This is a genomic window from Autumnicola aciditolerans (assembly GCF_041679265.1).
In the GTDB taxonomy this organism is placed as follows: domain Bacteria; phylum Bacteroidota; class Bacteroidia; order Flavobacteriales; family Flavobacteriaceae; genus Autumnicola.
In genome coordinates this window covers 57672-115342 of sequence record NZ_JBGFSM010000008.1, presented here as the reverse complement: position 1 = coordinate 115342, position 57671 = coordinate 57672, and the positions used below count along the sequence as shown (strand labels likewise).

General features: G+C 39.7%; 51 protein-coding genes and 1 tRNA gene (2 of these 52 cut by a window edge). 32 read left to right on the top strand and 20 right to left on the bottom strand.

Annotation, left to right across the window (positions count from 1 at the left end):
- On the bottom strand, positions 1–1380 hold the 5' portion of the coding sequence (lpdA, locus tag AB8M93_RS10460; protein ID WP_373057528.1) for a dihydrolipoyl dehydrogenase. Its footprint begins 24 nt before the window's first position; only the first 1380 of its 1404 coding nucleotides appear in the window; it begins with the start codon at positions 1378–1380; its stop codon lies off the left edge, out of view.
- A 415-nt stretch (positions 1381–1795) separates the two neighbouring features.
- On the opposite strand from lpdA, the gene nhaC reads away from it, so the two are divergent.
- The 7 genes from nhaC to AB8M93_RS10425 all read left to right on the top strand — a co-directional run bounded on the left by nhaC (position 1796) and on the right by AB8M93_RS10425 (position 6698).
- Positions 1796–3298, top strand: coding sequence for a Na+/H+ antiporter NhaC (gene nhaC / locus AB8M93_RS10455; RefSeq protein WP_373057527.1), 1503 nt, complete (start codon positions 1796–1798; stop codon positions 3296–3298).
- Between the two features lie 175 nt (positions 3299–3473).
- Positions 3474–4112 carry a peroxiredoxin gene (locus tag AB8M93_RS10450; protein WP_373057526.1) on the top strand — a complete coding sequence of 213 codons (639 nt, stop codon included), beginning with the start codon at positions 3474–3476 and terminating at the stop codon, positions 4110–4112.
- A gap of 14 nt (positions 4113–4126) precedes the next feature.
- Positions 4127–4441 carry a thioredoxin family protein gene (locus AB8M93_RS10445; protein ID WP_373057525.1) on the top strand — a complete coding sequence of 105 codons (315 nt, stop codon included), beginning with the start codon at positions 4127–4129 and terminating at the stop codon, positions 4439–4441.
- The gene (locus AB8M93_RS10440) at positions 4422–4670 is read left to right on the top strand and encodes a DUF6952 family protein (RefSeq protein WP_373057524.1); all 249 of its coding nucleotides are present in this window, start codon (positions 4422–4424) and stop codon (positions 4668–4670) included. Before AB8M93_RS10445 ends, AB8M93_RS10440 begins: the two co-directional genes overlap by 20 nt.
- Before the next feature lie 135 nt (positions 4671–4805).
- The gene (gene tpx, locus AB8M93_RS10435) at positions 4806–5306 is read left to right on the top strand and encodes a thiol peroxidase (RefSeq protein ID WP_373057523.1); all 501 of its coding nucleotides are present in this window, start codon (positions 4806–4808) and stop codon (positions 5304–5306) included.
- Positions 5306–5674 carry a diacylglycerol kinase gene (locus tag AB8M93_RS10430; RefSeq protein WP_373057522.1) on the top strand — a complete coding sequence of 123 codons (369 nt, stop codon included), beginning with the start codon at positions 5306–5308 and terminating at the stop codon, positions 5672–5674. The genes tpx and AB8M93_RS10430 overlap by 1 nt, the downstream gene beginning before the upstream one ends.
- Before the next feature lie 34 nt (positions 5675–5708).
- Positions 5709–6698 carry an alpha/beta fold hydrolase gene (locus AB8M93_RS10425; RefSeq protein WP_373057521.1) on the top strand — a complete coding sequence of 330 codons (990 nt, stop codon included), beginning with the start codon at positions 5709–5711 and terminating at the stop codon, positions 6696–6698.
- Between the two features lie 8 nt (positions 6699–6706).
- On the opposite strand, the gene AB8M93_RS10420 is transcribed toward AB8M93_RS10425, so the two are convergent.
- Positions 6707–7537 (bottom strand): universal stress protein, encoded by an 831-nt coding sequence (locus AB8M93_RS10420; protein ID WP_373057520.1) that lies wholly within the window; start codon positions 7535–7537, stop codon positions 6707–6709.
- A 209-nt stretch (positions 7538–7746) separates the two neighbouring features.
- Between AB8M93_RS10420 and AB8M93_RS10415 the strand changes: the two genes are divergently transcribed.
- Genes AB8M93_RS10415 through ribB form a run of 4 tightly spaced genes read left to right on the top strand, consistent with a single transcriptional unit; the run spans position 7747 to position 13442 of the window.
- Positions 7747–10122: a DNA translocase FtsK gene (locus AB8M93_RS10415; protein WP_373057519.1), complete on the top strand. Its 2376-nt coding sequence runs from the start codon at positions 7747–7749 to the stop codon at positions 10120–10122.
- Between the two features lie 51 nt (positions 10123–10173).
- Positions 10174–10815 (top strand): outer membrane lipoprotein periplasmic chaperone LolA1, encoded by a 642-nt coding sequence (lolA1, locus tag AB8M93_RS10410; RefSeq protein ID WP_373057518.1) that lies wholly within the window; start codon positions 10174–10176, stop codon positions 10813–10815.
- A 1-nt stretch (position 10816) separates the two neighbouring features.
- Positions 10817–12265, top strand: coding sequence for an LptF/LptG family permease (locus tag AB8M93_RS10405; protein ID WP_373057517.1), 1449 nt, complete (start codon positions 10817–10819; stop codon positions 12263–12265).
- A 28-nt stretch (positions 12266–12293) separates the two neighbouring features.
- On the top strand, positions 12294–13442 hold the full coding sequence (gene ribB / locus AB8M93_RS10400) for a 3,4-dihydroxy-2-butanone-4-phosphate synthase (protein WP_373057516.1): 1149 nt from the start codon (positions 12294–12296) through the stop codon (positions 13440–13442).
- Here ribB and AB8M93_RS10395 read toward each other — a convergent pair.
- Positions 13439–14071 (bottom strand): NAD(P)H-dependent oxidoreductase, encoded by a 633-nt coding sequence (locus AB8M93_RS10395; protein ID WP_373057515.1) that lies wholly within the window; start codon positions 14069–14071, stop codon positions 13439–13441. The two genes, ribB and AB8M93_RS10395, sit on opposite strands and share 4 nt — an antisense overlap.
- A gap of 130 nt (positions 14072–14201) precedes the next feature.
- On the opposite strand from AB8M93_RS10395, the gene AB8M93_RS10390 reads away from it, so the two are divergent.
- Positions 14202–14834 (top strand): SanA/YdcF family protein, encoded by a 633-nt coding sequence (locus AB8M93_RS10390; protein WP_373057514.1) that lies wholly within the window; start codon positions 14202–14204, stop codon positions 14832–14834.
- Positions 14835–14927: 93 nt separating this feature from the next.
- On the top strand, positions 14928–15224 hold the full coding sequence (locus tag AB8M93_RS10385; RefSeq protein ID WP_373057513.1) for a hypothetical protein: 297 nt from the start codon (positions 14928–14930) through the stop codon (positions 15222–15224).
- Between the two features lie 55 nt (positions 15225–15279).
- Here AB8M93_RS10385 and AB8M93_RS10380 read toward each other — a convergent pair whose 3' ends face one another.
- The 3 genes from AB8M93_RS10380 to AB8M93_RS10370 all read right to left on the bottom strand — a co-directional run bounded on the left by AB8M93_RS10380 (position 15280) and on the right by AB8M93_RS10370 (position 20128).
- A complete protein-coding gene (locus tag AB8M93_RS10380; RefSeq protein WP_373057512.1) occupies positions 15280–16446 on the bottom strand; it encodes a PepSY-associated TM helix domain-containing protein in 1167 nt (388 codons plus the stop codon).
- A gap of 15 nt (positions 16447–16461) precedes the next feature.
- Positions 16462–17580: a PepSY-associated TM helix domain-containing protein gene (locus AB8M93_RS10375; RefSeq protein ID WP_373057511.1), complete on the bottom strand. Its 1119-nt coding sequence runs from the start codon at positions 17578–17580 to the stop codon at positions 16462–16464.
- Between the two features lie 67 nt (positions 17581–17647).
- Positions 17648–20128: a TonB-dependent siderophore receptor gene (locus tag AB8M93_RS10370; protein ID WP_373057510.1), complete on the bottom strand. Its 2481-nt coding sequence runs from the start codon at positions 20126–20128 to the stop codon at positions 17648–17650.
- Positions 20129–20374: 246 nt separating this feature from the next.
- Between AB8M93_RS10370 and AB8M93_RS10365 the strand changes: the two genes are divergently transcribed.
- The gene (locus AB8M93_RS10365; RefSeq protein ID WP_373057509.1) at positions 20375–21184 is read left to right on the top strand and encodes an HAD family hydrolase; all 810 of its coding nucleotides are present in this window, start codon (positions 20375–20377) and stop codon (positions 21182–21184) included.
- Between the two features lie 45 nt (positions 21185–21229).
- Here the strand turns inward: AB8M93_RS10365 and AB8M93_RS10360 are convergent, their stop codons facing one another.
- Together AB8M93_RS10360 and AB8M93_RS10355 are read right to left on the bottom strand one after the other, a co-directional pair.
- Complete coding sequence (locus AB8M93_RS10360; RefSeq protein WP_373057508.1) at positions 21230–21997, bottom strand: hypothetical protein; 768 nt, start codon at positions 21995–21997, stop codon at positions 21230–21232.
- A gap of 39 nt (positions 21998–22036) precedes the next feature.
- Positions 22037–22960 carry a L,D-transpeptidase gene (locus tag AB8M93_RS10355; RefSeq protein WP_373057507.1) on the bottom strand — a complete coding sequence of 308 codons (924 nt, stop codon included), beginning with the start codon at positions 22958–22960 and terminating at the stop codon, positions 22037–22039.
- 182 nt (positions 22961–23142) lie between these two features.
- Here AB8M93_RS10355 and AB8M93_RS10350 point away from each other — a divergent pair, with 182 nt between their 5' ends.
- Complete coding sequence (locus AB8M93_RS10350) at positions 23143–24225, top strand: Gfo/Idh/MocA family protein (RefSeq protein WP_373057506.1); 1083 nt, start codon at positions 23143–23145, stop codon at positions 24223–24225.
- Between the two features lie 27 nt (positions 24226–24252).
- Here AB8M93_RS10350 and AB8M93_RS10345 read toward each other — a convergent pair whose 3' ends face one another.
- The 3 genes from AB8M93_RS10345 to AB8M93_RS10335 form a co-directional block, all read right to left on the bottom strand.
- Positions 24253–25356 carry a sensor histidine kinase gene (locus AB8M93_RS10345; protein ID WP_373057505.1) on the bottom strand — a complete coding sequence of 368 codons (1104 nt, stop codon included), beginning with the start codon at positions 25354–25356 and terminating at the stop codon, positions 24253–24255.
- The gene (locus AB8M93_RS10340; RefSeq protein ID WP_373057504.1) at positions 25357–26121 is read right to left on the bottom strand and encodes a LytR/AlgR family response regulator transcription factor; all 765 of its coding nucleotides are present in this window, start codon (positions 26119–26121) and stop codon (positions 25357–25359) included.
- A 148-nt stretch (positions 26122–26269) separates the two neighbouring features.
- Positions 26270–26833 (bottom strand): hypothetical protein, encoded by a 564-nt coding sequence (locus AB8M93_RS10335; RefSeq protein WP_373057503.1) that lies wholly within the window; start codon positions 26831–26833, stop codon positions 26270–26272.
- 36 nt (positions 26834–26869) lie between these two features.
- Here AB8M93_RS10335 and AB8M93_RS10330 point away from each other — a divergent pair, with 36 nt between their 5' ends.
- Positions 26870–27025, top strand: a complete 156-nt coding sequence (locus tag AB8M93_RS10330; protein ID WP_373057502.1) for a hypothetical protein — start codon at positions 26870–26872, stop codon at positions 27023–27025.
- 203 nt (positions 27026–27228) lie between these two features.
- Complete coding sequence (locus AB8M93_RS10325) at positions 27229–27906, top strand: M15 family metallopeptidase (RefSeq protein WP_373057501.1); 678 nt, start codon at positions 27229–27231, stop codon at positions 27904–27906.
- Between the two features lie 43 nt (positions 27907–27949).
- On the opposite strand, the gene AB8M93_RS10320 is transcribed toward AB8M93_RS10325, so the two are convergent.
- The 3 genes from AB8M93_RS10320 to AB8M93_RS10310 all read right to left on the bottom strand — a co-directional run bounded on the left by AB8M93_RS10320 (position 27950) and on the right by AB8M93_RS10310 (position 31422).
- Entirely contained in the window at positions 27950–29527 is a 1578-nt protein-coding gene (locus AB8M93_RS10320; protein ID WP_373057500.1) for an NADP-dependent glyceraldehyde-3-phosphate dehydrogenase, read from the bottom strand.
- A gap of 390 nt (positions 29528–29917) precedes the next feature.
- Positions 29918–30256 (bottom strand): hypothetical protein, encoded by a 339-nt coding sequence (locus tag AB8M93_RS10315; protein ID WP_373057499.1) that lies wholly within the window; start codon positions 30254–30256, stop codon positions 29918–29920.
- A gap of 296 nt (positions 30257–30552) precedes the next feature.
- Positions 30553–31422 (bottom strand): hypothetical protein, encoded by an 870-nt coding sequence (locus AB8M93_RS10310; protein WP_373057498.1) that lies wholly within the window; start codon positions 31420–31422, stop codon positions 30553–30555.
- Positions 31423–31700: 278 nt separating this feature from the next.
- On the opposite strand from AB8M93_RS10310, the gene AB8M93_RS10305 reads away from it, so the two are divergent.
- The gene (locus tag AB8M93_RS10305; protein WP_373057497.1) at positions 31701–32159 is read left to right on the top strand and encodes a hypothetical protein; all 459 of its coding nucleotides are present in this window, start codon (positions 31701–31703) and stop codon (positions 32157–32159) included.
- A 7-nt stretch (positions 32160–32166) separates the two neighbouring features.
- Here the strand turns inward: AB8M93_RS10305 and AB8M93_RS10300 are convergent, their stop codons facing one another.
- Positions 32167–33045 (bottom strand): sulfotransferase domain-containing protein, encoded by an 879-nt coding sequence (locus AB8M93_RS10300; RefSeq protein WP_373057496.1) that lies wholly within the window; start codon positions 33043–33045, stop codon positions 32167–32169.
- A 167-nt stretch (positions 33046–33212) separates the two neighbouring features.
- On the opposite strand from AB8M93_RS10300, the gene AB8M93_RS10295 reads away from it, so the two are divergent.
- The 4 genes from AB8M93_RS10295 (at position 33213) to AB8M93_RS10280 (ending at position 38217) form a co-directional block, all read left to right on the top strand.
- Positions 33213–34535 carry a glycoside hydrolase family 88 protein gene (locus AB8M93_RS10295; RefSeq protein WP_373057495.1) on the top strand — a complete coding sequence of 441 codons (1323 nt, stop codon included), beginning with the start codon at positions 33213–33215 and terminating at the stop codon, positions 34533–34535.
- 17 nt (positions 34536–34552) lie between these two features.
- Positions 34553–36067, top strand: coding sequence for a S41 family peptidase (locus AB8M93_RS10290; protein WP_373057494.1), 1515 nt, complete (start codon positions 34553–34555; stop codon positions 36065–36067).
- Between the two features lie 124 nt (positions 36068–36191).
- The gene (locus AB8M93_RS10285; RefSeq protein WP_373057493.1) at positions 36192–36956 is read left to right on the top strand and encodes a DUF481 domain-containing protein; all 765 of its coding nucleotides are present in this window, start codon (positions 36192–36194) and stop codon (positions 36954–36956) included.
- 40 nt (positions 36957–36996) lie between these two features.
- Positions 36997–38217: an MFS transporter gene (locus AB8M93_RS10280; RefSeq protein WP_373057492.1), complete on the top strand. Its 1221-nt coding sequence runs from the start codon at positions 36997–36999 to the stop codon at positions 38215–38217.
- Positions 38218–38373: 156 nt separating this feature from the next.
- Here AB8M93_RS10280 and AB8M93_RS10275 read toward each other — a convergent pair.
- Positions 38374–38458 (bottom strand) — tRNA-Ser (locus AB8M93_RS10275).
- 224 nt (positions 38459–38682) lie between these two features.
- Here AB8M93_RS10275 and namA point away from each other — a divergent pair.
- The 3 genes from namA to AB8M93_RS10260 all read left to right on the top strand — a co-directional run bounded on the left by namA (position 38683) and on the right by AB8M93_RS10260 (position 41689).
- Entirely contained in the window at positions 38683–39753 is a 1071-nt protein-coding gene (namA, locus tag AB8M93_RS10270) for an NADPH dehydrogenase NamA (protein ID WP_373057491.1), read from the top strand.
- A 52-nt stretch (positions 39754–39805) separates the two neighbouring features.
- Positions 39806–40510, top strand: a complete 705-nt coding sequence (locus AB8M93_RS10265; protein ID WP_373057490.1) for an SGNH/GDSL hydrolase family protein — start codon at positions 39806–39808, stop codon at positions 40508–40510.
- Between the two features lie 162 nt (positions 40511–40672).
- The gene (locus AB8M93_RS10260; protein ID WP_373057489.1) at positions 40673–41689 is read left to right on the top strand and encodes a M28 family metallopeptidase; all 1017 of its coding nucleotides are present in this window, start codon (positions 40673–40675) and stop codon (positions 41687–41689) included.
- Positions 41690–41798: 109 nt separating this feature from the next.
- Here the strand turns inward: AB8M93_RS10260 and AB8M93_RS10255 are convergent, their stop codons facing one another.
- On the bottom strand, positions 41799–42443 hold the full coding sequence (locus tag AB8M93_RS10255) for a protein-L-isoaspartate(D-aspartate) O-methyltransferase (protein ID WP_373057488.1): 645 nt from the start codon (positions 42441–42443) through the stop codon (positions 41799–41801).
- 133 nt (positions 42444–42576) lie between these two features.
- Between AB8M93_RS10255 and AB8M93_RS10250 the strand changes: the two genes are divergently transcribed.
- The 7 genes from AB8M93_RS10250 (at position 42577) to miaA (ending at position 49760) form a co-directional block, all read left to right on the top strand.
- Positions 42577–43536, top strand: coding sequence for a Gfo/Idh/MocA family protein (locus AB8M93_RS10250; RefSeq protein ID WP_373057487.1), 960 nt, complete (start codon positions 42577–42579; stop codon positions 43534–43536).
- Between the two features lie 166 nt (positions 43537–43702).
- Positions 43703–44593: a 3-hydroxyacyl-CoA dehydrogenase family protein gene (locus AB8M93_RS10245; protein ID WP_373057486.1), complete on the top strand. Its 891-nt coding sequence runs from the start codon at positions 43703–43705 to the stop codon at positions 44591–44593.
- Positions 44594–44607: 14 nt separating this feature from the next.
- A complete protein-coding gene (locus tag AB8M93_RS10240) occupies positions 44608–45843 on the top strand; it encodes a DUF1015 domain-containing protein (protein ID WP_373057485.1) in 1236 nt (411 codons plus the stop codon).
- A gap of 47 nt (positions 45844–45890) precedes the next feature.
- The gene (locus tag AB8M93_RS10235) at positions 45891–46550 is read left to right on the top strand and encodes a YggS family pyridoxal phosphate-dependent enzyme (RefSeq protein ID WP_373057484.1); all 660 of its coding nucleotides are present in this window, start codon (positions 45891–45893) and stop codon (positions 46548–46550) included.
- A gap of 15 nt (positions 46551–46565) precedes the next feature.
- The gene (locus tag AB8M93_RS10230) at positions 46566–47936 is read left to right on the top strand and encodes an exonuclease domain-containing protein (protein ID WP_373057483.1); all 1371 of its coding nucleotides are present in this window, start codon (positions 46566–46568) and stop codon (positions 47934–47936) included.
- A 74-nt stretch (positions 47937–48010) separates the two neighbouring features.
- Positions 48011–48844: an ion transporter gene (locus tag AB8M93_RS10225; protein WP_373057482.1), complete on the top strand. Its 834-nt coding sequence runs from the start codon at positions 48011–48013 to the stop codon at positions 48842–48844.
- Entirely contained in the window at positions 48834–49760 is a 927-nt protein-coding gene (gene miaA / locus AB8M93_RS10220; RefSeq protein WP_373057650.1) for a tRNA (adenosine(37)-N6)-dimethylallyltransferase MiaA, read from the top strand. The genes AB8M93_RS10225 and miaA overlap by 11 nt, the downstream gene beginning before the upstream one ends.
- A gap of 21 nt (positions 49761–49781) precedes the next feature.
- Here the strand turns inward: miaA and AB8M93_RS10215 are convergent, their stop codons facing one another.
- The 3 genes from AB8M93_RS10215 to AB8M93_RS10205 all read right to left on the bottom strand — a co-directional run.
- Positions 49782–55982 (bottom strand): HYR domain-containing protein, encoded by a 6201-nt coding sequence (locus AB8M93_RS10215; protein ID WP_373057481.1) that lies wholly within the window; start codon positions 55980–55982, stop codon positions 49782–49784.
- A gap of 245 nt (positions 55983–56227) precedes the next feature.
- Positions 56228–56950 carry a response regulator transcription factor gene (locus AB8M93_RS10210; protein ID WP_373057480.1) on the bottom strand — a complete coding sequence of 241 codons (723 nt, stop codon included), beginning with the start codon at positions 56948–56950 and terminating at the stop codon, positions 56228–56230.
- A 3-nt stretch (positions 56951–56953) separates the two neighbouring features.
- On the bottom strand, positions 56954–57671 hold the 3' end of the coding sequence (locus AB8M93_RS10205) for a sensor histidine kinase (RefSeq protein WP_373057479.1). 848 nt of this gene lie beyond the right edge of the window; the window shows 718 of its 1566 coding nt (coding positions 849–1566); the start codon falls outside the window, past its right edge — the gene reads right to left on this strand; the stop codon is at positions 56954–56956.

Sequence of the window (57671 nt, the reverse complement as noted above, 5' to 3'; positions counted from 1 at the left end):
TGTAGCTGCCAGAGCTGCTTCTTTTACCGCTTCAGCAAATGTTGGATGCGCATGGCTCATACGGGAGATATCTTCAGCAGAAGCACGATACTCCATCGCAGTAACCGCTTCAGCAATAAGATCGGCAGTACGTGCGCCTATCATATGCACCCCAAGAACCTCATCGGTCTTTTCATCTGCAAGAATTTTTATAAGACCATCAAGATCCCCACTAGCACGGGAGCGTCCCAAAGCGCGCATAGGAAACTTACCTTCTTTATATTTTATACCTTCTTCTTTAAGTTGCTCTTCCGTTTTTCCAACCGCTGCAACTTCTGGCCAGGTGTAAACCACACCGGGAATTAAGTTATAATCAATATGCGGTTTTTGTCCTGCAAGGGTTTCCGCAACAAAAGTTCCTTCTTCTTCGGCTTTATGTGCAAGCATTGCCCCCCGAACCACATCACCAATAGCATAGATATTATTCACATTGGTTTGAAGATGATCATTCACTTTCACTCTTCCTTTATCATCGAGCTCCACACCGGCCGCTTCAGCATTCAGGCCTTTTGTAAAAGGTTTACGCCCAACAGAAACCAGGCAGTAATCTCCTTTTAACTCGATCTCCTTATCTTTCTTATCATCGGCTTTCACTGTGATCTCCTCTCCATTTCTTTTCACAGATTTCACTTTAGTGCTCAAATGAAATTTCACGCCTTGTTTTTTAAGTACTTTGGTAAGTTCCTTAGAAAGCGCGCTATCCATGGTTGGGATTATTCTATCCATAAACTCCACCACGGTAACTTCAGCGCCAAGGCGGCGGTAAACCTGGCCGAGTTCCAGCCCAATTACTCCTCCTCCAATCACGATCATGTGCTTGGGAATTTCCTTCAGTTTAAGTGCTTCCGTAGAAGTGATTACCCGCTCCTTATCCAATTCTATAAAAGGCAGGTTTGCAGGTTTAGAACCCGTTGCGATAATGGTATTTTTAGCTTCGATGGTTTTAGTTTCGCCATCCTTTTCAATATTTATATGGGTTTTGTCCTTAAAAGAACCAACCCCTTCAATCACATCGATCTTATTTTTATCCATCAGGAATTTCACCCCGTCACAGGTTTGGCTTACCACAGAAGATTTACGATCCATCATCTTTTCAAGATTCAGCTTTACCTCACCGGGAATTTCTATCCCGTGTTCTTCAAAATGTGTAATAGCATCATGATAATGGTGTGAGGAATCTAACAATGCTTTACTTGGGATACATCCTACATTAAGGCAGGTACCGCCAAGAGTTGAATATTTTTCTATGATCGCAGTTTTCATTCCCAATTGCGCGCAGCGTATGGCCGCCACGTAACCCCCGGGGCCTGAACCTATAACCGCAACATCATATTTACTCATAATTGTATGTTTTTATGTTGATTTTTTAACAAATTGAACACAAAAGTACGACTATTCTATACAATGACCAATGGGGGAAACGGCCTTTATAAAACTTTAAGAACTACCGCTTTAATCACGGCATGACTTTTTAAATAGTAATAGGACTATCACCGGTTAAGATCACATAGTATGATCTACTTATAGTAATTAGCTCCTCTTCTTTCCCTTATTCTGAATATTATATGCAATAAGTTTGGAGAGCTGAAATAGCTTAAATTTTTGCAGGATTGAACCTAAAGTCGTAAAATTACGATCAGAAAAATATGATCAAAATTAAAGACTGGTTTTAAAACTCTAAGCCTCACAATAAATTTGGTAATCCAGATCTATTGTGAGGCTTTGTTTTTACAGTTTCTGAATAATAAAATACTACATGGAAAATAGGGAAACCACCTTTGAAAATGAACCTGTAATTGAAAACAAGGAGCTTAATATCTGGGAAGCACTTATTCCCGTTTTTGCCTTAATCTTAATGCTCGGTTTCAATGTACTTTATGTATATGGTGATGATGCTTTAAGCGGTTCCAACCAGTTTATACTCTTGCTTGGAGGTGCGGTAGCTGCCATTGTGGGGTATTTTAATAAGGTGAAGTTCGACGATATGATAGATGAAGTTGCCCGCAATATTCAAAGCACGGCAGGCGCTATTCTTATCCTTTTAATGGTTGGGGCTCTGGCAGGCACGTGGATGGTGAGCGGGATTATCCCCACCATGATCTATTACGGGCTTCAAATTTTGAATCCCACCATTTTTCTTGCTGCTACTGTGGTGATCTGCTCAGTAATTTCGGTTGCCACCGGAAGTAGCTGGACCACGTCGGCCACTGTTGGTATTGCCCTTATTGGAATTGCTGATGCTTTGGGTATTCCTCTTGGAATGACGGCCGGGGCTATTTTATCGGGAGCATATTTTGGAGACAAGATGTCGCCTCTAAGTGATACCACCAACCTGGCTCCTGCCATGGCGGGAACAGATCTGTTCACCCATATTAAGTATATGGCTATTACTACAGTTCCAACCATCACCATTACACTTATCGCATTTATTATCATCGGACTGAACCTGGATACCACGGGTACTACAGATACTTCAGCTATTTTAGGTTCTATTGATGCCGCCTTTAATATTAGTCCGTGGCTGTTTGCCGTTCCGGTTTTTGTAATTTTTCTTATTGTTAGAAAAACCTCTCCTCTTGTAGCTCTGCTTATTGGAACATTGCTGGGAGCTGCCGCCGCAATTATTGTGCAACCCGATAGCATTAAAGAAGTAAGTGGTAGTAATGAACTTAATTTTATAAGCGGTTACAGAGGAATAATGAATGCCATTACGGTTGATACTGCCGTACAAACCGATTCTGAAGCCCTTAATGATCTCTTTGCTTCCAGTGGAATGGCCGGGATGCTGGGCACAATCTGGCTCATCATATGCGCGATGGTATTTGGAGGCATTATGGAAGCCATAGGCGCCCTTGCTAGAATAAGCAAGGCTTTACTTAATATGTTCCATACTGTATTTGGATTGTTTGCCAGTACGGTTTTTAGTTGTATCGCCCTTAACGTAACGGCATCAGACCAGTATCTTGCCATTGTGGTACCGGGAAAAATGTTCGCAAAAGCCTACCGAGATAAAGGCCTTGCCCCGGAAAATCTTAGCCGTTCCCTGGAAGATTCGGGTACCGTAACATCGGTATTGGTGCCGTGGAATACCTGTGGTGCATACCATAGCGGAGTTTTAGGTGTACCGGTAGCTTCTTATTTTGGATATGCAATCTTCAATTATCTTAGCCCGTTTATGACCTTACTTTTTGCTGCTTTAAATATTAAAATCAGGCAGCTAAGGGAAAAACCCGCTCCTTCAGAACTTTCAGAAGTGTAAAATTTTCAGGGCTTACAAGCTGGATAGAAGAGACTTATTTTAAATACAAATCGAAATAGGTAAATCCTATTATTGCATAAATTTTAAAAATTTCAACCTCTTTTTTACCCGAGAACATTGAGTAATTTTGCACCAGATTAAAAAACAGAAATAAACAAATTAAAATAGAATAATTATGGCATTAGTAGGAAGAAAATTTCCAAATTTGAGTGTGAACGCAATGAACGAAATGGGTGACACTTTTAAACTTAACGTTCTTGAAGAAGCTCAAAAAAATAATAAAAAAGTTCTTCTTTTCTGGTATCCAAAAGATTTCACCTTTGTTTGCCCAACCGAACTTCATGCTTTTCAAAAAGCCTTAGAGGAATTTGAGAAAAGAAATGTAATGGTAATTGGGGCATCATGCGATACTCCGGAGGTGCACTTTGCCTGGTTAAACACTCCTAAAGACAATGGAGGAATTGAAGGCGTAACGTATCCAATTCTTGCAGACAGCAACAGGAACCTAAGTTCAAGATTAGGAATTCTGGATATCACTAATGAATCTTACGATGATGAAACCGGTGATTTAACTGTTGAAGGAGATAATGTAACCTATCGCGCTACTTACCTTATTGATGAGGAAGGAACTATTTTCCATGAAGGTGTAAACCATATGCCACTTGGAAGAAATGTAAATGAGTTCCTAAGATTAATCGATGCTTATACACACGTACAGGAAAAAGGAGAAGTATGCCCGGCAAACTGGGAAGAAGGAAAAGAAGGTATGAATGCAGACAGAGAAGGTGTTGCTTCTTACCTAAGCTTAAATTAAAAAGAAAAACAATTATGGTAAAAGAGTTAGATAAGGACAATTTAAACGAAATAGTTGCTGAAAACGGAACGGTTGTGGTACAGTACATGGCCGGATGGTGCGGTAACTGCCGTTTGATGAAGCCTAAGTTCAAAAAACTTGCTTCAGAAAATGAGAACGCAACATTCTTAATGGTAGATGCTGAAAAATATCCGGAGTCAAGAAAACTTGCCAATGTAAATAATCTTCCAACTTTTGCAACTTTCAAAAACGGAGATTTTGTGAACCAGGTTCAGACTAATAAATTTGAGCCATTAAAAGATTTAGTGAATGAAGTTACCAGTAATTAAACACCTTCAGCGTAACAACGAGGTTGAAAAGCTTGAAAGCACTATTGAAGTGTTGGAAAATTTCACCGAGCACAGATCTGTTTCAGAAGAAGAGATGGATGTAATAGGGGAATTGCTTACCAATCTTTGCGGAGCTGTAGAAGTTCATAAAATGATAGAAAATGGCGATTCTGAAATGGACGCTGCAAATAATTTCGTAAAGAAAGTTTTAGGGTCTATTGATAAATAACACCCTTCTTTTTAACCGGAATACCCTTTAAAATCAGGCTGCTTTAGAAAATAAAGCAGCCTTTTTGTTTTTATGATAATTTTAGTATTACTCAATAAGTTTAATCCTAAATTTAGGAATCAAAAAAAAAATAGTATGTCACAGATAACTTTTAAGGGAGAACAGATTACGACTTATGGAGATCTCCCTGCCAAAGATGAAAGAGCACCCCATTTTGAATTAATAAAAACCGATCTTTCCACCGCTACCTTAAGCGATTTTAAAGGGAAACGGGTAATTATGAACATATTCCCGAGCATTGATACAGGAGTTTGCGCAACCTCAGTACGCAATTTTAATGAAAAAGCCACAGATTTAAAGAATACGGTGGTACTTTGTATTTCCAGGGATCTTCCTTTTGCACAAAAAAGGTTTGTTGACGATGAAGGATTAGACAAGGTAATAAATCTCTCTGATTTTAAAGAACGCAACTTTGGAAAGGATTACGGGCTGGAAATGATAGACGGCCCCCTAGAGGGCTTGCTTTCCAGGGTAGTAATTGTACTGGATGAAAACGGAAATGTAATCCACAGCCAGCAGGTGCCAGATATTGCTGAAGAACCAGATTATCTTGCAGCGCTAAAAACCCTGTTATAATGAGAGATAGTTTCCTCGGAAAACGTATTAGAGGAGGAGGCTATGCTATGAAGGGCGCATGGTTATTGTTGAGGCACGAACCAAGTGTGCAGGTGCAGTTTGTAATTGCAATAGGAGTCACAGTTGCCGGGTTCTATTTTAATATAACCGCTACAGAATGGATGTTTCAGTTTCTGGCCATTGGCCTTGTAATGGGATGTGAAGGCTTAAACACCGCTGTAGAAGCTATGGCAGATTTTGTTCATCCCGACTTTCACAGCAAAATTGGCCATATTAAAGATGTTGCTGCAGGTGCCGTTTTTTTCACCGCCGTAATTGCAGTGATCATAGCAGGTTTTATTTATATTCCGTATATCACAACTTTTTAGTTCCTGAATAGATTCGAAATTATATCAAATTAATATGAAGAAATACCTCCTCATCCTTTTTTGCTTTCTATGTGTTCTGGGTTCTGCCCAGGAAAAGGTTAAAGAACTTGGCCTTAGGCTGGAGAACTACAAATATCCCTACCCCGTATCCTTTTTTAAAGTTAATGCCCAGCAAAATATTTACGAAATGGCTTTCATGTATGTGGAGCCAGAAAATTCCAATGGAAAGACAATAATGCTGCTGCATGGGAAAAATTTTAATGGGGCATACTGGGCGACCACTATAGATGCCTTAACTAAAGAAGGATTTTCTGTACTCGTTCCGGACCAAATTGGCTTTGGAAAATCCAGCAAACCGGAATATTTTCAATACACTTTCCAGCAGCTTGCTTTAAACACTAAAAAACTCATCGACTCTTTAGGAATAAAACAGCTGGATGTTTTAGGACATTCTATGGGCGGTATGCTGGCCACCAGGTTTACGTTAATGTATCCTGAACTCACTCAAAAACTCATTCTAGTAAATCCCATAGGGCTGGAGGACTGGAAACTAAAAATACCTTATCAGAGTGTAAATGACTGGTACCAGCAGGAGCTTAAAAAAGATTATGAAAGTATAAAAAACTACGAAAAAGAAAGTTATTATGCAGGAGAGTGGAACGAAGATTACGCGAAATGGGCAAAATTACTGGCAGGCTGGACGCTTAATGAAGATTATTCTCTTATCGCCTGGAATTCTGCCCTTACCTATGACATGATCCTTACGCAGCCAGTGGTGTATGAATTTGAAGAAATTGAGGTTCCTACTCTGCTTATTATTGGCACACGGGACCGGACGGCACTGGGGAAAAATCTGGTTTCTGAAGAGGTAAAGGCGACCATGGGGCTGTATGACCAACTGGGAAAAGAAACTGCACAAGAAATCCCAAATGCAAAACTGGTTGAAATAGAAAACGTGGGACACCTTCCTCATATTGAAGCTTTTGATCGTTTTATAGAACCACTCCTGGAATTTATAAAATAGAAAGCGGTCTAAACCGCGCCCTCTCCTTCCACCGTAAGTAAGGGAAGGCTCAACACAGGAATGGCAGCTCCAGAAGCCATTATCCTTGTTTTGCTCCTGTGTAGCAGGGATTCCCAAAAGTTGTATTTTTGGGGCACCATTATGAGCAAGTCCGCAGGTAAACGTTTAATCTCTTTTTCTATTTCTTTAATAATTTCATTAGATTCCACTTCCCTGTAGTGGTGGACCACATCTGTAAATTCTTCTTCTATAAGCGCACTCTCACACCTTCTTTTCATCAATTTCTGCACATGGAAAATTTCAATTTTTGAGTTGAAGAAATCAGCTAGCTCGCATATTTTCATAGAAATCTCATGCTTCCCTTCATTCATTTCATCATAAGCAAAAAGGATGTTTTTAATGCCGGAGAATTCGGCATCTACCGGTACAGCTAATACTGGATAACTTTGCTTCATAATTGCTGAAGTGGTAGTATTTCCAAATATATCCTGTGCCACAGATTTCCCGGCCATTCCCATGATTATCAAATCGGCCTTATATTTTTTAAAAAGGCGTTCCAGTTCTATGGTTACTTCCAGCATAAGCCCAGACTCGTAGTGGGATTCCAGGTGCTTCTCTTCCCATAACCATTTACATTTCTCTTGCAGTAACTGTTTGTTTTCCTCTTCCAGTTTGTTTAAAGCTTCTGCTGGCAAAATAGAATTTCCCAGGTGGATAGGAATATTAAAAGAATTAAAAAGAATGATCCTGGCTTGAATTTTACCTGCAAAGCCTGCAGCATAAAGAAGGGCGTTTTCAGCTTCAGGAGAAAAATCGGTGGCAACAATAATGGTTTTCATGATCCTGTGTTTTAAATCCCTGTTTAAATTTACAAATTTTATCAGGTTAAAGGAAGTTGGTTTTCATGTATTCTAAGATGATAAAAATCATATTTTACCCGATTTTGCGTTCTGTATTTACAGAGAAATGTTAATTTTAAATACCTGCGCCTTTTCCTTATTTTAGATGAGGCTAATTTGTATTTTTGCCGAAATACTCCAAATCATTTATGGCTAAAAAGAAGGCTAAAACAAGAAAAACACCCACAAAAAACTTTTCCAGGTCCCGTTTTAAATTAAACAGGCAGCAAAAAGTGGTTTTTGGCAGTTTCTTAATGTTGTTCGGGTTGGCCCTTATAGTAGCTTTTGTATCCTTCCTTTTTAACTGGCAGGCAGATCAAAGCGCTCTCAATCATTTTGCTGAAAGGCAAGTGGAGACCAAGAACTGGTTAAGCAAATTTGGAGCCCTTATTAGTGATTTCTTTATTTACCAGGGTTTTGGGATCGCCGCTTTTATTATTGGTTTTTTGGTGAGCCTAACCGGTATTTATCTTTTCTTCGACTTAAAAAAGCAGAACCTTCAAAGATTTTGGTTCTGGGGAATACTGGTAATGATCTGGCTTTCCATATTTTTTGGATTTTTTGCCGCAGACAATTCCCTTCTTGGCGGCAGGGTTGGGTTTGAAATAAACGATTTTCTTCAGGATTATCTCGGTTTCTTCGGAACCGTTTTGTTAATGCTTTTCCTCTTTATGGTTTACCTCACGTTGAGATTAAAGGTAACCCCGGAACTGGTAGGAAATTATATTAAATCTTCAAAAAAGGATTTCCAGTCTGAATTCCAAAAGGAAAAAGAAAATATTCCGGAAACCGAAGAAGAAAAAGACTGGAAAGAAGAAGTATTAGGTAAGGATGCTAAGGAAGCAGAAGCAGCTTCAGAAATAAAGCTTACCCCAAATTCTGAAAAGAAAAAAACCACTCCTCCCCCGCAGCCGGAAGAAAGCACAGAAGAAAATGAAGAAGTGGAAATGCAGGTGGAAACCGCTCCCGAGGAAGATGAATTAGATGAAGATAAACTTAGCGCCAAGGCAGTAAAGGATTTTGGCGAATTTGACCCTACATTGGAATTGAGCAACTATAAATTTCCCACTTTAGAACTTTTAAAGGATTATGGTGGAGGGATTACTATTAATCAACAGGAACTTGAGGAAAACAAGAACCGGATTGTTGAAACCCTCAAAAACTATAAAATTGAAATTGCCCAGATTAAGGCTACCGTGGGCCCAACCGTAACTCTTTATGAAATAGTACCGGAAGCCGGGATTCGAATTTCAAAAATTAAAAACCTGGAAGATGATATTGCCCTTTCACTATCAGCCCTGGGAATCAGAATTATTGCCCCAATCCCTGGACGGGGAACTATAGGGATAGAAGTTCCCAATAAAAATTCTACCATCGTTTCTATGCGTTCGGTAATTGCTTCCCCTAAATTTCAGAATGCCGAAATGGAACTGCCCATGGCACTTGGAAAAACCATTTCTAACGAAACTTTTGTGGTAGATCTTGCCAAAATGCCGCACATGTTAATGGCTGGTGCCACCGGCCAGGGGAAATCTGTTGGATTAAATGCCATTCTCACTTCCCTGCTTTACAGCAAACATCCCGCCGAGGTAAAATTTGTACTCGTAGATCCAAAGAAGGTGGAGCTTACCCTTTTCAACAAAATTGAAAGACATTACCTGGCAAAACTGCCGGACACCGAAGAAGCTATTATTACCGATAACACCAAAGTGATCCATACGCTTAATTCCCTGTGTATTGAAATGGACAATCGCTATGAAATGCTGAAGGATGCAATGGTGCGAAATATTAAGGAATACAACGTTAAATTCAGGAACAGGAAACTTAATCCCGAGAACGGACATAAATTTTTGCCATATATCATCCTGGTGGTAGATGAGTTTGCAGATTTAATCATGACGGCAGGAAAAGAAGTAGAAACCCCAATTGCCCGCCTTGCACAACTTGCCCGGGCTGTAGGGATACATTTGATTATCGCCACACAAAGGCCGTCAGTAAATGTGATTACAGGTATTATTAAGGCCAACTTCCCGGCCCGTATAGCTTTTAGAGTGACTTCCAAAATAGATTCCAGGACGATCCTGGACAGCCAGGGAGCAGATCAGTTAATTGGCCGCGGGGATATGCTTTTCACGCAGGGGAGTGAAATGAAACGTTTACAGTGTGCTTTTGTAGACACGCCTGAAGTTGATAAAATCACCGAATTTATAGGCTCGCAGAAAGCTTATCCAGATGCGCACCTGCTGCCGGCATACGAAGGCGAGGAGAATGGCACAGGACTTGATATAGATGTGAGCGAAAGAGACAAGCTCTTTCGGGAAGCCGCAGAGGTTATTGTAACCGCCCAGCAGGGCTCGGCTTCTCTGCTACAACGTAAATTAAAACTTGGGTACAATCGCGCCGGTAGAATAATAGACCAACTGGAGGCCGCTGGCATTGTGGGCCCTTTTGAAGGCAGCAAGGCAAGGCAGGTTTTAATTACAGATTTAGCAGCACTGGAACAATTATTAAATGAAGGCTCTTAAAGCCATAGAGGCAAAAAAGTTAAATTAGCGCCTGAAAAATGACCACTGATAATGAAAAAATTAATCTTTTTATTTACTGCTCTTATAAGCATGGGATTGAGCGCCCAGAATTCTGATAAAGCTGAAGCATTGCTAAACGAAGTTTCTTCCAAAGTAAAATCTTACGATAATATGGTAATTGACTTTAAATATGCCCTGGAAAATACCGCTGAAAATGTAAGCCAGGAAACCCGTGGGGATGTAAGCATTAAAGGCGATAAATATGTTTTAAACCTTATGGGTACCACCCAGATGTTTGACGGAAAAAAAATCTACACCATTATTCCTGAAGACGAAGAAATAAATATCTCCAATTATGTTGAAGAAGACAGCAACAGCATCACTCCCTCAAAAATGTTTACCTTCTATCAGGATGGTTATAATTATAAATGGGACATTACCCAGGATGTAAAAGGAAGAAAAATCCAGTATGTAAAACTCATCCCAAAAGACAGTGATGCGGAAGTAAAAAATATCCTCCTGGGTATTGACACGCAAACCAAGAACATCTACAACCTTATCCAGACGCAGGATAACGGAACAAAAATCACCATTACCGTAAAAAGTTTTAAAACCGATCAGCCTTTGGCCCAAAATCTCTTTACTTTTGACGCCGACAGGTATTCCAACTACTACATTAACAGATTAGACTAGATTGAAAATATTAGATCGGTACATATTAACCAGTTACCTCAAGACCTTCTTTTCCGTATTTGTAATTCTCATGTTCATCTTTGTACTGCAAACTATTTGGCTGTACATAGGTGAACTGGCGGGAAAGGACCTTGATGCAGAAATTATCTTTAAATTTTTGCTTTACTTCTCGCCAAAGCTTATTCCGCTGGTCCTGCCCCTTACCATCTTGCTCACCTCTATTATGACCTTCGGTAATTTTGCTGAAAATTATGAATTTGCAGCAATGAAATCTTCCGGGATTTCCCTGCAAAGAGCCATGAGAGGTCTTACGATATTCATTTTTCTGGTTAGCTTAACCGCCTTCTTTTTTGCGAACAATGTAATTCCCGCGGCAGAATTTAAATCTATAAACCTTCGGAAAAATATTGCCAAATTAAAGCCGGCAATGGCGATAACTGAAGGTATTTTTAATGAAGTTGGAAATATTAACATTAAAGTTGAAGATAAAAGCGGGGACAACGGCCAGTATCTTACCGATGTTATTATTCATAAGAAAGGGCCAAGAAGTGGCAATTTTACGGTAATGAAAGCCAATAAAGGAGAATTGGTTGGCAGCACAGAGTCAGACGTGCTTTCCCTTGTTTTGAAGGATGGCAATTATTATGATGAGATCCAGCCCAATGACCCCGGGAAAAGAAGGGATAAACCTTATGCAAAAAGTTATTTTGAAGAATATACCATTAATATTGATCTATCTGAATGGAATGATGTGGATATGGAAGATGAAACTTATCGAAATACCCAGGGAATGCTAAAAATTTCAGAACTGCGCCAAAGCATAGATTCTTTTTCCACTACTTATAACCGCGAGATCAAAAGCTTTAAGAACAATATGTATGGGCGTACCGGAATTACTACTATTGGCATGAATTTTAAGCCTGCAGATACCACTGCTGAAATTGGAAATTCCATACTGGATCTATACAGCGCACAACAGGCGGCTCAAATTGCCGGATTTGCCACAGGATCTGTAGAAGCAGCCCTCTCCCATCTTAACCTTAAAAAAAATGAAATAAAGGCCAACACCAAACAGCTTAACAAGTTTGAAATTGCCCTGCATGAAAAATATGCGCTGGCGGTGGCCTGTTTTGTACTTTTCTTTGTTGGTGCTCCCCTTGGCGCTATAATTAGAAAAGGAGGAATGGGTTTACCAATGGTAGTGGCTATTTTGTTATTTCTTACCTATCATTTTATAGGTATTTTCGCTAAAAATTCTGCGGAAGATGGTAGCCTGAGCCCTTTTATTGCCACCTGGCTTTCTACTTTTATTATGTTACCACTGGGAATTTTTCTAACTTATCGTGCTACTACAGACCAGGGATTGTTTGTTATGGGCAATTTTTTTGAACCCATAAAACGGCTCCTCAAAAAAGCCGGAATCACAAAGGGAAAAGTTAAAAAGGATTAAATACCTTTGCATCCCAAAATTCAACATCATGGTAGAAATTAAAGAAACCCGAAATCTTTTGAAACTGGACAATATTAAAGATGCTATAAATGACATTCGGGCCGGAAAGGCGGTAATTGTTGTAGATGACAAAGACCGGGAGAATGAAGGAGATTTTGTAGCTGCTGCAGAAATGGTAACGCCTGAAATGATAAATTTTATGGCCACCCATGGAAGAGGGCTTATTTGTGCTCCAATTACTGAAGACCGCTGTAAAGAACTCCGCCTGGAAATGATGGTGGGTACCAATACAGATCCCATGGAAACTGCTTTTACAATTTCAGTAGATCTGAAGGGCAAAGGAGTTACTACAGGAATTTCTGCTGCAGACAGGGCAAAAACGGTAAAATCTCTTATAGATCCTGAAACCAAACCTTACGATTTAAGCAGGCCCGGGCATATTTTTCCGCTTAAGGCAAAAGAAGGCGGGGTGCTGCGAAGAACCGGGCATACTGAAGCGGCAATAGATTTTGCGCGTCTGGCAGGTTATGCTCCTGCAGGGGTGATTGTAGAAATAATGAATGAAGACGGTACCATGGCCCGCCTGCCCCAGCTTATGGAAGTTGCAAAACGTTTTGACCTAAAAGTGGTTTCTATTGAAGACCTGGTGGCCTACAGGATGCAACACGATTCCCTTATAGAGAAAAAAGAAGATTTTGATGTGGAAACCAGGTTTGGAAAATTCAGGCTTAAAGCATACAGACAAACCACAAATGGCCAGGTGCATATAGCGCTTACCAAAGGAAAGTGGAAACCTGAAGAACAGATCCTGGTAAGAATGAATTCTACTTTGGTTAATAATGATATTTTAGGAACCTTAACCAATAATGCCGATAAAAAGCTGGACGGGATGTTCCGTGCCATTAATGAGGAAGGCAGGGGTGCAATTGTTTTCATTAATCCTGAAAACCAGTCGAGTAATTTACTCAACAGGTTAACAGAGTTAAAAGAAATTCAGAAAAGAGGAGAATTAAAAGCGCCCCCGGTACATATGGATAATAAAGATTTTGGGATTGGAGCCCAGATTCTTCATGATCTTGAAATTCATAAAATAAAACTGCTTTCCAACTCACAGCAAACAAAAAGAGTGGGAATGGTGGGTTATGGACTGGAAATTACAGATTATGTAAATTACTAATCCAATTCAATTATTACATCTTCCAAGGGCCTTCTAACCTTTTTGAAGCTGGAGAACATGTCATCTTCAGCCCGGTAACCTATTGGCAGCACCAGTACCGACTTTAAATTATGTTCGGCTAATTTCAAATATTCATCATATTTACCAGGTTCAAAACCTTCCATAGGGCAGGCATCAATTTCTTCCGTTGCACAAACAGTAAGCAACGTGCCCAGGGCAAGGTAAGCCTGGTTTACAGACCACAAGGCTATCTCATCTTCTGGTTTGGTTTTAAAATCTTCTATCAGAAATTCTTTAAAAGGACTCAGGATCTCTTCGGGAGTTTCACGAATATGTTTTACCCTTGTAAAATAACTTTCAATAAACTCCCGTCCTACTTCCTTTTCTATACATAAAATTAATACATGGGACGCCGTACTTACCTGCAGTTGATTCATACTAAATTCCTTCAGCTTCTCCTGAATTTCTTTATTCTGAATAACCACCATTTTTATTGGCTGCAGGCCATAAGAAGTAGCGGTAAGGTTAAAAGCCTTCTTCAGGATCTCAATCTTAGCTGAAGGCAGAATTTTTTCAGAAGCAAATTTTTTTGTCGCGTATCGCCATTCCAGGGCTTCAATATTACCCATAATAATGAATTTTAAAGATTCTTTGCAAATTTAAACAATGAAAAATCGTTGTGCCTACAAATAGGATAAATTAAACCTATACATCAAATTTTATTGGCTATATTCGAATCACTTTAACTTTCATGTTTACATGAGACTGATAAAAAAAATTATCCTCACTTTTTCTATTTGCGTGGTCCTGGCCAGTTTAATCGTGTTGGGGTTTGAAGCATACCTCAAGAAAGATACGGCCAACCTCATTTATGATCAAATTGAAAATGTACCCACTGCCAATACTGTAATTGTTCTTGGGGCCAGCGTACATTCTAACGGTAAGCTTTCCCCCGTGCTGGAGGATCGCATGGAAACAGCAATAGAGCTGTACCAGGCCGGTAAAGTTGAGCAGTTTCTTGTCTCCGGAGACCATAAAACCGAAGACTATGACGAAGTAGGTGCAATGAAGAATTACTTGTTGCAAAGAGGCGTCCCTGCAAATAAAATACTGGAAGACCATGCAGGTTTTGATACTTATGACAGTATGTACAGGTCTGATGAAGTAATAGGAATTAAAGATGCCATTGTGGTTACCCAGCGGTTCCATTTGCCCAGAACCATGTTTATAGCAAAAAACCTGGGATTGAATTATATTGGTTATGTGGCAGATAAAAAGAAATATAAAACCTCCACCCGCCTGATGAGACGTGAAAAACTTGCCAATTTTAAGGCCTTGTGGGAAGTAATTACCGATGGTAAACCTACCACTTTAAAGAAAAGGCTGGAATAAATTTTCCTATCTTTAAACTTCTAACCTTAAAACCAATAATTATGTTACAGTGGTTACTGCATCGATGCTGCCGTTTTACTTGCTGCCGCAAAAATGATGTCTAAAGTAGAATTAAAAGGCTTCAAAACAGCTTTACTGGTTGCTTTAATAATTGGAGTGCTTAGTTTTTTGCTTAGCTGGTTGCTCACCGCGGTACTAAATATTGCCACACTTGGAATATTCTATTTCCTGGGCCTTGGCTTTATAACCCGCATCATTGCTTATGCCATAGTTATTGAAATTGCTGATAAATTAAGTAGTGATTTCAGAACGGTTGGCTTTGCCCCTTCCTTATGGCTGGCTATAATTCTTGCTGTAGTTGGCGCGATTATAGACGCTATACTTTTTTAGGAAGGTGAAAATAGTTAAATCCGGGTTCAAAATATATTTAAATTGAACCCGGCTTTTATGACCTGAACAGGTATTTGAATTTACTCTTTCGCTTCCACCAAACTAAAAAACCGGTTAGCGGCAGAGAACCGCAAATAAGACTGGCAAAAAACATCATCACTTTTCCGGGAATACCCAGTATGGCTCCTACGTGTATATCGTAATTAGCATCTATTAGCCGCTCCCCAAAATTCTTCTCTTTATAATCGCGGATATTAATAAGTGCTCCTGAATATTGATCAAATTGCAGTGCATGGCTTTTATAGTATACCCCTTCGTATTCCTGAACATACACATTTATGGCCCCTGTCTCTCCGGAAGCCGGCGTAAACCGAAAGCCGTTTGATTCCGGATAAGCCTGTACGGCATTATGATATGCGACATCAATGGGATGGGCTATTTTTGCTGCGGAAGGATTTGATTGTTTATATTCAATTTCAGGAGGTGTTGTACTAAGTGCTCCTGCTGTATAAACTAATCCTTTCATCCACGTAAAAGCCCAGACCATCCCTGTAATAGCCAAAATAAGCGCCAGGGAAGAAACATAGAAACCCAGGATGTTATGAAGGTCGTAATTTTTACGTTTCCAGCTGGTAGAATCCTTCCACTTAAAGGAAAAACGTTGTTTTGCCGCGTTCCTGCTAACTGGCCACCAAAGAATGATACCACTTATTAACATTATGACAAAAATAAATGTTGCCCATCCCACTATAGGCTGCCCTATTTCGGTTTTGAGCAACAGGCTCCAGTGCAAAAATTTAATAATATTGAAGAAATCATATTCTTCATCATAAACGTCTAGAATTTCACCGGTATATGGATTTATATAAATAGCCTTGTAATATTCCAGGTTTCCAAAATAGGTTATAGCATCAGGATTGGTTTTATAAGCATAGAACACCCAGCTTTTTTCCGGCGAATTGTAAATATATGCCCAGGAAATTGGCATTTCCGGACCTATATGGTCCTGTGCTCTTTGCCAAAGTTCAGAGACGGGTAAAGGATTTTCTTCTGGAATCACATAAAGTTCATCTTTTCGTATCTGCTCATTTATTTCAGCACTAAAAACAAATATACAGCCGGTAACGGCAAGAAGAAATACAATGATCCCGGAGAGCAGCCCAAGCCATAAATGGAGTTTTCCTATCCATTTTTTCAGGGTGTGATTCCGCTTCTTTTTCATGCCAGGGCAGGTTTTTTAGAGCTGTTCTTTTTTTTTCTTATATCTTTTTCCCCACCACAGCAAAAATCCGCTAACAGGTAATCCGGCAACAAATAAGCTTACAATAAAAGCAATTATTTTTCCGAAGAAGCCAAAATATTGTCCCGTATGCAGGCCGTAGTTCATTTCCTGAAATTTTAACCCAGGACTTTTCTCCTCATAAAATTTTGATTGAAGCAGCTTTCCCGATTGCGGATCAAAATAAAAATTAGATTGATGGTCAAATTCCAGGGCTTCCGGATAAGCACCTGTCACTACAGGTTCCTCTGGCGACTGCTGCCATACAAATACCATCCCGCTCTCCGGCAGCAAATTTCTGGTTTGCTCATATGCATGGTCTACAGCAGCAGGCTTTACTTCTTCCCCAGGCTTTACTTTTATGGAAATTTGATCTTCAGGATGATCCTGTCCTAAATTGCCAATTTTATAAAAACTTTCGTGCACCCAATCATAACAAATTCCCAGGCCTGTAATTGCAATAAGCAACGCCAGGATAGAAACATAAATCCCCGTAATCCTGTGCCAGTCATAATTAACGCGTCTCCAGCGTGCCTTCCATTTTATGCTGAAATTTTTACTGAACTTCTTTTTTTTCTTTGGCCACCAGAGCACGATCCCTGTGATTAACATGATCACAAAAATGATTGTTGAAATTCCCACAATCTGCCTCCCTGTATTCTCCGGAAGAAGAAGGTGCATGTGAAGATCTTCAATAATGCTGAAGAAATCTTCTTGCATGTTCTGAATGTGAATAAGTTCTGCGGAATAGGGGTTAAAATACAGCTGATGTGGTTTCCCCTGCAGGGTAGTATAGACCTGTGCAGGCCTTTCCCGGTTTTGATAAACCACCATACTGGCATCAGCTTCAGGATATAACTGTTTTACTTTTTGCTGAATTTGAGAAGGCTTTACAAAAGGTTTATCCTGAAGTTGTACCGTGCGCCATTCATAAACCAAATCTTTCACCTCATCTTGAAAGGCGTAAATACAGCCTGTAATGGCTACAGTAAAAACAACAATTCCTGAAGCCAGCCCCAGCCAAAGATGTATCCGGCCCGTCCACTTTTTAAAGAAATTATGTTTTTTATTCTTCATTTTCAAAATAAAAAAGCCGCCTGAAAAGCAAATATTATTTCCAGGCGGCTGTTCTTCAATTCAACAATTAAAATTTATAAGTTAAACTGGCCAGGAAATTCCTTGGCATTTGCGCATTGATAGTGGACCAACCGGCATAGTAATCTTTATTTCCAATATTGTTCAGCTTTAGGTTGATCGAGAATTTTTCAACATTGTAAAATACTGCAGCGTTAAAAACGGTGTAAGATGGTAAAGTGAAAACGCCTCCCAGCTGCCGGTTAAAAATCATATTCTCCCCTGCATAATTTCCTCCTAAACCAATCCCAAAGCCTTTGAGGCCACTCATTTGAAACTTATAACTCGCCCATAGATTTGCCATATCCTGAGGCCCCGCAGATTCCGGCCTTCTGCCTAAAAAGTCGGTTTGGTCAGATTCAGTTAATTCGCTCTCATTGTGGCTATACCCGGCAATAAGGTTCAAACCATCCACGGGATTAGCAGTAATACTGGCTTCAAATCCGCGGCTATATAGCTCCCCATCCTGCACATAAAAAAATGGTCTTCCGGTTTCCTCCATCACCATATTAGAGACCTGGATATCGTAGTAACTTAGTGTAGCCAGAAGCCTGTTTTGCAACAAATTAAATTTGGCACCAACTTCCAGTTGCCTGGCATGTTCAGGATCAAAAGTTACGGTATTAGTATTGCCCTGGGCAGGATCTCCTTCTTCCTGTGGAGCCACATTACTAAACCCATCCATATAATTGGCAAATATGGAAACTTTATCCAATACCGGTTGATAAACCACTCCAAACTTAGGAGAAAGGGCCGTCTGGCTGTTGGTTTCACTTTCAAACTGGTCTATCCTTAAACTTGCCATTGCAGAAAGTGCCGGGGTGAAATTAATCACATCAGAAGCATAGGCGCTGTAAACTTCTTCCTGGGTCTGGTTGTTGTTTCTGGGCGCATTCCGCAGTAAATAGTCCACACCCTGGCTGGAGAGGATTCCATTATCATTATTGGTAACATACGCGGCAGGTTCATAAATACCATACACACTCTGGTTAATGTTCTCCAGGCTGGCATCACCAATATAGATATTGCCATTGCTAATATAGCCCGTACTGTTGTCTGTCACCTGGCGATTATAATAATCCAAACCAACTACCATGCGGTTTCTCATTCCGGCAATTTCAAAATCCCCGATAAAATTTTGCTGAATATCGGTAGTAAGCGTGGTAGAGTTCTGGTTGTTCATGTAGCGGGTAAAGACCACCCCTTCATCCAGGTTAGTCACTTCTCCTTCAACTTCATCCTGGCCCTGGTAAAACCGCGTGGTTTCATAAAGGTAGGAGTAATAACCTTTAGATTTGGCTGAACCTCTTGACACTGCTGTTTGGGAAGTCCATTTGTCTGAAAGTTCATAGAACATTTGCCCCTGCAGGCTAAAGGTTGGGTTTTCAAGCACAAGATCGTTACTCGTGTAAGAACGTTCAGGATCATATCCCAGCTCTTCAATATTATGTACCCTTAATGGAGCTCCACGGTCTACAAAAAGCATGGTTGGATTAGTGCTTTGCCCGTTATAGAATTCGGTGTTCAGGTAAAAAGACAGGCGGTCATTTACTTTATAGCTTAGGGAAGGGGCTACAAATAAGGAATTTTTAAACCCGGCATCCTGGAAACTCTCCTCCCGGTTGTATGCCGTATTTACACGCAGGGCCACATCGCCGGATTCATCCAGCGGAGTATTCACATCTGCAGTAATACGGTTTAACCCAAAGCTTCCTATGGTATAGGTAATATCCCCGCCAAAATAGCGGTAAGGCTTTTTTGTGGCAATGTTAATAAGCCCACCGTAAGAAATAAGGCTGCTCCCGTAAAGGGTGCCTGAAGGCCCTTTAATTACCTCAACCCGTTCGATATTGGCGGGATCAGGGCTTCCATTGGTTACCGCCGGGAGACCATTAACAAGGGTAGGCTGTACGGAAAAGCCCCTTAGAGAAAAATAACCTGCACCATCATTTCCCCTTCCGGTAGATTCCCATAATTTAAAGATTCCCGGCACATTTTTAAGGGCATCATCAAAGTCGGTAACCACCTGTTCCTTCATCAATTCAGTGGTAATAGTATTATAAACCTGAGGGTTTTCGATATCCTTTAACGGAAGTTTTGCCACATATTCACTTTTAGTACGTGTAAAGACATTGTTATTTCCGTTGGCACGAAGCACCACTTCTCCCAGCTGCTCTTCCTTACTGTTTAAAATAATATTAGGAACAGTAGTGGTTCCTCCGCCTTGTACTGAAACTGCTATTTCCCTGGTCTGGTAACCCACGTAAGAAATCCTGAGGGTATAATTGCCTTCCGGCATCCTGGAGAGAGTGAAGGCTCCATCTCTTCCTGATTCGGTTCCTATAGTGGTTCCTTCAATATCAACATTGGCATTAGAGACGGCCGCCCCATTGCTGTTCATAATTCTCCCCACAAGTATTCCTGTATCCTGGGCAGAAACGGATTGAAGTACTGCCGGCAGGAAGATGAACAAAAGGTATTTTTTAATCATTTTAGTAGTAGTTTTTATTTAGACTTGTTTTAAATAATGGACAAATGTAGAAAGGGAATTTCTAAAATAAAAGCTTATTTAGAATTAATTTAAATAGAAAATAGAAACTAATTATTAACTGCTTCTGCATCAGCATCTTACCTGCTTCCATTATTAGCCTTCGCTATAACACTACTTTAAAAATTGATATGGATTTAACCTTGACCGGAAGGGATAACTTTATATTTGCACTTAAATTTTACATTCATGATTAAACTGATTGTAACAGATATGGATGGGACACTGCTAAATGACCAGCACGAACTACATCCCGATTTTTGGAAAATGGAAGAAGCTTTAACCGAAAAAGGGATTATGTTTTCTGTGGCCAGCGGCAGGCAGTTTTATAACCTGGAAGCAAAATTTGAAAAAATAAAGGACAGAATGCTCTTTTTTGCTGAAAATGGGACGCACGTGGTTCATAAGGGAAAGGAGCTGTATGTAAACCCTTTAGACAGAAAGGCTGCAATGGAATTTATTGATATAGGCCGGCAAATTGAAGGTGCCCATCTGGTTTTATGTGGTAAAGAATCGGCTTATGTTGAAAGTGAACAGCAAGAATTTATTGGGGAGGTTCAGAAATATTATAAACGCCTGCAAAAAGTAGAAGACCTTCAAAAAGTAGAAGACACCATACTTAAAGTTACTATTTGCGATTTTAAGGGAGTTGAAGAACATACTTTACCTCACTATAAAAGTTTTCAGGAAGAGTACAAAGTTGCCGTTGCTGCAAAAATTTTTCTTGATATTACCTCTTTTACAGCCAATAAGGGTAATGCTATTGAAGGCGTGCAGAAAGAACTGCAGATTTCTCCTGAAGAAACCCTTGTTTTCGGAGATTATCTGAACGACCTGGAAATGATGAAAATGGCCAGATACAGCTACGCGATGAAGAACGCCCATCCTGAAATTTTAAGTGCCAGCCGTTATGTAACCAGCCATGATAATAATGAGAACGGGGTGCTTAGAACAATTGAATCGCTAGGCTTATTAAATGGAGAAATGAAAGAAGCTTAAAGAAGTTTTAGAAAAGTCAGATCAGATCAGAATTCTTAAAAAAAACTATTTTACAATTACATTTGTTGTATCCAATCCGCTGTTCCCGCTTACGGGATCAAAAGCATAAACCATAATATCATAATTCCCGGGATCTAATCTTGTTGTGGCCGTAAAAGTGCTTGGCTTTTCTGCAGATTCCAAGGAAATCTCTTGTAATTGATTTGGCCCACGGCTAATAATGGCCTTTATTTCATATTGATTTGCATCCCACAAACCTTCCTCTGTTACCGGACAGCCACACATCATTACAATATTTGCTTTTATTTCAACGTGTTTTTCTGCAACAACAGTCTCATGGGTTTGGTGAGAGAGAATATTCACTGCAAATCCTGGTAGTTCCAGCACAAGGCCATCTCCTGTAATATCTTTACCTGGAAATAACCAAAGTTGCGTGGAAGAAGTCACCGCAGCCTGTTTACTGTTCAGGGGGCCGTGAGCCTCTACAGTCACAAACACCGGCTTTTTTAATTCCAAAATTGCAGTAAACCCTGCCGTATTGTTATCACTTAGACCCTGATACCGCTCATGAGCCTGCTTCATAATCTTTTCGGTATTCCCGGTATCTCCCTCTGTAACACCTTCAGCAAGAATCTTTCCCGTTTCTGCATTTTTAATGAGAATCCTTGCCCCTCCCATAGAGCTTCCTATAAATTTAGCGTCTTTCGCCCTGGCTCTAACCGTAATCGAAGTTTCCTGAGCCTGTGCCAGCACGCAGCATAAAAGAAAAAGAACTAGGAAGCAGCTTCTTGATAATAAATGGGAAATTTTCATCACTGTAATTTTTAACCAGCACAAAGGTAAGGAGAAATGTCAGGATGCCATTTCCTTATCCTGAATTTGCGGTGCTTCTGGTTGTTTAAAGTTTCTTGGATCTGCCTGATATTCTTCTACATAATTCCTCAGGGTTTCCAGTTCTTCCTCGTTAAGGTCATCTGCTTTAAAATCTTTGGCCAGATTAAGCCATGGGGCAGGAGCATCAAAATTATACTTTCCAAAAACCATAAATGGCGTACCGTTATGTTTGATCTGGTTCTTTTCCAGCTCCCACATCTCTGCCCAGTCATATATAAATTTGGCATCCTGCATTTTTAGTCGCACACAGGCATGACTGGCAGGAAACCCAGGCATATTATACTGGTGTACTCCCACCCCATCAAAATTAAGAAAGTTAAAATAGTACGGCAGGATCCAGGCATCATTAACGGTGCTTACTTTTCGCTTCGCTTTATAATTTCCATAATGAAGGCCGTTTGGTGTAGGCGTGGATTGCTTCCCGGAACTTACCGGACCCCAATGAACCAGTTTTCCTGATTCATATAAGGCAAACCCCTGTATCCTTTGTGCAATGAGCACCGCCTTGGGTATAGAATCCAGGAGATCGAGTTTCTTTGGAAAAGGGCTGTAGAGAAGAAAATCCTTACTTAAAGTATCTGGTATAATAACAGGAATTCCAGGCTTAACCCGGTATTCCTCAATCCGGTTAAGAGCAAAGATCATTGCCCTTTCTTCATCGGTATACTGTGCTTTAAGACTATCCAGTGCCTGCCTGGTTTGCAGGGAATCCATACTATAATGTATGGCGATTCTTTTCTCCTCTTTCGGCTGTTCCTTTTGCTTTTTTTTTATAATTGTATCGGTAACAGGTGCTTCCTGTACCGGTTGTTTCTCTTTATCTAAATCCTTAGAACAGGAAGCAAGAAGGCAACAAATAAGAAGTAGGGAAAACTGCTTCAATTTAATCTTATAGTAGAACAAAATCTAATTTCCGGTTTGATTAATAGATAAACAAAATTACCTTACTGTCTCTTTACAGAAAGCCAAGGAATAGTTAATAATTTGTTGATCTAAGTATAAAAATTTTAATGTTACCCTCATTCACTTAAATTCTTTAACTTACTGAATTTAAAATTAGAGTTATGGAAAACAGACGTACATTTTTGAAAAAATCGGGATTATTCCTGGCAGCTTCCACCTTACCCTTTCCCGGCCTTTTTTCTGCTCAACCTGCCAAAAAACTTGGCGTGGCCCTGGTGGGGCTTGGATATTACAGCACCAATTTGCTGGCTCCCGCCTTAAAGAAAACAGAATATTGTGAGCTAAGGGGAATTGTAACCGGTAGCCCGGAGAAAATTCCGAAATGGCAAAAGCAATACAACATTAAAGATGCTAACGTTTACAATTATGAAAACATGCATCGCATTGCCAACAACAGTGATATTGATGTGATTTATGTTGTTCTTCCCAACAGCTTACATGCAAAATATGCCATTAAAGCAGCTAATGCGGGAAAACATGTATGGTGCGAAAAACCTATGGCCAAAACCGCAGAGGAATGCCGTTCGATTATTGAGGCCTGCAATAAAAACAAAGTAAAGCTGTCTATAGGCTACAGGATGCAACATGAGGCAAACACCCAAACCATTATGAAGTGGGCAGAAACCAAACCCTTTGGAGCAATTGAAGGCTTAAAGGCAAATGCCGGTTTTTACGGTATCAACATAAGCCCCTGGAGGTTAGAAAAAGAAATGGGCGGTGGCGCCATGTACGATATGGGCGTATATTCCTTAAACGGAGCAAGATATTCTACAGGTATGGAACCCGTTGCCGTAAGTGCAACCCAAAGCACAAGCCGCCCGCAAATGTTTGATGAAGTAGATGAAACCACCATTTTTACCCTGGAATTTCCGGAAGGAATTACCGCTAACTGCCGTACCAGTTTTGGAGAAAGTTTGAACCGGTTGGATATAGACTGCGCCAACGGCGGCTATTACCTGGACCCGTTCCAGGCTTACTCAGGAGTAAAAGGAAAAGCGAGTGACGGAACTGTTTTAGAACCTTTTGGAAAGAACCAGCAGGCGGTGCAAATGGATGATGATGCGCTGGCTATTATTAATGACCGCCCGGTAATTGTTCCCGGAGAAGAGGGTTTAAAGGATATTGTTATTGTGGAAAAAATTTATGAATCTGCCAGTAAAAATGGTCAAAGGTTAACTCTATAAAAGAGCATACAAAGAAACATACCCCTGTTATAATGGAATTTTTATAATGGTTTCTACCCCCTGGCCATTTTCCCTGTTGCGGATTTCAAAAAGGTATTCTTTGCCATAAAGGTTCTTCAACCTGTCGTCTATATTCTTTAATCCTACTCCCTTTTCCATGAGCTCTGCGTGAGACTGGGTGATTGAAGCCCCATCATTGGTGATTTTCAGAACAAATCTTTTCTGCTCACTATATACGGCAATATTAATGTGCAGGTCTGTATGGTCATAAGAGTAGCCATGTTTTATAGAATTCTCTATTAAAGGCTGTAAGAGCAGGGCCGGAATTTTTTTATATCGGAGAGGTTCTTCAATCTCTTTGGTTATTTTTAAATGATCTGAAAACCTTACATGAAGAATATTGAGATAGTATTCCAGAATGCGGAGTTCTTCATCCAGGTTAATCTCGGTACTCTCGCTTTTATACAGAATTTCTCTGAGGAAATCGCTTAAATCTGCAATGGTATCTTTGGCCTTTCCTGCATCAATATCTGTTAAAACCGAAATGGAATTAAGCGTATTGAACAAAAAGTGGGGCTGCAATTGGGAAGAAAGCATTTTCATTCTTGCCCTTACGATCTGGTTTTCCAGTTTCACATGCCTTTTCTCGGCCGCCTTTACCTGTTTAAGATAATAATAGGTGTAAACAATGAAGACCATTGCAAAATAGATAAGGAAATTGAGATCTATCACAAACATAAAGGCATACACACTTTCACTAAAATCATATTCCGCTAAAGTCTGGCGGCCCGTTAAGATGATGTAAAAATCAAGGATAAGGCGTATCACCATACCAATTACAATAGATAAAATGGTATGGAAGGTGATGATCCTTACCCAGGAATAATTCTTATTCAGGAAGCGTTTGGTACTTATGGCAATTATGGTCATGTAACTTACCACTATTACATAGTCCAGCAGGATGTTATGAAAAAGGAAAGAGGTCCAGGAAAAGGATTCATCATGCATCACCACGCTTTGCATGTAGGCTACTTTTGCGATAAGAACAACATCAAATAACAGATAAAAACCCGCCAGTAGCAGGACGAGTTTTATATCGATATATTTTTTACGAATGGTATCAAGGGTCATTTAAATTCCGATTTTTTCCAAAAATTCTTCCTTATGGGATTTGCTTACCCGCAGTAGCCTGTCATCAATCATTCGCGCATCAATTTCTGAAAATTCTGAATGAACAATTTCCTGTATATGTTCCAGGTTAATGATGCTGGACCTGTGGATTCGCAAAAAATTATCGCTATTCAGGCTTTCAGATAAAGTGTTTAAAGATTCCCTTAAGACGTACTTATTATTATTGGTATAGATTTCAGCATAATAGCCTGAAGCCAGGATGTAAAGAATTTTGTCCGGATCGATAAGAGCCGTTTTATTGCCCTGTTTCACAGCAATTTTATTGGCGCTTTTGAGATTTGAATTAGATTTGGAATAGGTATGGAATAATTCCATCATCCGCTTTTCAAAATGAGAATCTGCTTCTGTTTTCGTAGTTTTCAGGATTTTATCTATGGTTTTAAAAAAACGCTGATCCTTAAACGGCTTCAGAAGAAAATCAAATGCTTCCACATCAAAAGCCTTTAGCGCATAATTATCGTACGCGGTCACAAAAATCACAATAGGTTTGGGCTTTATTTCCACCTTTTGTAACACCTCAAACCCGTTCATGTCTTTCATATTAATATCTAAAAAAACCAGGTTGGGTTTCCGCGAATTAATTTCGGCTATAGCAGTTTGACCGTTGGTACATTCCCCAATAATCTCAATTTCATTAACATCTTCCAAAAGATTTACTATCCTTCTTCTGGCAAGTTCTTCATCGTCAACCACAAGTGCCTTCATAAATTTAATCCTGAAAATTGAATATTACTAATTTCCATATTTTCATTTTAATAATGCTGTTTATTTCTGAAAAATTATAAACCTAAAAAAAAGCTACCGGAAATATTTCCGGCAGCTGCTTTTTATAAAAGGATAAGTTATTAGCCTCTTAATTACTTGCTAAGCCCGCTATACCTTCTTCCCGGCCATCTAACTTAATGCGTTGTTTCTCTCCATCTTTTTCAAGTTTCATACGATAAGTGGCTTTATCTATATACTCTCCGGTACCACGTGCAACAACTTTGTTACGGGTAATTGTCCAGCCTTTATGATCTCTTAGGACCGCACGGGAAATAGCTGTTGGAAGAGGAATATCTTTAAATTTTTGAAAGGTTCTTGTTAAGTTTCCTTCTTTATCGAAATCTGCCTGAAGATAACCATTTCCATTTTCAAAGGTAATTACATAGGTATCGTATTTTCTATCGCCCACTTCTGCAATAAAATTGTGAATATCGAAGTTGGCGTTCATAAACCCAATAGGATTCTTTAAAAATTCGCCGGTAAATTTTTCTTTCACTTTATAGGAATAGCTGTCTCCCATTCTTTCAATTTTTACATCCAGAGGTGCAAATCCCACCTTTGCTTCTTCCAGTTGTGTAATTTTCTGATCTTTCTGAGCATTCCCATAGGTACAAACCATTAATAATGTTAGCAATAAGATTAGGTTTTTCATGATTATTTGTTTTTTAAAGTTAATATTATACGTTATTTGATTGATGATTATGAAGCTAAACTACAGGAAACCTCCCTTCTAAAAAGGACAAATGATGCCAACACCTTTAAAAAAGTAATTGAAAGACCTATGGATGATTTAAACACCAGCACAACGCAACAGGATCCTTTTTTGTATGTAAATGGCTTTTAACCAGTATATTATATTTTTCACATCATAATCTTAGAGATTCACTGCATCTGCAGCAGAAAATAAGCCTGTAACCTCGTGAAAGCTGCTCCTGTAACTCTTTTTATCTTTTGGGCTCAAAGAGAAGGAGTTTACAGGAAGAATTTTTAAATTCATACCCTTGTTACAATGATGCTAAAGCTCTTAACTGCTTACTTATCTCTGGTATGAAATTTTCGATCCTCTTTTTGTTTCTCACTTTTTTCTTTGCAAATAATACGAAACAGGCTTCTGTATTGCCGGAAGATTTTGTGTATGTAAAACAGGTAATTCCAGATATCCTGGAAGAAATACGATATGCCGGGAAACATAATTTTATGGGCAGGCCTGTAAATGCTTACCATGAGCCAAAAGCTATACTTAGTAAGCCTGCTGCTACGGCTCTTAAAAAGGTTCAGGAGGAATTACTGCAGGAAGGCTATTGCCTTAAAATTTTTGATGCCTACCGGCCACAGTCGGCGGTAGATAATTTTGTATCCTGGGCTAAAATTGAGACTGATACCCTCGCCAAACAGGAATTTTATCCTGAAGTAAGGAAGAAAAACCTTTTCAGCAAAGGTTATATTGCCACCCGTTCAGGGCATTCCCGTGGAAGTACGGTAGACCTTACTATTGTAGATGCCGGCACAGAAGAGGAACTGGATATGGGTAGTCCTTTTGATTTCTTCGGAAGTATTTCCCACCACAACAGCCAAAAAGTTTCCCGAAAGCAAAAAGCGAACCGCCAACTTCTTAAAAATGTGATGAGCAGGCATGGCTTTAGATCTTATTCTGAAGAATGGTGGCATTATACCCTTCGGGATGAGCCTTATCCCGAGACTTATTTCGATTTCCCCGTGGAATAAAATGAAAAAGCCTGCCACAATGATGTGCAGGCTTTTTTCAGCATTAAAGAATATAATCGGTACTCACAAAATGGGATTTATCACTGGACAGCAATTCCTGAAGGATCTCATTATTGTAAGGATTATCCTTAGACGCTACAAAAGTTCGGATAGAAAAGGAGCGCAAAGCATCATGAACGCTTAAAGTTCCCACAGCCGAGTCTTTTCTTCCGGTAAACGGAAAAACGTCTGGCCCACGCTGGCAGGAACTGTTAAGGTTTACCCGGCAAACCAGGTTTACAAGCGTGTCTATAAGCGGCGCCAGTTGTTCAATATCCTTTCCAAAAAGGCTTACCTGCTGGCCGTAGTTTGAATCGGCAATTTCATCGAGCAGGTTTTCAATAGAATTAAAAGGCTTTATGGGAATTACGGGGCCAAATTGTTCTTCCTGGTACACCCGCATTTCTGTAGTCACGGGATAAAGCACGGCCGGGTAAATATAATTTTCTGAAATTTCGCCGCCTTTTTCATTTAATATGGTTGCACCTTTTTCCTGCGCATCCTTAATAAGTTCCTGGATGTACGCAGGTTTTTCCGGCTCGGGAAGTGGAGTTAGCTGCACCTTTTCTTCCCAAGGATTGCCAAATTTCAGGTCATCTACTTTTTTAGCAAAGCGGCTGTTAAATTCTTCCCTTATATCTTCGTGAACATGAATAATCTTTAAAGCAGTACATCGCTGCCCATTAAAGGAAAGTGTTCCTGAAATGCATTCCTGTATCGCAAGGTCCAGGTCTGCATCAGGCAATATAATGGCAGGATTCTTGGCTTCCAGCCCCAGGACAAGCCTTAGCCGGTTTTTATGCGGATGCTGGTCCTGCAGGGCAATGGCAGATTTACTGTTGCCAATAAGGGCGAGCACATCTATTTTTCCCGTTGCCATAATTGGTGCCGCCACTTCCCTGCCCCTGCCGTATATAATATTTACTACTCCTTTCGGGAAGCTTGACCTAAAGGCCTCCAGCAATGGGGAGAGTAACAACACTCCATGCTTGGCAGGTTTAAACACTACCGTATTTCCCATTATTAAGGCCGGTATCAGCAAAGCAAAAGTTTCGTTCAAAGGATAGTTATAGGGGCCTAAACATAGCACCACGCCTAACGGGCCCCGCCGAATATGTGCGTTTACATTATCCCGTTTAGAAAATTTCGCGCTGTCCCGGTCCAGTTGTTTGTAATCCTCAATAGTGTCATAAATATACTCCACCGTCCTGTCGAATTCCTTTTGGGAATCGGGAAGCGATTTTCCAATTTCCCACATTAAATACTTCACAACCTTCTCCCGTTCTGCTTTCATTTGTGAAACAAAATTTTCCATACATTTTATGCGGTAGGAAACTTTTGCAGTTGGCCACTCCCCTTTTCCTTTATCATAAGCCTTACAGGCATAATCCAGGACCTCCAGCGCAGTAGACTCATCCATATGTGGCACAGTACCTAAAAGGGTCTTCTGGTAATTTTTAGTGGAAGATATCGTGGAAAAAACTTCATCCTTCCTGCCTTCCCACTTTTTAAGTTCCCCATCACCAAGGTAGGTCTCCTGATGCAGAAGTTCCTTTATATCGAAAGCATGTTCATTACTCATATTTTAGTTGTTTAGTAGTTACTTTTTCATTACAGATGCGCAAGAGAAGGAGTTTCCTTTGCTTTAACAAAAAAACAACATAAAAAGCACATCTGTCACAATTTTGTTCCATTTTAAACAAGTAGAAAGTTATAATTACTGGATTCTTGAGCTAAAATTTTTTGAGCGGGTTTTTGTGTCCTGTATGGCAATTAAAATTGAATCCTGTTTCCTGAAGATAAAGCAAACAGCGGTAAGTCCAAACTTTTTGAAGTTTCGTGCCCCATCAATCAGAAATGTGCATTTTTCAGCTAAGCGTCTAATACCAATAGGGGTCTAAAGCTAAAGGAGTGACCAGGAGAGAAAAGCATTTTAGGGTTTATAGCAATCGTAAAGGTGTAAGAAAGTTTTCTACATAAAAATTCCATGGCTCCAGAGAAGAAAGATCAGCAAAAATAAAAGTACTAGGGCTATCCCAACCAATATTTTAGTATGTAATGCAAACCGGCTAAAGTCCAGGTCCTGCATTTCATTTTCCATTTTTTCTGCCCTTAAGAATTTTTCAATTCCTATGACTCGTGCCACCCTTCCCTCCTCCGTAAGATAAACCTTACCGGAAGCATCTGTGCGCACCAGTTTATATTTAAGTAATTTTTCCCAGTGCTCTTTGGAAGAATCCCTTATAAACTCGGTATAGGCCATACCGTCTTTTAAAAGATTCAGTACATAAACATCCTTAGAAATTTGCATGATCGGGGAGCTTTAAATTTTAAGCTAAAGTTAAAACAAATACCTTTTATCTACAAATTTTGCGTTTCATCCAAAACACTTTCATAACCAGATATTTACAGGGGTTTAAACCTTCTCGATCATATTTTAACAAAATTTAGGATTAGAATTCCTCCAAATCTCCTGACCTGTCTAATTTTTTAACAGAAAATTATGGGATTTTTTATAATCCCATCAGTAATTATTCATTTCAATCCGTCTTTCCATTAGAAAAGATAATCATGCTATCCATAAGAACGGGTAGGTTTTTCCCAATTTCAGGAAGAAAGGAGGTTTGCTTCAGCAAAAGCTACAGGAGGGATTTTGCCAAAAATTTTAATACATAAATCTACCATTTCCGCATCAAACATTTGCCAGAATTCCTTGTCTCCTGCAAATTTTTTCCACCGGTCATGAAGATTCATCTTTTGGGCCTGCCCGGAATATAGTGTACCGTCAAAAGAACTTCCCCCGGCCACATTGCTAACTTCCTTAAAACCTTCATCCGAAAATGGTATTTCCAACTCATTAGAGATTTCACGGCGGTATTCTCTATTTGATGTCCAGGAATTGTAATTTACCAATACTTTATGCTGCAGGTATTTATTATCTAAAAATTCCCTTGCATGCTGTTTATAAATGCGTTGTAGCGTTTTTACAGAAATGGGTTTACCGCCGTGGCCGGGATAATGCCCGCGAAGCAACCCGGCTTTAATCCTGCTGGCAAAAAGGTTAAAGGGATCTCTTAAAATGAGTATATCTTTTTTTATTGCTGAAGCTCCCAACCAGTGTTCATCAAGCCCATTCTTTTCCGTTTTTTGTAATGGGCCAAGAAAACAGTCCTCATGGTTGTAAAGCAAATAATCTTTTTTTGAGAATTTGCCCGCCTGCTCCTGTTGAAGATCAAAATCAGGAATGTTGGTACGATAAACCTTGCCGTCCTCCTGATTTAAAGGCCTTGCGGTAGAATAAGGATTATGCTTAGGCTCGGTACAATTTAAAAAACAAAACCTGCCATTTAGCTGGTTTAATATCCAGTTGATGATGGCGTGGTTTCCGCTTCTGGATAAACCAATAATTCGAAATTGTGCTTTTTGAGACAGTTCTTCTTCAGTTTCAAACTGTATTTCGGTATTTGTCTTATTCATTATCCCCCTATTTGTGTTTGGTTTTAATCTAAAAATTATTAGCAAATAAAAAAGAGTTTCGTCAATGGATATGCTGCTCCTGCAGTACATATTTATTACAAAAACCATAACATCTTCAATTTTTCTGTCCATACTTCAGTAAGAAAAAATTTAAACGAATAGCTCTAAGGCGTTTTCCCATCTGAAGAATCAGAAAAACAAGACAAATGTTAAATTTTATAAAATCTGAAATCCTGCTCCTAATCTTTTAGTATTTTGAGATTCTAAAGCTATCATGAATGGATGAAAAATTAGTCCGGCAGCAAATTTCTGAACTGCTTGAAGGAGGTTTTGCCCCTAATGTTATACTGCTAAGGGAATTTTCCTATGATAAATGCGCAGTAATTTTAAATGGTTTGCATTTTTCTGCCTGGATTTTATTAGGTCATATTAAGGCGAGGCAAGAGGCGCTTCTTCAGTTTATGAAGGATCCCGGAAATAATCCCAATGTCTGGCCAGACGCGCATTGGCCGGAAAACCATCAGCCTAAATCCAGGAAAGAATGGGAAAACGCCATTGCTGAGTATGAAAAGGAACTTAAGGAGGTTAAGGCCATTATTGATAATCCGGAAACGCCAATTTTTAAAGTTCAGCAAAACGGAAAAACCATTTCCTGGGCAGCCATGACCATTTTACACCATACCGGATACCATATTGGCCAGTTAAAAACCATTGGTAGGCAACTGGGAATCTGGTAGGTCGGCTTCATTTTTTATGTGAGGCCATGATTTCATTTTTCAAAGTCTCAAAATGACCCTGCGGAAACTTTTTCGGGCGCTTGCCCTCTTTGTTCCCTGCATATCCTAAATATTCCAGCAGTGGCCCAGCTATTTCCATGGCTCTTTGTTTATAAGCTTCAGATAATTGCTCTTTCCAATATCCGGAAGTACCTTTTCTTAGATGTTTCGGGTTTTCTTTTTTCAGATTATTAAAACTCACCGCTTTCTCCAGGCTTTCTCTTTGTTCCTGGGTTAGCGCTACCTGCAAATACTGCAGCAGCGCGGAAAGTTCTTCCTGAAAATTGTTTCTGAACCCTTCAAAAAAACATACCTGTATATTATATTTTTCACTCAGTCTTAAATGATCCCATACATGCCACACCCATTCCGTCATCATCCGGTCAAAATGTCTTTCCAGGTATTTTTTGGGTTCTTTCTCTTCCTGCGGAAAATATTTTTTCATATACGCTGAACAGAAATATTTTGAGGCCGAAATAACGACATCCCGGGGATCTCTTATGATGTAAATCTTCTTGTCAAAATTATTAAAAACAGGAGTACTCCCTTTACAAACCGGCGAGTGCGTCCAGACGTGGCTGGTTTCCTTAAGATACGCCGAAAGATCTTCCACAGGCATCCTAAAAATACTGCTAATCCTATAGCTCACCTGTAAATCTGTAATATCTATCATGTCTATTAGGGACTGCTCAGGATAGTTAAGGTCCCAGTTTTTTGCCAGCTCCTGGATAGGATGCTTCTGAATAAAAGCGGTGGTGTTTTCTCCTTTATACTGCAGGATGCGCTGAAGGATTTGATAAAGCCAGAAATTTCCTGATTTAGGATATCCAATTTGAAGGGTGGTCATTTAAATTTTTCCTCTAAAATAGGAAAAAAGCCGGGATGGCTTTGCGGCAACAGCCGGTTAACATGCCTTTTCCCATAATAGTTTATATTTACACTTATAGCAGGATCATACGCTACTTTTAAAAGCACCTGAAGCACCTTAGCTATTTTTATATTAAAGCTTAAACTATGAAGAACAATTTAATTGAAGATTTAAGAAGCCTGAACAGTCACAGCCTTCTTTTTTTTATTCCACTTATTTTTTTAATCTCTTCTTGCGGAAGCCATAAAGCTATTCCAGAAGATAAAATTGATGCCACACTTCAACTAGCCGCAAATCAATATAAATCTATGGCCGGAAAACTACCCGATGGCAGGTTTCCTAAAACATATTACGCTAAGGAAGATCGTTTTGAAACCAGCGGTTCTGAATGGTGGGTAAGCGGATTTTACCCGGGAACTCTTCTTTACCTTTACGAGGCAACTGGAGATCCTGCTTTAAAAACAGAAGCCGATAGAATTATGAAGGCGCTTAAAAAAGAACAATTTAATACTTCTACCCATGATCTTGGATTTATGATGTTTTGCAGTTTTGGTAATGCGAACCGCCTAAATCCACAGGATGATTACCCTGAAATTTTGATGAACAGTGCCAAATCTTTGGCCTCAAGATTTAATGAAAAAGTTGGAGCCATACGTTCCTGGGATTCAGACGGCGATTCTTTTATTGTAATTATTGATAATATGATGAACCTGGAATTGCTCTTCTGGGCTTCAGAATACAGCGGCGATTCCAGGTATAAGGAAATGGCCATTACCCATGCCAATACTACCCTAAAGAACCATTTCAGGAATAACAACAGTTCGTATCATGTAGTTGATTATAATGAAAATACCGGAGAAATATTGGAAAAACGTACTGCACAGGGAGCCGCAGATGCCTCTGCATGGGCACGGGGGCAGGCCTGGGGATTATATGGGTTTACTGTAGCCTATCGTGAAACCAAAGATCCCAAATATCTGCGGCAGGCAGAAGATATTGCTGAATTTATCCTGAACCATCCCAACCTTCCAGAAGATATGATTCCTTACTGGGATTTTAACGCTCCTAACCTGCCCGATGCCCTAAAGGATTCCTCGGCAGGCGCTATTACCGCTTCTGCCCTGCTCGAGCTTGCCAGGTATGTAGATAAAAAGCCCGGTAAGAAATACTACCAGGCAGCAGAGAAGATGTTATCCTCTTTAATGAATAAAGAATATTTAGCTGAAAAAGGGAAAAATGGCGGTTTTATTCTAAAGCACGGGGTGGGGCATTTACCCCAAAATTCTGAAGTAGATGTGCCACTTACCTACGGGGACTATTATTTTACAGAAGCTTTGCTGCGTTATAAAAATTATCCACCGCCTGGTAAAGCAATTGACATTATGGATAATATACAAAAGAAGCAAATTACTGGCATAGTTAATGAGCGTAAAGGGCTGGAAGACAATTGCCTTTATAAATTATTATAATAAACGACATTAAATATATGAGATCCATAAAACTATTGATTAGCCTTTTACTTCTTGGATTAAGTTTTACTTCCTGCACAAAAGACACTGAAATCCCAGAAGATACGTTAGCTGAAACTTCAGGAGAAAATTCTGGAAATCCGGAAGAAAACCTGTTGGAAGCAGAGGATATTGAAATTGAAGAATTTATTTATTCCGGGATGAATGACATTTACCTGTATAAGGCAGATATTCCGCAACTGGCTAATGACTACTTTGCTTCTGATGCTGAAGAAGCCGGGTTCTTAAGAAATTACGGAAGCCCGGAAGGCCTTTTTGAAGATTTAGTGTCTTCCCGAGACCGTTTCAGTTTTCTTACAGATGATTACATCTCCCTGGAAGAAAGTTTTGAAGGCATAAGCAGTAGTACCGCAGGTATGGAGTTTGGACTTGGCTCTATTAGCGGCACCAATAATATTTTTGCATTTCTACGCTACGTGGTGCCTAATACTCCCGCAGCCGAAGCCGGGCTCACCAGGGGCACGGTTTTTACTGAAGTAAACGGTCAAAAACTAACCATTAATAACTTTTCAGATTTACTGGACGCCGATTCCTTTACTATAAATATTGGAAGGATTGAAAACAGCAGCATTATCATGACCGATGAAACAGCAGAACTTAGCAGGAGCGAGTATACAGAAAATCCTGTTTTCCTGGCAAAAACACTGGAAGTGGAAGGAGAAAAGATAGGCTACCTTATGTACAATAGCTTTATTGGAGATTTTGATGATGAACTAAATGCCGCATTTGCCAATTTTAAAGCTGAAGGAATTACTAACCTGGTGGTGGATTTACGCTATAATGGTGGTGGCTCTGTAGAATCTGCCGTAGACCTTGCCAGTATGATCACCGGCCAGTTTGAAGGAGATGTTTTTATGAAGGAACAATGGAATGAAGAATACCAGTCTTATTTTGAAGCACAACAGCCCGAAAGCCTTATCAACAGGTTTGATTCCCGCATAAGAACCCAGGAATCCATTAATAGTTTGCATTTATCCAAAGTGTACATCCTTACCAGTGCCAGTACAGCTTCTGCGAGTGAATTAGTTATTAATGGACTGAAACCCTACATTAATGTGGTTCAAATTGGGGAAACTACCACCGGTAAATTTCAGGCATCGGTCACCTTGTATGACAGTCCGGATTACAGTCGGGAAAACGCCAATGAGAATCATACCTATGCCATTCAGCCTCTCGTATTTAAATCGGCCAATGCAGACGGGAAATCAGATTATCTCGACGGATTGGAGCCGGACGTGACTTTAGCTGAAGATTTAAATGATCTTGGAATTTTAGGCGAAGCTTCTGAACCTCTTTTAGAGGCTGCTATTAATGATATTCTTGGCAAAGCACAGGTTACCAGGAAAAGTGAATTTTCTATGAAAGCGGGTCGCGATTTTACCCCGGTTGGAGAAAGCGGGATGAATAAACCCGGATATCAAAGAATGTTTATAGATAAACTGCCTGTAATTATGCGAGATAAAGAATTTTAGAGCATCCCATTCTCAAAACACATAAGCCCGGTAAAATTGCCGGGCTTTTTTAATGGAAAATTAAATCAGGAATCTATCAAGACCTAATCCCCGAATTTGGATTAAATTTGTTCTAAAAATCAGGATGACCCGAATTCTTTTATCATTTCTGGCTCTCACATTGTTCCCTGGGTTTATGTATGCGCAACTGGTGAATATAGAATCTAAACGCATGCAGACAGATTCCATTAAATTTGCACTTAATGCCGACATCTCTTATGATTACACCAATAATGACGGGAACCAGGTAAATGAAATTGACGCTGCCCTTACCACCCAGATAAAATCTAAAGACCTAAAAAAAGCTTACCTGTTGCTGGGAAATTACCAGTTGATAGATTCTGATGGCAAAAGCCTTCAGAAATCCTGGTTCCTGCATGGCAGGTTCAATTATAAATTAAGCAACCTGCTTAGGTTCGAAAGTTTTTTACAGGGGCAGTATAACCAGCTCCTGGTAGTAAAGCAAAGAAACCTGGTGGGCCTTGGCTTAAGGATTAAGTGGATGGACAGGGAGTATTTTAATGCTTATGCCGGCAACAGTTATATGTATGAAGTAGAGTATAGCGACAAAGCACAAAGCACTGAATATAATCACAGGAACAGCACTTACATCAGCCTTTCCTATTTTTTCAAATCGCAGCGCTTCTCTATAGCCAATACTTTTTATTACCAGCCGCTTTACGAAAATTTTGCCGATTACAGGCTGCTGGAACAATTCCGCTTTGATATCCCTCTTTCTAAATGGTTTAAAGTTTTTGCCCTCTATAACTATTACTATGATAGTAAAACACCCCTGCAAACTATGGAGTATACCTCTAATCTGAATATTGGGGTTGGAATTAGTTTGTAAAAGAGAATGTAGTAAATTGCCTATAATATAATCTTTATCTATGCACTTAAAGACTGCTTCAGAAAAGCAAAAGCAGGTTGCCACCATCATCACCTTTTTTACAATACCACTTTCAGGGTTCATGACAGATATCTACCTGCCCTCCTTCCCCTCCATGGCCCAGAACCTGGCGGTTTCTGAAAAAAGTATCCAACTCACTCTAACCTGCTTTTTTCTTAGTTATGGCTTTGCCCAGCTTTTTGTAGGCAGCCTGCTGGATAGCGTGGGAAGGTACAGGCCGGTGCTTATTTCCCTGGCTGCTCTTTTTGTAAGCAGTCTCGCCATCACCCTTACAGACCAGGTTTGGCTAATATGTTTTTGGAGAATTGTACAGGGCATTGGAACTTCTTTTATTGTAGTGGCTAAAAGAGCCTATTTTGTAGATGTCTATAACGAAGAACGGAGGAAGCATTATTTAAGTTACTTCACTATTGTATGGTCTTGCGGCCCTATTATAGCACCTTTCCTTGGCGGGTATTTGGAAAATCTATTTAACTGGCATGCAAATTTCTATTTCCTGGCCGGTTATGCCGCAATTTTATTTTTTTCAGAACTGCTTTTTAGCGGGGAAACTATTAGAAATTTTAAAAAATTCAATCTCAAAAAAACATCCTTGCAATATGCTGCCATGCTAAAAAACAAGGCTTTTATTATTGGAATTTTAATTCTCGGGCTGGCCTATTCCATGGTAATGATATTTAACATTGCAGGGCCCTTTGTGGTAGAACATCATTTTAATTTCAATTCAGTTACCACCGGGTATTGCACCCTTATTCTGGGATTTGCCTGGATGATTGGTGGTATTTTAAGCAAAACATTTTCTAATTTCAGGTTTGGCGGGAAACTTAAGTTTTCTACACTTCTGCAAGGAGTATTACTTGGTGCTTTTAGCCTTGCTGCAACTCAGCTGGACCAATTGGTGCTTTTAATTGCTTTTGCTTTTTTAATACATATTTGTTCTGGCTTTATTTTTACAAATTATTTCACCCAGAACATGCTGTTCTTTCCCGGAAGTGCAGGCATTGCCGGCGGTCTAATTGGCGGCCTTCTTTATATCATTACTTCTGTTTCCAGCTTTATTATTTCTTCTTCGGGAGATATAACAACAACTTTGGATATCTCGGTAAGATATCTCCTGTTTGGACTGGCTTTAATAGGGACCATTTTTTATTCTATACACTTACTAAAGAAGAAGTCCCGCAAAGCCGTGAAGGTTTATTAAATTTTAGCTGAAGAGAAATAAAATTATGTGCGGATAGAAATTCTTATTTCACCTAAATATTACATGAGAAATTCATCAGTAAAACACTACAACAACCAGAAGAAAGAAAAAAGCCTTGAAATCTAATGATTACCAAGGCTTTTCTAATTTAAGTTGCGGAGAAAGAGGGATTCGAACCCCCGGAGGTGTGACCCTCAACAGTTTTCAAGACTGCCGCATTCGACCACTCTGCCATTTCTCCTGAGTGCCTCATCAGCTATTCGCTGAATGCGGGTGCAAATATAACACGCTTTTTAATTTTTGAAAAATTTTCCTGATGTTTTTTAGAATACATTTCAATCTATTCTATAATCTGCTGTATTACAAATAATTAAACTCCTCCTTCACTTTAAAACCTTAAGAACTTTCTAAAACTCCCTTCTGCTCCTGCTAAAATCGCTTATCTTTAAAAATAAAATCTGTGCTATGTCAAATATTTTTTCAGCTTGTCACATAAAAAAAATAAAATTAAAAAACAGGCTCGTAGTTTCCCCTATGTGCATGTACAGCAGCGAAGATGGTTTTGCCAATAACTGGCATCTGGTACATTTAGGCAGCCGTGCTGTGGGAGGTGCGGGATTGGTTTTTACAGAAGCTATTGCTGTTTCTCCTGAAGCTAGGATTACTCCCTACGATTTAGGGATATGGAAAGACGAACATATCCCAAAACTAAAGGAAATCGTGCAATTTGCAAATTCTCAGGGAGTAACTATGGGTACGCAGCTGGCCCACGCCGGCCGCAAAGCCAGCACTTCCCGTCCCTGGGAAGGCGGGCTATTTCTAAATGCAAATTCCGGAGGTTGGCAAACGGTTGCTCCCAGTGCCATTTCATTTAAAAGTGAGAATCCGCTTCCACTGGAATTAGATGAAAACGGACTCAAAAAAATTATCACAGATTTTAAGGCAGCCGCAGCCCGTGCTCTAGAAGCAGGCTTTCAGGTAGTAGAAATTCATGCTGCTCATGGGTATCTGCTCCACCAGTTTCTTTCTCCCCTTAGCAATAAAAGAAATGATCAGTACGGCGGAACATTTAAAAACAGGATTCGCTTCCTCTTAGAGGTTGTGAAAGCCGTAAAAGAAGTATGGCCGGAGAACCTTCCTCTTTTTGTAAGAATTTCTGCTACAGATTGGGTAGCAAATGGATGGAATGAAGAAGAATCGGTAGAATTGTCCAAAATTTTAAAAGAAAAAGGAGTAGACCTGATAGATTGCTCTTCTGGCGGACTCCTTCCTGATGTAAAAATTCCGGTTGCTAAAGGTTACCAGGTGAAGTTTGCTGAAAAAATTAAAGCTGAAGCTAAAATAGCTACGGGTGCAGTTGGATTAATAACTACAACAGAGGAAGCCGAAGATATTCTCGCCAAAAATAAAGCAGATCTTATTTTTATGGCGAGGGAATTTTTAAGAGAACCCTATTTCGCTTTAAAAGCTGCACGTGATCTGGAGGAAGAAATCTCCTGGCCTCCTCAATATGAACGCGCTAAAAGGAGAAATTAGCCTAAATTTGTTTCTTAAAAACCTTTGTTTAATTTAACCGCATTCCATTATTATGAAAAAGCAAAATTTAGTAAGCCTGCTTCTCCTGCTGGTAAGCTTAAGCGTATTTTCCCAAAAAGAAGAATATAAAGAACTTATGAGTCAGGACTGGCCAAATCTTAAAAAATACAGGACTTCAAATGAAGAAATTCTTAAAAATGAAGACTATCCCAAAGTTGTTTTTATGGGAAATTCTATAACCGAAGGCTGGGCCAATATGCATCCCGAATTCTTTTCAGAAAATAACTATTTGGGAAGGGGAATTAGCGGGCAAACCACCCCGCAAATGCTTATCCGATTTATCCCCGATGTAATTGATCTTAAACCGGAAGCGGTGGTAATTCTTGCCGGCACTAATGATATTGCGGGAAATACCGGTTTTTCTTCAGTAAAGATGATCACCGATAATATAAAAGCAATGGCCCAATTGGCTGAAGCTAATGGTATAAAGGTGATTTTGAGTTCTATTCTTCCTGTTTATGACTATCCCTGGCGGCCGGGACTGGAACCTGTGGCAAAAATTGCTGAAATCAATAACTGGTTGAAGTCATACGCCAAAGAAAATGGCCACATTTACCTGGATTATTTTTCAGAAATGAAAAATGAGAAAGAGGGTATGAAAGCAGAATTTTCTAAAGACGGTGTACACCCCACTTCGGCCGGATATGATGTTATGGAACCCTTGGTTGAAGATGCTATTAAAAGAGCACTTCAGTAAAAAATAAAGCGGTTCTTTTAGCTATTGGAACAGATATTGTTATCCCAGAATGTTGCTATGGCACAAAATACTTATCTTGCCGTTGATCATTTTAAAACCCTTTAGAGGGATTTGTTAAACCAGCCTGTCCTGTAAAGTTCAGGATAGCATTTGAACCTATACATGAAAAAATTACTTTTAATTGCCTTAACGGCAAATCTCCTTAGCTGTGGTACCCAGCAAAAAAATATTGATAATATTAACCCTATGGAGTATGCCAACACCATTACTCCTACAGAGCTAAAATCGCATCTATATACCTTCGCCAGCGATGAATTTGAAGGGCGGGAAACGGGAGAACCGGGACAAAAAAAAGCTGCTCAATACCTAAAAACGGAATATCAAAACCTTAAAATTCCTGCCGCTCAGGGCAATGATGATTACTTCCAGGAAGTACCTTCAAACTTTTTTCACGGAGATATAAAAGATTCTGAAAATGTTGTGGCCTTTTTAAAGGGAAGTGAGAAGCCTGATGAGATTGTGGTAATTTCTTCTCATTATGACCACGTGGGAATGGATGATGAAGGGAATGTCTTTAATGGAGCAGACGATGATGGTTCGGGGACTGTTGGCGTGTTGGAAATTGCAGAAGCTTTCGCAGAAGCCAAAGCAGACGGGTATACTCCAAAACGCTCTATACTTTTTCTAAATAATACCGGGGAAGAAAAAGGCCTGGTAGGATCTAAATATTATACAGATCATCCTATATTCCCACTGGAGAATACGGTTGCTGATCTTAATATTGACATGATTGGGCGTATAGATCCCGAACATGAAGGCAATGATAACTATATCTACCTTATTGGAAGCGATAAATTGAGTACAGAATTGCATGAACTAAGTGAAGAGGTGAATGAAAAATACATAAACCTGGACCTTGATTATAAGTATAATGATGAAAACGATCCAAACCGTTTCTACTATAGAAGTGACCATTACAACTTTGCGAAACACAATGTACCAATCATTTTCTATTTTAACGGGGTACATGAAGATTATCATCAAATCACCGATACACCAGATAAAATTGACTATGAAGCCCTGGCTAAAAGAGCAAAGCTTGTTTTTCTTACCGCTTGGGAAATCGCCAATCGTGAGCAGCGCTTAATAGTAGATAAAGCTGAAGAAGACGTTGAGTAAGCACTCTTATATAAAAATAAAAAGCCTCATGAATTTCTCCGTGAGGCTTTTTTTATCTGAAATAAAATAACTCTGAAATTTCGCATTTCCACATTTTCAAATTCCTAAATCAATTTTTATCCTCCAAAAGCGGTACAAACCTGAAATTTCCAAATTCCTTTTTATCAAATTCAGTATCAGACTTCCGCGTGAACATGGTCATTATTTGTACATCCCTGCCTATGGGAATTACCATCCTGCCCCCTACTTTTAACTGGCCAAGCAGCTTTTTTGGTAAATGAGGCGCACCGGCGGTAACTATAATCTTATCAAAAGGAGCATATTCCGGCCAGCCTTTATACCCGTCACCAAAACTCAGCTGCTTTGGGCGGTAACCAATTTTAGATAAAAATTTACTGGTTTTGCGGTATAATTCCCGCTGCCGCTCTATACTGTAAACCCTTGCCCCAAGTTCACATAATACAGCGGTTTGATAACCGCTTCCGGTTCCTATTTCCAGCACGGTATCCTCCTTGGAAATTTCTAAAAGTTCGGTTTGAAAAGCAACGGTATAAGGCTGAGAAATTGTCTGGTCTGCAGCTATGGGAAATGCCTTATCCTGGTAGGCATGATCTTCAAAACTACTATCCATAAACAGGTGGCGAGGAATGCTGTTAATGGCATCCAGTACCTTTTCATTGGTGACCCCTTTCTTTCTAATGGTATTTACCAGCTGCTGCCGCTTTCCTTTATGTCTAAAGTTGTCCCTAAGCACTGTTTCAATATTTTAAAATGTAAAATTAGGTAAATATTAGCTTTAACAACAAACAAAAACCCCGGGGATTATAACAGAATCTTCTAAAGTATTTATGCTGAAAATAGTATTTTTGTGCTAAATCCTGAAAATTATGCTAAAAGTAGGCGTACTGGGTGCCGGACACCTGGGAAAAATACATCTTAAACTACTTAATCAATCCAAAAAATATGAATTAGTCGGATTTTATGATCCCCATAAAGAAAATGCTGAAAATGTATCGAAAGAATTTGGTTATAAAGCTTTTGCAGGATTGCAGGACCTCATACAGGAAGTGGATGTTGTAGACGTGGTTACTCCTACCCTTTCTCATTTTGAGGTTGCCAAAAAAGTAATTTCTGCGGGAAAACATCTTTTTATTGAAAAACCTATTACCAATACCTTTGCAGAAGCACAGGAGTTAATCTCCCTTGCTGAAAAATTTAAGGTGAAAGGCCAGGTGGGGCATGTAGAGCGGTTTAATCCTGCTTTCCAGTCGGTGGTTTCACGTATAGAAAACCCGATGTTTATTGAAGCGCATCGCCTGGCAGAATTCAATCCGCGGGGAACAGATGTTCCTGTGGTACTGGATTTAATGATCCATGATATTGATGCTATTTTGAGTGTGGTTAAGGCTGAAGTAAAAAGTATAAACGCGAGCGGAGTTTCTGTGATTAGCGATACGCCAGACATTGCCAATGCAAGAATTGAGTTTGAAAATGGTTGCGTGGCTAATCTTACGGCCAGCCGTATTTCGCTTAAAAATATGAGAAAATCGAGGTTCTTTCAACGGGACGCGTATATCTCAGTAGATTTTCTGGAGAAGAAATGCGAAGTGGTGAAAATGAAAGATGCTCCTGAAAATCCCGATGACTTTGCCATGATCCTCCAGAATGCGGAAGGGGTGAAAAAGCAGATCTATTTTGACAATCCCGATGTTGCCCCTAACAACGCCATCCTGGAAGAACTGGAAACTTTTGCTGATGCCATAAATAATGATACTGAGCCTATGGTGACCTTAAAACAGGGAGCACGGGCACTTAAAATAGCCAACCAGATCATTGCAGGTTTTTAATGGTTAAAAGTTTAAGAGAGTGAAGAATGGGAAGTGAAGAGTGGAGAGTGGAGAGTGGGAAGTTGAAAAAGTAGAAAAACAAAAAACTCACTACTGACAGCTTAGAGCTTAGAGCTTAGAGCTTAGAGCTTAAAATTAATAAAATTCAGAATTTAAAATAATTGAAATGAAGAATATTGCAGTAATAGGTGCAGGAACTATGGGAAACGGAATTGCCCATACTTTTGCACAATTTGGATACAAAGTCCAGCTTATAGATGTTTCTAAAGAAAATCTTCAGAAGGGAATAGATACTATTTCTAAAAACCTGGACCGCATGGTTTCCAAAGAAAAGATCACTGAAGCGCAAAAGGAAGAAACCCTTAAAAATATCACTCAGCAAATCGATATTCCTTCCGGGGTTAAAGATGTGGATCTCGTGGTGGAAGCCGCGACCGAAAATGAAGAGCTGAAACTAAAAATATTTAAGCAACTGGACAGCAATTGTTCTAAAAACACCATTCTTGCTTCCAATACTTCTTCAATTTCCATCACGCAAATCGCAGCTGTGGTTTCCAATCCTGAAAGGGTTATAGGGATGCATTTTATGAATCCTGTGCCGCTCATGAAACTGGTAGAGATCATCCGCGGGTATAATACCAGCGATAAAGTGACCAAAACCATCATGGAACTTTCTGAAAAGCTGAACAAAGTCCCTGTAGAAGTCAACGACTATCCGGGCTTTGTGGCCAATCGCATATTGATGCCTATGATTAATGAAGCCATAGAAACACTCTACAATGGTGTGGCAGGGGTTTATGAAATCGATACCGTGATGAAACTTGGAATGGCCCATCCCATGGGGCCGCTTCAACTGGCAGATTTTATTGGCCTTGACGTTTGCCATTCTATTTTAGAAGTTATGCACGACGGCTTTAAAAATCCAAAATATGCGCCCTGTCCCCTCCTGGTTAAAATGGTAAGGGCAGGAAAATTCGGTGTAAAATCTGGCGAAGGCTTTTATGACTATTCCGAAAGTAAGAAAGCAGAAAAAGTTTCTTTACAATTTGAATCTTAAATAACTCCTGGCGTTTGGTAAAAATCATTCCATTTAAGGCGGTAAGGCCGAAAAGAGCAATGGCAGGCCTGGTAGCTTCCCGCCCTTATGAAGAGTATAATGAAGCTGAACTAAGGGCAAGGCTGGATTATAATCCATATTCATTTTTGCATATTTTAAACCCCGGCTACAAATTTCAGCATAAAATTACGGGGACAGACAGGTTTCAGCTGGTAAAAAACCGCTACCTGGAATTTAAGGAAGAAGATACTTTTATTCAGGATGAAAAACCTTCCTTCTATATCTACAAAATGGAAACCCGGGATCTTTCCTGCTGCGGAATTATTGCTGCCGCAAGTGCTGCCGATTATAAGAAAGGGGTAATTAAAAAGCATGAAGATACTATAGAAAGCCGGGAAGTTTTATTTAAGGATTACCTGAAAACGGTAGGTTTTAATACGGAACCCGTTTTACTTACTTATAAAGATGATGAAGCGCTTCAGGCGTTGCTGAATGAAATAATGGAAGAAATTCCGGAATATGAATTTGCTACCCGGCAAAGGGAAATGCATTATCTCTGGAAAGTAGATGATGATGTAAAAATTGCTGCTATTGCTGACTTCTTCAGTAAAATGGAAAAAATTTATATTGCCGATGGCCATCACCGCTGCGCTTCTTCTTACCTGCTTTCCGAAGAAAACGCGAAAAACAACAACGGGCATACCGGGAGAGAATCCTATAATAACTTTATGAGTTATTTTATTTCTGAAAGCAATTTGAAAATATATGAATTCAGCCGACTCGTAAAAGACCTCAACGGCCATTCCAAAGAAGAATTTCTGATGCTGCTCGATGAACATTTCAGAATAGAAAACAGGGGGCTTCAGGTATTTAAACCTGTGGAAAAACATCATTTCAGCATGTATTTGGATGGTGAATTTTACGCACTCTACCTCAGGAAGACCAATTATAACTTTACCAATATTTTAAGCAGCCTGGATCCCTGCATTTTATTTGAAAAAGTGCTAAGGCCAATTTTGGGAATTAAAGACCTGCGTAATGATGAACGCATTGCTTATATCCCGGGTAAGAAAGACATCCTGGAAATGAAGGGAAAGGTAGATTCCGGAGAATTTACCGTAGGTTTTGGAATGATGCCTTTAAACATTTCAGAAATAAAAAAAGTGGCAGATGAAGGTTTAACCATGCCCCCTAAAAGCACTTATATCGAACCCAAATTGCGGAGCGGTTTAACCATTTATGAGTTCTGAAGATTTTAAATTGAAGTTCATAATTTTAAAAAGTTGTAGATTTAACTATGGATATTGCAGCAAATATTAAAAAAATTAAAGAAGAATTACCTGAAGATGTCAAGCTGGTAGCCATCTCCAAAACCAAGCCCAACGAAGATTTAATGACGGCCTATAGTGCCGGCCAGCGGATTTTTGGTGAGAACAAGATCCAGGAAATGACCGATAAACAGGAAGAGCTTCCAAAAGATATCGAATGGCACATGGTGGGCCATGTGCAGCGAAATAAGGTAAAATATATGGCGCCTTATATTGGCCTGATTCATGCTGTGGATAGTTTAAAATTATTAAAAGAAATCAATAAGCAGGCGAAAAAGGTGGACCGGAAAATAAATTGCCTGCTCCAGATAAAAATAGCCGAAGAAGAGTCGAAATTTGGTATTTCCCGGCAGGAAGCTGAAGAAATTCTTACTTCTGATGCTTACGCCAAAATGAAGAATACTGAGATAATAGGATTAATGGGCATGGCTACTTTTACCGATGATGAAAATCAGGTAAAAAAAGAATTTTTGAAATTAAAAAGTATTTTTAACGACTTTAAAGAAGACTATCCTTCTTTTAAAGAGCTTTCTATGGGAATGAGCGGGGATTATAAAATAGCCCTGGAATGTGGCACGACTATGGTTAGAATAGGAAGTAGTATTTTTGGAGAACGGAATTATAATTAAAAGGAAGTAAATTTTTTGTACGCAATTTTAGACATAGAAACCACAGGTGGAAAGTATAATGAGGAAGGAGTAACCGAAATTGCCATTTATAAATTTGACGGGCACAAGGTTGTAGATCAATTTATAAGCCTTGTAAACCCAGAGCAGCCCATCCAGCCTTTTGTGGTTAATCTTACCGGAATTAATAATGATATGCTTAGGCATGCGCCAAAATTTTACGAAGTCGCTAAACGAATTGTAGAAATTACCACAGATTGCATCCTGGTAGCCCACAATGCCAAATTTGATTATCGCATTTTAAGAACAGAATTCCGCCGGCTGGGTTTTGAATATGAGCGTAAATCTTTGTGTACCGTAGAACTTTCAAAAAAACTTATTCCGGGTCTTCCCTCCTACAGTCTGGGAAAACTGGTAAGATCACTGGGCATTCCGCTTAGCGACCGGCATCGTGCTAGCGGGGATGCTCAGGCTACCGTAAAGCTTTTTAAAATGCTCATGGCCAAAGATGTGGAAAAAGATATTGTAAAAAACCATGTGAGGCTTGAGCCAAAGAAAAACCTGGATACAAAACTAGTGTATCTTCTTGAAGAACTGCCCACCTGTACCGGTGTTTATTATCTTCATGATGAAAAAGGAGAAATTATCTACATTGGAAAAAGTAAAAATATCCGGAAAAGAGTTACCAGGCATTTCACCAATGAGCATCACAAAGCCAGGGAAATGCAAAAAGAAGTGGCTTCGGTTTCCTATGAATCCTGCGGAAATGAGCTGATTGCACTTTTAAAGGAGAACCAGGAAATAAAGCAGAATAAACCCAGATATAATCATGCTCAAAAAGGGAATATCTTTAGCCATGCATTGTATCACCATACCGATGAAAACGGTTATATCAATTTAAAAATTGGCCGCGCCAACGGCCGTTCTAATATCACCACTTTTACCAATTTGCGCCAGGCCAGGACCTTGCTTAACAATTGGGTGGAAGAGCACCAGCTTTGTGAACGCCTTTCCGGCCTTGAAAAGGGAACCGGCAGCTGCTTTAAACATTCTATTAAAGATTGCTGGGGCGCCTGTGCCGAAGAAGAAAGCGCAGAGGAATACAACCAAAGGGTAAAGGAACTTATTAATAAACATTCCTATGAAAGCCAGAACATGATGGTGATAGACCGAGGAAGAGAAGTAGATGAAAAAAGCGTGCTGCTTATTGAAGATGGGGAATTTAAAGGGATGGGTTACTTTAATCTTAACCACCAGATCAATAATCCTGATATTGTGAAGTCTATAATTACCCCAATGAAAAATGACCGGGACACTCAGCATATTATCCAAAATTACCTTCGGAAAAATAAAAAACTTAAAATTGTAGCGTTTGCGCCGGCAGATTAGCTTCCTCTTTCTCTAAAAACCGGCACTGGTTCAGGGAATTTCTTTAAATTTGAAAGATTCCTAATCAGCATAACTTGAAAAATCGCACCACCAAACACAACTGGAAGTCCAAACTTCATGAAGTGATTTATGAGGCCGATACCCCGGCAGGAAAACTTTTTGATATTGCCTTACTAATAATTATTCTTATTAGCGTGGTGCTGGTAATGATGGAAAGTGTCACAGAGCTTTATGTTCAGTATGCCACAGCGTTTTACTGGGCAGAATGGGTGATTACTATAATTTTTACCGCAGAATACATTTTACGCATTATTAGTATAAGAAGGCCAAAAGCCTATATTTTTAGTTTCTACGGAATAGTGGATTTCCTGTCTACCCTGCCTAGTTACCTCAGCTTTTTTGTTGGTGGTGCCAATTTGCTATTTGCCATAAGGGCCTTAAGGTTGTTACGTGTTTTCAGGGTACTAAAGATCAGCCGCTATGTGGGAGAATCCAACCGGCTTATGGAAGCGCTAAAAAACAGCCGGGCGAAAATCCTGGTTTTCTTATTTGCTGTGGTAATAATATGTGTAATTACCGGTACCTTAATGCATTTAATTGAAGGAGAAGCCGGTGGTTTTAACAATATCCCTCTTAGTATTTACTGGTGTATTGTTACCCTCACTACGGTTGGATTTGGCGATATTGCACCCGTCACCCCTCTTGGCCGTTTTATAGCTTCAATTTTAATGATTACCGGCTATGGAATTATTGCCGTTCCCACAGGAATCGTTACATCAGAATACAGCAAAACCGGTGAACCACACAAACATACCAACACCCAGCATTGCCCCGTTTGCAATGAACAAAACCACCTGAATGAAGCCGAATTTTGCCATAACTGCGGAAACCGTCTCAATGCCCACTAATTTTCTTATCAATATTGTTGGTCCCACTGCCATTGGTAAAACCGCTTTGGCCATTAAATTGGCCCAGTATTTTAATACTGAAATTATTTCAGCAGATTCCCGGCAGTTTTTTAAAGAAATGAGAATTGGCACCGCTGTTCCCGATGCCGAAGAACTGGCCGCTGCACCTCATCATTTTATTCAGCACATTTCAATAGAAGAAGATTATTCGGTTGGCGATTTTGAAAAAGATGCCATGGCAAAAATTGAAGAACTCTTTCTTCGGAAGAATATAGCGATAATGGTTGGCGGGAGTGGATTATATACCAGGAGCATAACTGAAGGTTTAGACGATTTTCCTGAAGTTGATCCTGAAATCAGGGAAAATCTAAATACATTTTTGGAAAAAGAAGGTATTCAGGTGCTTCAGCAAGAACTTAAAGATTTGGATCCTGATTATTATAAGAAAGTAGATTTAGAAAATCCGCACCGGCTAATAAGAGCTTTGGAAATTTGCCTTGGCACCGGCGAGACTTACTCTTCCTTTCTTAATCAGGCAAAAACAAAAAGGAATTTCCATACTATTTCTATAGGCCTAACCGCGGAAAGGGCAATAATTTATGAACGAATCAACCTGAGAGTAGAAAAAATGATGCAGGCAGGCCTTATGGAAGAAGCGCGGCAACTTTACCCGAAGCGGCATTTAAACGCGCTTAAAACCGTGGGTTACAAAGAATTGTTTCAATATTTTGAAGAAAAAATCAGCATAGAAGAAGCCGTGGCCGAAATTCAAAAAAACACCCGCCGATTTGCAAAGCGGCAGCTCACCTGGTTTAGAAAAGACAACTCCATCCAATGGTTTGATATTGCGGAGCCTCTGGAGCAAATTATAGTTTATGCTGAAAAGGAAATTAAAGAAAAAGTTGATTCGAAATAAATTTTATGGTAGAATTGAATTCTATTCGTAAATTATCCTACGGATTTCTATTTCTTCCTGGTCATCTGTGTTCGTAAATATTTGAAGAACATACACCGCCGTTTCTAATTCTCCAAGATCCATATCATATTCCTGTCCCGGCAGCTCCTCTTCAAATTGTCTTTCCAGCAGGTACCTGCCCCGCATATCAAAGACCAGAATTTTTTCTATAATTACGTTTGAAGGCGCAAGAACTTTAAACCGCCCGCTGTTAGGGTTTGGATAAACCCTTATAAAGTCCCATTCCTGCGGCTGGCAAAGACCTGGGGCCGCTTCTACAAAAACCGCTACTCTTGCTGCAGTGGTATTTCCGTTTTCATCAGTCACCTCAAGATCAATAAAATTTTGCCCTACATCTTTACAGGTAAAATCCTTCGGCCCAAATTCATATGTGAGTTCTTCTGAACAATTATCTGTGGCAACAACTGTGTTTCTTAATAGTTCTTCGGTTAAAACAGCCTGGCCATTTTCATCTAACTGAAGCGGCACAGGATTGGCCACGATCTGTGGGCCTAAATTGTCTGCCACTGTGACCGAAAATTCACAAAAGGTTTCCTGGCCATTTTCAGTATAATAAAACCTTTGCCTGCTCACTCCATTATCGGCACAGGTGTAAAGGCTGCGGCTAAGAGAAAGTTCGCCCTGCGGATTCCCTGTATAAACATCGTTAATATCAAGTACAGCTTCCCCGTTCTGGTCCAGCTCCAGGGTAACGCCGTTCACGCAGCTCACTTCTCCCCCACCTGTATTAGCTTCAGTTACCGTAACCACGGCCTGGCAGCTGTCGGTATTGCCGGCAGCATCAATCACGGTGAGGGTAACAATATTTTCACCAATATCTGCCGTGGTAAAAGCGGTTTTATCTATGCTCATATTGATAATTTCACAATTATCAGAAGAATTGAAATTAAGCTCTTCCGCAGAAAGGTTTGCAGTACCACCAGACAGGCTGAGTTCATAAGCATCTACACATTCTGCTACCGGGGCGATATTGTCCCGCAGGATCACTTCCACACTACAGCTGCCGTTTAAAGCCCCGGAATAGGTGAGTTCAATAAAATTATCATTATCGAAATCTGAACAATCGAAATTTAAATTATTTGCCGCCACCTCTACATTATCGCTTTTAGAAGCATATAAATCTGAAAGGGCGGCACTCGCGGTCCCGTTTTCATCAAGGTTCAACGTGATGATTTCCTGACAATCTATAAAAGCACTGGTGCCACTGCCAATCACGTTTATCGTTACGGTAGCTTCGGCAGATTCCCCTCCGCCATCAGTCACGTAGTAAGTAAAACTATCTGTCCCGGAAAAACCGGTGTTGGGAGTGTATGTAAAAGAACCGTCCGGCTGTAAATTTAAAGTACCATTGCTCACTTCAGAAACCTGAATAACCGTAAGATTGTCGCCATCGGGATCTGAATCATTTTGCAGAAGGCCTTCTTCGGCAGAAACCTGAAGCTGGGTATCCTGCGGCGTGGAATAATTGTCATTTCGCGCTACCGGCGGATCATATTTTACCTCGATATGCACAACGGCCAGGTTAGAATTGCCTTCTCCATCACTGGCAAAATAGCTGAAAGTGTCCGGGCCGGTATAATCCTGCTGTGGCACGTAAGTAAAAGAACCATCGGCATTCAGGCTTACTGTACCAAAAGCAGGGCCGTTTTGAAGCGTGGCGCTAAGGTTGTCCCCGTCGGCATCATTATCATTTTCCAGCACCCCGGGAGCGGCAACCATTAAAGTTTGATTATGAAAAGTTTCATAATAATCATCACTGGCCACAGGAAGATTGTTCCCGTTACCATTCTGCTCTTCTTCCAGGTAAACATATATATAACAATTACTAATATTTCCAAAGGTATCTTCAGCAGTAATGGTTACTGTAGTATCTTCATTTATTTCCACCCCCGGCAGCGGATCCTGAACAACACTTGTAATTCCGCAGTTATCGGTTACTTCCACCTGCTCGGAATAATCTGGCAGGATAAAACCTTCAGAAGGGGTATAGGGGACATTTTGTAAGGGCAAACAACTAAAAACCGGGCCATCATAATCTACCAGGATGACCTCTATTTCGCAGGTCCTGGTTTGCCCGTTGTAGGTTGCAGTAATAGTAACATGAGTATCTTCGGTTAGCAGTTGGCCTGTGGGAACGGACTGTGATATCACGGCTACTTCAGGAAAGTAGGTATATTCATCTGCCAGGTCCGGCAGGCGAAATTCGCAGTTTTCATCAGGCTGCACCCTTATTTCGCCATTGCAAAGCAAATCAAAACTATCCATAGCGGTAAAGTCGAGGATAAATGTACAGCTGCCGGTATTGCCCGAAGCATCTGTGGCGCTTAAAGTAACCGGATAATTTTCCACTTCATAAAGAACAGTTCCTGGTTCAGGAATTTGGGAGTATTCCAGCTCCCCTAAACAATTGTCACTTGCCGGGTAATTGAAAGAAAAATCGGGCACCTCATATCCTTCGGTAATTTCGAAACCTCCTGTTATAGAGTCCGGACATTCAAAAACGGGTTCTAAATTATCTTTTACGAGGGCGGTTACGGTACAGGTAGTTTCAGTGCCAGCGTTCGTTGTAATTGTCAATTCCAGGACAGTCTCCCCCAGATCGTCACAGGTTAACAGGTTTCGGTTTAAAGACAGGCTTACATTATCTTCTGCAGGATTTCCGTTGTAAAACAGAGCGGGATCTGGCACGGCCTGCCCATTATTATCCAGCTGAACACTATTATCCCGGCAAGCACCTGGATTTTCCTCTTCTTCCTCTAAAGTTAGCTGAAAACTACAATTTCCAGTATTTCCCGAAGCGTCGGTAACGGTAAAAGAAATTTGCTGGCTGGCATAAATAATTTCTCCCACAGCCGGAGATTGGGTGATTTGAAGGCTTTCTTCCGAAGTACAATTATCGGAAACCAACAGTTCTTCATAATAATCTGGAACCATAAAACCTTCTTCTGGATCAAAATTTTCGGCCTTTGGATTAGGACAGGTAATTTGTGGAGCGGAAGTATCGGATAAATTTAGCTGAAAAGTGCAGGAATAATTTTCACCATCTAAAGTTCCATTGATGGTAACGGTTGTTCCCGTTGAAATAAAAGCTCCGGCTTCCGGAGATTGGGTGAACTCGGCCTGCGGAAATTCCTGCCTTAAGGAAACGGTATAATCCGGCACTTCAAACTCACAATTTTCGTCTAAAGAGCCATTTTGATCCCCGGTGCATTCAAAAGTGAAAGGATTTTCCTCTTCTATAAAAACCGAAAACCTACAGGTATACGAGTTTCCGGCAGCATCGGTTGCGGTTATAGTCACTTCAGTATTCTCCTGTATAAGCACTCCCGGTTCTGGTGATTGCTCTACGCTGGCAATTGCACAATTGTCTGAAACTTCAGACTGCGGTATATAATTGGGAATTATAAATCCTTCTGCAGAATTATAATTAACGGTTTGGTTGCCGGGGCAAATAACATACGGCACACCTGTATCGCGGCGGGTGAGGGTAAATGTACAGCTAACGGACTCTCCATCTAAGTTAGCTGTAAGACTAATAATTTGTAACTCTCCATTTATAACTGTGCCCGGTCCCGGTGATTGACTAATGGTGGCCCCGCTAAGATTAACAGTGGCCAGGTTTGTATAATCTTCCAGTACGTACTGGCAATTTTCATCTGGATTGAAATCCTGGTCCGCAGGACAGGTTATCTCCAGTTCTTCCTCTTCTTCCTCTAAAGTCAGCTGAAAACCACAATTCCCAGTATTTCCCGAAGCGTCGGTAACCGTAAAAGAAATTTCCTGACTTTCATAAACCACTGTTCCGGCGGCGGGAGTTTGGGTAATTTGCAGGTTTTCTTCAGGAGTGCAATTATCAGAAACAATTAATTCTCCAACGTAATCTGGAATTGTAAAGCCCGTTTCAGGATCGAAAATTGCCGTTTTTGGATCTGGACAGGTGATTTGAGGAACCACATCTTCAGTAACAATAACATTAAAGCTACATTCAGTCATATTTCCTGCGGCATCTGTAGCCGTATAAGTAACCACATGTTCACCTACGGAAAAACGATCTTGAAAACCTAAATCACTTATGAGTTCAATGTTTACATCTCCCGAATTGTCTGTAGCCTCAGGCATAGGAAAAGGTGCTGCCACATCACATTTCCCTCTAGCTGCGGTTACGGTAATATTATTCTGTGGGCAGTTGGTGAATTGTGGCGGATCCATATCTGCATTTTCAATAACATTCACGATAAAGCTGCAGGTGGTAGTATTTCCATTAGCATCTGTTGCAGTATAAGTAACAGTAGTTTTACCCACGGGAAAAACTTCTCCAGGAGCAAATCCTGCAGTAAGCCCAAAATTACTGATTTCGCAATTATCGGTAGCCGAAGGAGCTGTATAATTTACCGTAGTTCCTGTTTCTCCATATTCCACGCTATATTCCAAATCTGAAGGACAATCGGAAATAAGAGGATCTTCATTATCTCTTACCGTAACAGTAAAACTACAGGTATCTGTCCCCGCCTGGTTGCTTACTTCAAATATAACGATAGTTGGCCCTACAGGAAATTCTTCCCCCGAAGCAGGTCCTTCTATCTGCACAGGTTCAATGTTATCTTCCCCGGCCCTGGCAGTTGGAGGATTAAAAGTAACAATTGCACCACATTGCCCTTCATCTACAAGAACATTTGGCTGATCTGGAGGGCAAAATATAAACTCAGGGGCTTCTTGTTCTTCTTCTTCAATAATTACCTGAAATATACAGGCTTCCGACTCATTTCCTGCATCATCCCTGGCAATAATTGAAACTTCTGTGGTTTCGGTTATTGAAGTTCCTTCTACCGGAGCCTGGACAAACTCCAAATTATCGTCACAATTATCTGTAAATACTGGTAAATTTGTATAATCTGGTAATTCAAAGCTTCCATTTGTAAGGCTTCCCTCCCGATCTTCAATACAGGAAACCAGTACCGGAGCATCTGTATCATATCCGGGGGAACGTTGATAGGCTTCTAAATCAAAATCTATGGTAATATCAGGAATTCTTTGGCCAAAGATTGTTCTGATACGTCCATCAAAAATTGCATTATTTACGTATAAACTTCCGCAATCTGAGATAGCAAGATCTACGGGAAAATCTATTTGAGAAGAAATGGTTGATCGATAGGTATTATTAGGATTATAAACATCTATGTTAAATTCATTGTCTGCAATCCCCTCTTTAATAATTTCAAAAACATCGTAGAATTCATCAACATCATTAGTGGCTTCTAAAACCCTGGCTAAATCAAGATCTCTACCAAAATCTGCAATAAAAATATTATCAAAATCATCAACAATTATACTTCCCGGTGATCCTATTGGGCCTCCACTTATTTCGTCGATTTGAGTAGGATTATAATTTTCATCAAATTGTAAAACCTTTACACTGGCATTATTATTTTGCCCTAATTCAGCCATATAAAGATAGCCTTTGCTATTTACGGCCAACCTGTAAGGGAAATTCAGTAATGTCCCCTGAACCTTATCAAATTCTTTTATCAGGTTATTTTTATAATTTCCTGAAGCATCTTTTCTATAAATTTTAATAAAGCTGGGATTGGATGGAGGCGTTGAATTTCCAATATAATGATCTGCTACATATAGATTATCTTCTTTATCAAAAGCGAGTCCCATTGGACCTCTAAATTTATTTGCACCCGTTCCATAGCTTCCATCCCCCAGGTCTTCATTAGGCAAATAAATTCCTTCCGGAGAATAAACCCTTATAAATCTTCTGTTACTCTCATTAGTTGCCACGAAGAATTTCCCTTCACTATTAATGGCGAAGTCCATTGGATTGCTTAACCTATTGCTCTGATTTGGAATAAAATTGGTTAATTGATTATTATTCCCTATTTTCTTTATTCCGTTTCCATAAGTTAAAACAAAACGCTCGCCTTCCGGATTAACTTCTACAGAAATAATTAATCTATTTATTTTAGCTTCAGGATTAAAGGCATCATTTATAGTGATGCCAAAGCGATCTAAATTTATGGAATTAGAAGCATTATAAGTATAATTAGGATTTTGCCCCACAACATTCTGAAAAGCAAAAAATAGGATGAGTACTGGTAAAAAAACACCGTACCGGAGTTTTCCGGAAGCTCGGCTAGAAGAAGGTAAGAAGCTAAACATTTGGGACTTAGGATTATACTTCAAGCCGCAAATATAAGTATAGTTTAGGGAAGTGACAGGGGTGATCTGTTAACTTTTCTTCCTGTAAAAGATTTATAAGGAAGGCTTTTAATTTATTTTATCCTGAGGTAACAGGATACAATCCCCATTCTAAAAGGATCTTATAAAGTAGTTTAGAAAAACCTCCATTTCAGAAATACGCACTCCTGAAATGGAAGTTTCACTAAGAAACTGAAAATTTTAAATTAGTCTTCGTCTTTTTCTTCATTTCGCACCACAAGTCGGAACCCTTCCCCGTGGATATTTAAAATTTCAACGTTTTCATCTACTTTCAGGTATTTACGAAGCTTGGCTATGTAAACATCCATACTTCTTGAGGTAAAATAGTTATCGTCCCTCCAGATTTTTGTTAATGCCAGTTCCCTTGGCATTAAATCATTTTCATGTAAGGCAAGTAAGCGCAACAGCTCGTTTTCTTTTGGAGATAATTTTTGTGGTTCACCTCCATCATAGGTTAAAAACCTCAATTTTGAATTTAGATGGAACTTGCCAATCTCGAATTCAAATTGCTTACTGTCTGCAACACTATCTGTGGCCTTGCGTTGCATGATGGCTTTTATCTTCATTAACAGCACTTCACTGTCAAAAGGCTTGTTTAGATAATCGTCTGCCCCAACTTTGTATCCCTTCAAAACATCTTCCTTCATAGCTTTTGCGGTGAGGAAAATAATTGGGATTTCTTCATTCTTATCCCGAATTTCCTTAGCCAGGGTAAACCCATCCTTATAAGGCATCATTACATCAAGAATACAAAGGTCGAAATCATCTTTTTTGAATTTTTCAAATCCTTCCATCCCGTTTTTGGCATGAGTAACCTCATAGTCGTTCATTGCCAGGTAATCTTTTAATACCGTTCCAAAGTTTGGATCGTCTTCAACTAATAAAATTTTCTTGTCTTCAGTTTCCATATATTAAGATATTAGAGGTAATTTAATTATAAATGTGCTTCCTTTTCCTTTTTCGCTTTCCACGTAAATTTCACCATGATGATCTTCAATTATTTGATGGGCATAGGCAAGGCCAAGTCCATGCCCCTTCACATTATGAATGTTACCTGTGTGTTCGCGATAAAATTTTTCAAATATTCTTTTTTGGACAGTTTTACTCATTCCCGCTCCCTGGTCCCGAATTTTCAGGATGATCTTGTCCTTTACATTTTCAGTATAAATATCAATTTTTGGCTCGTTTGGAGAATATTTAACCGCGTTATCAAGAATATTAACAATAACATTGGTGAAATGGTCTTCATTGGCCAAAATAGAGGATTTTAGTGCAGCAAAATGAGTTTGCACATAGCCACCGCGGTCTTCAACAATTAATTCTACATGGGTAACCGCATCTTCAATAAGATCATGTAACTGAAGCCTTTCCTTTTTAAGGTCCAGTTCGTTTTTTTCCAGTTTTGAAATTCGCAGTACATTTTCCACCTGGGCGTGCATCCGTTTATTTTCATCTTTTATCATTCTAAGATAACGGGATACTTTCTCCTGGTCATTAATTATTTTAGGATTCTTTATGGCATCCAGGGCAAGATTAATAGTGGCAATAGGAGTTTTAAACTCATGCGTCATATTATTGATAAAATCGGTCTTTATCTGTGAGATCTGCCGCTGCTTAATAAGTTGTGAT

Excerpts from the sequence above, each read along its gene's own strand:
- nhaC (WP_373057527.1), top strand. The coding sequence starts at position 1,796 with ATGGAAAATAGGGAAACCACCTTTGAAAATGAACCTGTAATTGAAAAC.
- AB8M93_RS10450 (WP_373057526.1), top strand. The coding sequence starts at position 3,474 with ATGGCATTAGTAGGAAGAAAATTTCCAAATTTGAGTGTGAACGCAATG.
- AB8M93_RS10445 (WP_373057525.1), top strand. The coding sequence starts at position 4,127 with ATGGTAAAAGAGTTAGATAAGGACAATTTAAACGAAATAGTTGCTGAA.
- AB8M93_RS10440 (WP_373057524.1), top strand. The coding sequence starts at position 4,422 with ATGAAGTTACCAGTAATTAAACACCTTCAGCGTAACAACGAGGTTGAA.
- tpx (WP_373057523.1), top strand. The coding sequence starts at position 4,806 with ATGTCACAGATAACTTTTAAGGGAGAACAGATTACGACTTATGGAGAT.
- AB8M93_RS10430 (WP_373057522.1), top strand. The coding sequence starts at position 5,306 with ATGAGAGATAGTTTCCTCGGAAAACGTATTAGAGGAGGAGGCTATGCT.
- AB8M93_RS10425 (WP_373057521.1), top strand. The coding sequence starts at position 5,709 with ATGAAGAAATACCTCCTCATCCTTTTTTGCTTTCTATGTGTTCTGGGT.
- AB8M93_RS10420 (WP_373057520.1), bottom strand. The coding sequence starts at position 7,537 with ATGAAAACCATTATTGTTGCCACCGATTTTTCTCCTGAAGCTGAAAAC.
- AB8M93_RS10415 (WP_373057519.1), top strand. The coding sequence starts at position 7,747 with ATGGCTAAAAAGAAGGCTAAAACAAGAAAAACACCCACAAAAAACTTT.
- lolA1 (WP_373057518.1), top strand. The coding sequence starts at position 10,174 with ATGAAAAAATTAATCTTTTTATTTACTGCTCTTATAAGCATGGGATTG.
- ribB (WP_373057516.1), top strand. The coding sequence starts at position 12,294 with ATGGTAGAAATTAAAGAAACCCGAAATCTTTTGAAACTGGACAATATT.
- AB8M93_RS10395 (WP_373057515.1), bottom strand. The coding sequence starts at position 14,071 with ATGGGTAATATTGAAGCCCTGGAATGGCGATACGCGACAAAAAAATTT.
- AB8M93_RS10390 (WP_373057514.1), top strand. The coding sequence starts at position 14,202 with ATGAGACTGATAAAAAAAATTATCCTCACTTTTTCTATTTGCGTGGTC.
- AB8M93_RS10385 (WP_373057513.1), top strand. The coding sequence starts at position 14,928 with ATGATGTCTAAAGTAGAATTAAAAGGCTTCAAAACAGCTTTACTGGTT.
- AB8M93_RS10380 (WP_373057512.1), bottom strand. The coding sequence starts at position 16,446 with ATGAAAAAGAAGCGGAATCACACCCTGAAAAAATGGATAGGAAAACTC.
- AB8M93_RS10375 (WP_373057511.1), bottom strand. The coding sequence starts at position 17,580 with ATGAAGAATAAAAAACATAATTTCTTTAAAAAGTGGACGGGCCGGATA.
- AB8M93_RS10370 (WP_373057510.1), bottom strand. The coding sequence starts at position 20,128 with ATGATTAAAAAATACCTTTTGTTCATCTTCCTGCCGGCAGTACTTCAA.
- AB8M93_RS10365 (WP_373057509.1), top strand. The coding sequence starts at position 20,375 with ATGATTAAACTGATTGTAACAGATATGGATGGGACACTGCTAAATGAC.
- AB8M93_RS10360 (WP_373057508.1), bottom strand. The coding sequence starts at position 21,997 with ATGAAAATTTCCCATTTATTATCAAGAAGCTGCTTCCTAGTTCTTTTT.
- AB8M93_RS10350 (WP_373057506.1), top strand. The coding sequence starts at position 23,143 with ATGGAAAACAGACGTACATTTTTGAAAAAATCGGGATTATTCCTGGCA.
- AB8M93_RS10345 (WP_373057505.1), bottom strand. The coding sequence starts at position 25,356 with ATGACCCTTGATACCATTCGTAAAAAATATATCGATATAAAACTCGTC.
- AB8M93_RS10340 (WP_373057504.1), bottom strand. The coding sequence starts at position 26,121 with ATGAAGGCACTTGTGGTTGACGATGAAGAACTTGCCAGAAGAAGGATA.
- AB8M93_RS10335 (WP_373057503.1), bottom strand. The coding sequence starts at position 26,833 with ATGAAAAACCTAATCTTATTGCTAACATTATTAATGGTTTGTACCTAT.
- AB8M93_RS10325 (WP_373057501.1), top strand. The coding sequence starts at position 27,229 with ATGAAATTTTCGATCCTCTTTTTGTTTCTCACTTTTTTCTTTGCAAAT.
- AB8M93_RS10320 (WP_373057500.1), bottom strand. The coding sequence starts at position 29,527 with ATGAGTAATGAACATGCTTTCGATATAAAGGAACTTCTGCATCAGGAG.
- AB8M93_RS10315 (WP_373057499.1), bottom strand. The coding sequence starts at position 30,256 with ATGCAAATTTCTAAGGATGTTTATGTACTGAATCTTTTAAAAGACGGT.
- AB8M93_RS10310 (WP_373057498.1), bottom strand. The coding sequence starts at position 31,422 with ATGAATAAGACAAATACCGAAATACAGTTTGAAACTGAAGAAGAACTG.
- AB8M93_RS10305 (WP_373057497.1), top strand. The coding sequence starts at position 31,701 with ATGGATGAAAAATTAGTCCGGCAGCAAATTTCTGAACTGCTTGAAGGA.
- AB8M93_RS10300 (WP_373057496.1), bottom strand. The coding sequence starts at position 33,045 with ATGACCACCCTTCAAATTGGATATCCTAAATCAGGAAATTTCTGGCTT.
- AB8M93_RS10295 (WP_373057495.1), top strand. The coding sequence starts at position 33,213 with ATGAAGAACAATTTAATTGAAGATTTAAGAAGCCTGAACAGTCACAGC.
- AB8M93_RS10290 (WP_373057494.1), top strand. The coding sequence starts at position 34,553 with ATGAGATCCATAAAACTATTGATTAGCCTTTTACTTCTTGGATTAAGT.
- AB8M93_RS10285 (WP_373057493.1), top strand. The coding sequence starts at position 36,192 with ATGACCCGAATTCTTTTATCATTTCTGGCTCTCACATTGTTCCCTGGG.
- AB8M93_RS10280 (WP_373057492.1), top strand. The coding sequence starts at position 36,997 with ATGCACTTAAAGACTGCTTCAGAAAAGCAAAAGCAGGTTGCCACCATC.
- namA (WP_373057491.1), top strand. The coding sequence starts at position 38,683 with ATGTCAAATATTTTTTCAGCTTGTCACATAAAAAAAATAAAATTAAAA.
- AB8M93_RS10265 (WP_373057490.1), top strand. The coding sequence starts at position 39,806 with ATGAAAAAGCAAAATTTAGTAAGCCTGCTTCTCCTGCTGGTAAGCTTA.
- AB8M93_RS10260 (WP_373057489.1), top strand. The coding sequence starts at position 40,673 with ATGAAAAAATTACTTTTAATTGCCTTAACGGCAAATCTCCTTAGCTGT.
- AB8M93_RS10250 (WP_373057487.1), top strand. The coding sequence starts at position 42,577 with ATGCTAAAAGTAGGCGTACTGGGTGCCGGACACCTGGGAAAAATACAT.
- AB8M93_RS10245 (WP_373057486.1), top strand. The coding sequence starts at position 43,703 with ATGAAGAATATTGCAGTAATAGGTGCAGGAACTATGGGAAACGGAATT.
- AB8M93_RS10235 (WP_373057484.1), top strand. The coding sequence starts at position 45,891 with ATGGATATTGCAGCAAATATTAAAAAAATTAAAGAAGAATTACCTGAA.
- miaA (WP_373057650.1), top strand. The coding sequence starts at position 48,834 with ATGCCCACTAATTTTCTTATCAATATTGTTGGTCCCACTGCCATTGGT.
- AB8M93_RS10215 (WP_373057481.1), bottom strand. The coding sequence starts at position 55,982 with ATGTTTAGCTTCTTACCTTCTTCTAGCCGAGCTTCCGGAAAACTCCGG.
- AB8M93_RS10210 (WP_373057480.1), bottom strand. The coding sequence starts at position 56,950 with ATGGAAACTGAAGACAAGAAAATTTTATTAGTTGAAGACGATCCAAAC.